Source organism: Halomonas sp. IOP_31 (assembly GCF_021151495.1).
GTDB classification, from domain to species: Bacteria; Pseudomonadota; Gammaproteobacteria; order Pseudomonadales; family Halomonadaceae; genus Modicisalibacter; species Modicisalibacter zincidurans.
In genome coordinates this window covers 1-55,029 of the sequence record NZ_JAIRBP010000025.1, presented here as the reverse complement: position 1 = coordinate 55,029, position 55,029 = coordinate 1, and the positions used below count along the sequence as shown (strand labels likewise).

Sequence of the window (55,029 nt, the reverse complement as noted above, 5' to 3'; positions counted from 1 at the left end):
TGGCCCAGCCAGAAGGCCTGTGTCGAGGTCAGGTCAGTCATGGTGTCCTCCTTGGAATCGGGTGACACCAGTCTGACGGACACTATTCAGCGGCAGAAGATGGGGTTTGTGGAGCGCTTACCATTATTGTACTGTTTATTTGCAGGACGTCACACTAGCACGACTTAACACCGACTAACATGGCGCTCAGTGAATCGGCGCGGGCGTGGCGTTCAGCCGTGCGTGTAGACCACTCACCAAAGCTCGGGGCGCTGAAAGGCCGCCACACCGGCAAACGTCGATACGAACAGTGGCTGAACGCGCTTGCATGCGCATTACCATGCGCATAAGCTAAAAGCTCAAGCGTTACTGTAACCGGAGGCTATCATGGCCGAACTCTACAACACAGCTGCACCGAAAAAAGCCGCGAATCTGTCAGTTAACAGCGATTTGCTGCAAAAAACTCGCGCTCTGAACATCAACCTCTCGGCCACTCTGGAGCGAGCATTGCAAGAGGAGTTGGCGAAGCGCGAGGCTGACCAATGGGTTGAAGAAAACCGGGCAGCGATCAAAAGCTACAATGAGTTCGTCGAACAGCATGGCTGTTTCGGGGATAAATTTCGGGAGTTTTGATGGCTCAGTTCGACGTTTATCCGAACCCCAGCCGAACCAGCAAGGCGTATTACCCATACCTGGTGGATGTTCAAAGCCCTCTGCTGAGAGAGCTCGCAACGCGTATCGTCATCCCTTTGGGTAAACGCTCCGCCTTTGGCAGCCAAGCCATGCAAGGCCTCACACCGGAAATCACCTTCGCCGATCAAGAACTACTATTGCTAACACCGCAAATTTCCTCAGTCCCTGGAAAGCATCTCAAGAACCCGGTTGGCTCCCTCTCCCATTTCACAGACCAGATTGTTGGAGCTCTAGATTTCGCTATCACTGGTATTTAACGCCAGCCATAAGCGGCGCCCTGACAAGGGCGTCCGATGGAGGGCCGAAGGCCCGGAACAAACTTAATGGCCTTGTTAGGGCTTTCGGATCGGGATAGCATAACTGTATCGTCATTCGCGGAGGCACCATGACCACCGAAGCATTTAATCACTTACGCTCCCAGATTTCGACGCTCTCCGAGTCAGAACGTGCAGCGCTGGCTCGCGAGCTTATAATGAGCTTGGACGGCCCCCGTGACGACTCTGTTGAAAAAGCTTGGAACGATGAAATTGTTCGCCGTGTGTCCAAGGTTCAAAGCGGAAAGGCCACGCTGCTTAGCCGCGAAGAATTCCGAACGAAGATGCGAGCGAGGATAGGCCAGTAACGTTGCGAATAGTAAGGATACTGGAAGAAGCCTCGCAGGAAGCGATAGAAGCCGCAGCGTGGTACGAATCAGAGCAAGCTGGACTCGGAGCCGAGTTCTCCGCTGCTGTTGACGCTGCCATCGATGTTATTGAAGAAAACTTCATCCCCTTATCACCCCTCCCCAAAGAAGCCGGCGACACTGGTGCAAAACGACTGATTCTCGAACGTTTCCCCTACGATATCGTCGCAATCGAATTGCCGGAAGAAGCCGTCGTAATCGCTGTCGCTCACCACTCCCGAAAACCTGGCTATTGGCAGGAGCGCAGTCAGCCCTAACAGGTGATTAGATAGCGCGCTCGTATAAGAATCTTGAACGAGCGCGCGCATTCAAGATTCTTATACTGCGCACCCAACCCTCTGATTTCCAATGACCATGCACTTCATCTCGCTATATAGCACCAATAACCGCGCATGCTTCTTTTGTCGGCACAGTCGGGTTGGTCGCCACCGCTCTCCCCACTCTCCCGCATACCATTTCGACCACGCTACCGCCAGGGTGAGGGACTATAAACCTCACCGCCTCGCCCATTGTTTATGTCATCAAGCCCTTAAGAAGGTGTTTACAAAAACAATAGGTGATTGAGACGATGGGGCCTTACCTTCAGGGGAGAGGAATCCATGTCGAAAGGCGGTCGACCCAGGAAGGTCGGTGACGCGGAGAAGCGCCTGTTACGCCAGTTAGTTGAGGAGATGCCGCTTGCCACGCTGGACGAGATCACCGAGGCCTTTTGCACGCGTACGGGCCTCTCTGTGCACCACATGACCGTACGCAGGCGCTTGGACGAGATGGGCATTCGACGTGAACAGGCGACGCTGCCACCCCCTCAAGGTGAGTTGGAACAGCGTTATGGCTATCGGCCGGCCCACCGTCGGCAACAGCCAGGACAGCGCTACCCCAGCTCGCTCACCGACGAGGAGTGGCGCCTCGTGGCCGACATTTTCGAGAGTGATGGCGATCGTGGCACACCGCCTCGCTATCCTCGTCGCCTGTTGGTCGATGCATGTTGCTACGTGGTCCGCAGTGGATGCTCGTGGCGAATGCTGCCCAAGGACTTTCCCGCCTGGCAGAACGTGTACCGGACGTTTCGCCGATGGAGCCAACAGGGCAAGTTCGAGCAGATGCACGACCGGTTACGCATTCAATGGCGGGAGCGTGAGGGGCGTACTCAAATGCCTAGCGCGGCTGTTCTGGATGCCCAGTCGACGCGGAGTTCGCCGCAAGGTGGGACGAGTGGCTACGATGCCGGGAAGAAGGTCAAAGGCCGCAAGCGCCATGTCCTGGTCGACACCCTGGGGCTGATACTTGCCGTAAGCGTGACGGCCGCCAGCGTACAAGACCGTGACGGCGCACATCCTGTGATGGCCAATGGCATGGAAAAATATGCCTGAATATCAAAGGTTTTTGTTGATGCGGGCTATGCAGGGCGCTGTGCGCAGACAATCCGCCAGCGGCACGACATTGCGGTCGAGGTCGTGCACCATCCCGCCAACGCCAATGTGGGCCGTTGGTGCACACCGGGCCAGGGAGACCTGTTCATGCGCCAGCCAGATGCCAACGGCTTCTGGGTGCTCCCGAAACGCTGGGTCGTCGAGCGCACTCATGCCTGGATCGAAAAGGCTCGGCGGCTGGTGATGCATCACGACCGGCGTGTCGACGTTTCTGAGGCTTGGGTCTGGCTGGCAGCGGGTCGTCAGTTGCTTAACCGATTAACTCGCCTGTCTTGATAATTTGTAAACACCCTCTCAAAACTCCCTGCCGAGTAGGGCCTCATCGAACGGATAGCGCGAGAGCTTTTCGATGCCGGTGTCGGTGACCAGCACCTCTTCCTCGAGCTTGACGCCGTCGGCGGCGCCGACCTCGCCGATGTAGCTTTCCACCGAGACCACCATGCCGGGTTCGAGCACACCGTCCTTGGAGAAGCGGTCGAAGTCCATGTGGTGGGCGACCAGCGGGGTCTCGCCGTGCATGCCCACGCCGTGGATGATCGACGGGTAGCGACGATCGAGGAAACGCTCGGGAATCTTCCAGGCGTTTTCGGCGATCTCACGGTAGCTCATCCCCGGCTTGAGGATCTGCATGTTGTGATGCACCTGCTCGTAGGCCATCCGGTAGAGGCTCTGCTGGTAGCCGCTGGGGCGGCCCGGCCCGACGTGGAAGGTGCGCGAGAAGTCGGAATAGTAGCCGTGGCAGCCGATGGTATCGGTATCCAGCGCCACCAGTTCGCCGGCGCGGATGACCCGGTCGCTGGCTTCGTTGAACCAGGGGTTGGTGCGCGGGCCGGAGGAAAGCAGCCGCGTCTCGATGAACTCGCCGCCCTGCTGGATGACGTTGCCGTAGAGCGTGGCAAACAGGTCGTTTTCGCGCACGCCGGGCTTGATCGCGGCCTCGACCTCGGCGACCGCGGCCTCGCAGCCCGCCATCGACTGCGCCAGGCAGGCGATCTCCTCGGGGGTCTTGATGCGCCGGCAATGCAGGGTGTCCTGCATGCAGTCATAGACGTCCAGCCCCTGGGCCTCCAGCGAGCGGGCCAGGTTCAGCGCGCAGCGGTCCAGGCCGATCTTCCTGTTGCCCTTGCCGTGCGCTTCCATCAGCTCGGCGATCTCGATGCCGAACGGGTCGGAAGACAGGTTGTCGCGCTGGTTGACCGCCGACCACACCACCTTGGAGATACGCGATTCGTCGATGGTCTCCAGCCAGGTGGAGACGTGGGCGCTGCCCGGGTATTCGAACAGGATTATCGGGCCTTCGAGCGGCACGTAGATGTAGCGCGTGGAGTTGCGCAGGAAATAGCCGAACATGTTGCGCGAGCCGGTGGCGTAGCGCTGATTGTAGGGGTCGAACAGCACCAGCGCGGCATAGCCCTGCTCGGCCATCATCGCGCGCAGGCGTGCCAGGCGCCCACCGCGCAGTTGCAGCGGGTCGAAGGCGGTCGGGATGCTGTCGGTATTGGCCATCGGCGCCGAGGGGACGACCGGGATGGAGGACGGTTCGCTGTCGCTGAGTCGGGCGGATTCGATACGGTTCATGGCAATCCTTTGGGCAAAAGCAGCGCCCGGCGATGGGCCGCCGGGCCTCGAAACAGGGGCGCCTGCGTTCAGTCGGCGAGGTTGTCGCTGCGCTGGGTCCGGCCCTCGTCGAGCATGCGCTCGTGCACCGGCGCCATGCGCCCGAAGATACGCTGGGCGCGCTCGGGGCGGCCGACGAAGCCCGGCTCCTTGGCATAGGCGAAGATCACCGTATGCCGCTCGCGGCTGCCCGCGACCGGGGTCACGCGATGCAGCGAGTAGCGCCCGAAGAACACCTGCAGGTCGCCCGGCTGCAGGTCGAGCGTCTTCAGACGGCTGCGATCGCCGTCCAGCACCGACTGGACCGCCTCGAAGTTCTCGCCCTCGGGGCTGCGGATGCCCGGCGCGTACTCGAACCGGCCCCCGCCCTCGGACTGGCGCGTCATCATGGTGACGATGAACTCGTTGGTGTCGTAATGCCACGGGTGCTGGCAGCCCTCGCGCAGCACGTTGACGACCAGGTCGGCCAGCGGGTCGGCGTATTGGTGAATCGTCTCGATACCCACCACCGCAGCGATGAAGCGCTGAAAATCCGGGTGCTGATAGACCTGGCGAATGATGGTGTCACGATCGATCCGATCCCCGGCGACGAAGCCGTTGGTGCGATCGCCGAAGCGGTTCCTGGGGTGCTCCGCCGGCAGGCCGGGATCGCCGTCGGAGTTGTAGGGATTGGTTTCGTTCTGGTTGTAATGCGCCGCCGGCGAGAGCCGCTCGGTTTCACGCTCGAGCCGGTCGAGCGCATGGTCCGGCACGAAGCGCGGCAGCACGACGCAACCGTCGTCGGCCAGCTGTTCACGACAACGCTCGATCAGCGCTTGCCCGGCTGAACTCGAAAGCTCGGTCAGTGGGTAGCGCGCCAGATCGACGAGCCCCTCCAACGAAGAACTGGTCGTCCGGTTATCGGCGGTAGCGTGCATGCGATGTCTCCTGGTCGCGATCTTGACACCGTGTCAGCCTAGGGCGTGAAATCCGATAATAGAAATGAATGATTCAGATACGATCAATTTCAGGGGCTCATAGACGATGGATACGGACCTGTTGCGTGCCTTCGTGGCCGTCGCCGAATGTGAAGGCTTCAGCGCCGCCGGCAAGATTCTCTGCCGTACCCAATCGGCGGTCAGCCTGCAGATCAAGCGGCTCGAGGATCGCATGGGCGAGTCGCTGTTCGAGCGCACCAGCCGCAGCGTGCTGCTCACTCCGTCGGGCGAAAGGCTGTTGCCCTACGCCCGGCAGATATTGAAGTTGCAGGATGACGCCCAGCGCATGATGGGGGCCGACAATCGGCGTGAATTGATCAGGCTGGGTATCTCCGAGGAGCAGGCGAGCGCGTATCTACCCAGCCTGCTGCCGCGCTTCGCCGATTCCCATTCACACGTGCATATCGAGGTCTATTGCGATATCAGCGCCAATCTTATCGCGCGATTCCAGGAGGGGCTGCTGGATCTCGTGCTGGCGGTGCGCCATGGACCCACGCATACCGGGGAATTGCTGGGCCGCGAGCCGATGGTCTGGGTCGTTGCCGACAACATCGATCTTGCCGACTGGCAACGTCTGCCGCTGGCCCTGAACCCCGAGGGGTGCATCTTTCGGGCCCATGCCCTGGCGGCGCTGGGAAGAGACGAACGACAGTGGGACGTGCGCTACATCAGCCAATCGCCGACCGGCATCAACGTCGCGGTGCAAAGCGGCCTGGCGATGACCGTCAAGACGCCGCGTAGCGTACCCGCCGGCTGCCGAATCATCGGCGATGACGAAGGGTTGCCCGACCTGGGGTATATCGAAATCGAACTTCATCGAAGCCCCGGTCAAATGAGCGAAGCGTTCGATAGTTTCTGCACGGATCTGGTGGCCACCGTGACCGGCATGCAAAGCGTGGAGAGTGTGGATTTGGAGATATTGCCCAAGCGGGGTGGGCAGTTTGCTCCTCCACCCCCCACATCTTGTGGTCACCAGTCATAGCCATGGGTCACCTGCGCTTGCGTCACAGGCCCGGTGACAACGGCTTGTTCGAGCAGCCGACGGAATACGAGGTCGCGGCTGGCCTCAAACCAAGTGGTCAGCGGCGTCCGCGTCTTGTCCAGGAGGGTTCCAGCGGTCACTGTTCCCTGATGACGGCAGGACGAGCACACGAGGCACCCCACGAGTGCTGCCATGGCGACGCAGCAGTCCCGCACGCCGGGCAGACAAAGCCACTGGGCCAACGCAATTGGCCCAACCACGCAGCGCAGGCCGCACCGTCAGGATACATCTCAACGAACTCACGGTCAGGCTTGCTCGCTCGCCGGGTGGCATCATGCGGTTTATCCCCGCGCCTGCGGGGAACGGATTCGCGCAAGTCGGACATGCGCGGACGGCGGCGGTTTATCCCCGCGCCTGCGGGGAACGGTGCCAGGCCCACAACCACGGGCACGACGGCCACGGTTTATCCCCGCGCCTGCGGGGAACGGACCTCACTGGCCGCCGTGCAGGAATACGGCGACGGTTTATCCCCGCGCCTGCGGGGAACGGGCTCGGCTGCCGTTGGCGTTGGCGTTCTTCGGCGGTTTATCCCCGCGCCTGCGGGGAACGGGAGCGGCATGCTGTACAGCCATGACGCCGAGGCGGTTTATCCCCGCGCCTGCGGGGAACGGCGCGACATCATACTCAAGGCGCGACAGTTGGGCGGTTTATCCCCGCGCCTGCGGGGAACGGGTATCGAGAACTGGGCGGATCAGGACCGCGCCGGTTTATCCCCGCGCCTGCGGGGAACGGCGATCAGCCCACGCCCCCAGCGGCGGCTTTTGTGGTTTATCCCCGCGCCTGCGGGGAACGGCAGATGACGCCGGCCACGCTTTCGCTCCTCAACCGGTTTATCCCCGCGCCTGCGGGGAACGGTCCTGCGTGCGGTCGATGATCGGCGGCCGTACCGGTTTATCCCCGCGCCTGCGGGGAACGGTCGACGAGGACACCGACATGGAAACCATTAAACGGTTTATCCCCGCGCCTGCGGGGAACGGCGGTGCTGACACCGCAGCGCCCAGGCGGCGCCCGGTTTATCCCCGCGCCTGCGGGGAACGGCAGATCGGCATCGGATAGCTCGCCTTCCTTGCCGGTTTATCCCCGCGCCTGCGGGGAACGGGCGAGGCATATTCTTCCCTTTACGTACTGCTGGCGGTTTATCCCCGCGCCTGCGGGGAACGGGTCCAGTCGGCGCGGTATTCGCCCTGCTCGATCGGTTTATCCCCGCGCCTGCGGGGAACGGCTTTCTAAACCGACGCCAGGCACTTGTCATTCCTGGTTTATCCCCGCGCCTGCGGGGAACGGGCCCGCAGGGTGCCGGGGCTCGCCCACCACAGACGGTTTATCCCCGCGCCTGCGGGGAACGGGCGATGCGCCACGACCAGAGCCGGCAGCGTGACGGTTTATCCCCGCGCCTGCGGGGAACGGCACCGTGGCCGACAGCGTCGGCGCCACCGGCTCGGTTTATCCCCGCGCCTGCGGGGAACGGACGCGGCCGCCCATGACGCCGGCGAAAGAGCGCGGTTTATCCCCGCGCCTGCGGGGAACGGTTCCGTAGAACCTTCGATGCAGCGGATGCCGCCGGTTTATCCCCGCGCCTGCGGGGAACGGATATCCCTGAATGGGTGTTCTGGGCACTAGGCCGGTTTATCCCCGCGCCTGCGGGGAACGGCTTGTTCATGTGGCTCCTGGGGGCGGTGTCGAGGGTTTATCCCCGCGCCTGCGGGGAACGGTCACCTAATGGTTGCATCGGGTTGCCGTCGACCGGTTTATCCCCGCGCCTGCGGGGAACGGGCGGGGATCGCGTCAGGCCAGTGCCTCCGCATACGGTTTATCCCCGCGCCTGCGGGGAACGGAGCACATCGCATGTGCCAGGTGCGGTAACCCGCGGTTTATCCCCGCGCCTGCGGGGAACGGGATCGCCAGGTCACGATCGAAACGGTTTGCGGCGGTTTATCCCCGCGCCTGCGGGGAACGGCAGATTAAGCTCCCGCGTAAGTTGGTCCCGATCGGTTTATCCCCGCGCCTGCGGGGAACGGGGCAAGTTCCTTGCTGAACGTGTTGACGGCATCGGTTTATCCCCGCGCCTGCGGGGAACGGTCAGGGAGTTCTCAATGCTCATCGTAAATCTCCGGTTTATCCCCGCGCCTGCGGGGAACGGCTCGTACTATCCGAACCTTGCTATTGCGAACGGCGGTTTATCCCCGCGCCTGCGGGGAACGGGAGTTCATCCTGAATCACGCTGACCCCATGGACGGTTTATCCCCGCGCCTGCGGGGAACGGGCAGGTGCAGCACTGGTGGGAGCAGATGACGGGCGGTTTATCCCCGCGCCTGCGGGGAACGGCGGATCAGGTCGAGGATCGCGTCGCGCTCAGCCGGTTTATCCCCGCGCCTGCGGGGAACGGGACAACGAGCGCGTCAAAGGCGATATGAGCCGCGGTTTATCCCCGCGCCTGCGGGGAACGGATCCAGCTACCGCCCAGCGCCTCGACACTATCCGGTTTATCCCCGCGCCTGCGGGGAACGGAAAACGCTCTTAAATAAATTTTGCAATTGGAGCGGTTTATCCCCGCGCCTGCGGGGAACGGAGGGGCCGTGATGTTGGCCGGTAGGGCGGGGACGGTTTATCCCCGCGCCTGCGGGGAACGGTCCTTGCTGACCCGTTGCTGACCCAGTACCGTCGGTTTATCCCCGCGCCTGCGGGGAACGGGCGGGCGATCTTGGCCCACACGTCGCGCACCTCGGTTTATCCCCGCGCCTGCGGGGAACGGCTCGCTGTGTATGATGTCGGTCATGCGGATTCCGGTTTATCCCCGCGCCTGCGGGGAACGGGCCCACATGCGCCGCCAGTGCGTAGCGTTCGCCGGTTTATCCCCGCGCCTGCGGGGAACGGAGCACTTGATCCTCGTTGCCAAGCAATTCTGGCGGTTTATCCCCGCGCCTGCGGGGAACGGTACGGGCTGCTCCGCCGGGCGGTGGTGTTCCACGGTTTATCCCCGCGCCTGCGGGGAACGGATTAGGCGGCAGGCTTCGAGCTCGTCGGCTTCCGGTTTATCCCCGCGCCTGCGGGGAACGGAGGGAACTAGCCTCGAAGACGCTCTAAGCCAACGGTTTATCCCCGCGCCTGCGGGGAACGGGGTTCTGGCGACTGGGAATCGCTCAAGCAGGACGGTTTATCCCCGCGCCTGCGGGGAACGGACGTGCGCCTCGTCGATCACGACAAGATCAAACGGTTTATCCCCGCGCCTGCGGGGAACGGGCGAGGCGTGACGCCTAGGCGCTCGGCGAGCCCGGTTTATCCCCGCGCCTGCGGGGAACGGCGCCGCGGCGAGGTGGGTACCGCGCTGAACGCCGGTTTATCCCCGCGCCTGCGGGGAACGGGCACTGTGCTGGCCCTGTTCGACATCGTTCAGCGGTTTATCCCCGCGCCTGCGGGGAACGGCGAACAAAGAGCAAGCTGCACGTCCGCCGATTCGGTTTATCCCCGCGCCTGCGGGGAACGGTCGTCGTACTGCTTGCGGTCGGGGTTCTGTGACGGTTTATCCCCGCGCCTGCGGGGAACGGGAGCTCGGTAACGCTCAGCGCCGTCTCGATTCCGGTTTATCCCCGCGCCTGCGGGGAACGGCTGGTTCTCGACGGCGCTGATCACCGCCCCGGCGGTTTATCCCCGCGCCTGCGGGGAACGGGGGAGAGGATGACGACTGTAGTCGCTGAACGTCGGTTTATCCCCGCGCCTGCGGGGAACGGAGCAAGAGGCTCTCAAAGCTCGCCAGCAGCAACGGTTTATCCCCGCGCCTGCGGGGAACGGCCGGCATCGAGCACGGACTTGGCCATTTTGGTCGGTTTATCCCCGCGCCTGCGGGGAACGGTGTTTACGCTAATTCTGATCCCGGTTTCGATGCGGTTTATCCCCGCGCCTGCGGGGAACGGAAGAAATAGCTGCCTCATAAGGTGTTTTATACCGGTTTATCCCCGCGCCTGCGGGGAACGGTTTACCCTCGATCACCGAATGCCGCAATCGTACGGTTTATCCCCGCGCCTGCGGGGAACGGTCGGTCAGGTCGTCGAGCACCTCGCGGGCCAACGGTTTATCCCCGCGCCTGCGGGGAACGGTCGAGCGTTCCCTCGCATTGCTACAGATCCCCCGGTTTATCCCCGCGCCTGCGGGGAACGGCTCTCGCCTCAGCAGGTTCGCACCATCGCTGACGGTTTATCCCCGCGCCTGCGGGGAACGGCCGGCGAGGAGATCGCCGGCTCTCTCCACCGCCGGTTTATCCCCGCGCCTGCGGGGAACGGTACTGGCGAAGCAGGCGACGGGCTTCTGTGACCGGTTTATCCCCGCGCCTGCGGGGAACGGGATGAAAGAATTACCCCAGAGGCGCTGGGCGACGGTTTATCCCCGCGCCTGCGGGGAACGGGGCGTGACCGACGTCGATCTTGACCCGGTCGGCGGTTTATCCCCGCGCCTGCGGGGAACGGTTTAGATCGCTCTCGCGGCCTGAGCCCTCGTACGGTTTATCCCCGCGCCTGCGGGGAACGGACCTACCTCGACGAATATTTCTGGATCCACGGCGGTTTATCCCCGCGCCTGCGGGGAACGGCCCGACTACCTGGGCGCGCTGCAGTCGATCTACGGTTTATCCCCGCGCCTGCGGGGAACGGCGTTTCAGCTCACGGACCTCGGGCACGCGCAGCGGTTTATCCCCGCGCCTGCGGGGAACGGTACAGGGCGGCGATAGGGTCAAGGCGTCTCGGCGGTTTATCCCCGCGCCTGCGGGGAACGGAGAAACAGCCCCTTTCCCTTCCCTGACAATCACGGTTTATCCCCGCGCCTGCGGGGAACGGAGAGTCGGCGACGGGAGACTCAACGCCGCCACCGGTTTATCCCCGCGCCTGCGGGGAACGGTCAGCGGTCAGGTCGATCTGAAGGCCGTTCAACGGTTTATCCCCGCGCCTGCGGGGAACGGATGCCGGCTACTCGATGGCAATGGCGAAGATCCGGTTTATCCCCGCGCCTGCGGGGAACGGCCGCACTATCAGCAGCAGCTCGGGCTGCACGACGGTTTATCCCCGCGCCTGCGGGGAACGGGCCAATTGCGTATGAGCTGTAGCGAGTCTCGGCGGTTTATCCCCGCGCCTGCGGGGAACGGGGTTCTGGCGACTGGGAATCGCTCAAGCAGGACGGTTTATCCCCGCGCCTGCGGGGAACGGACGTGCGCCTCGTCGATCACGACAAGATCAAACGGTTTATCCCCGCGCCTGCGGGGAACGGCGGAATGTGGTTCACGGGGCCAGTCTGATTGCCGGTTTATCCCCGCGCCTGCGGGGAACGGAGCACTTCAACCAATGGAAGCAACAGGCTGATCGGTTTATCCCCGCGCCTGCGGGGAACGGCATAGAGAATTTTTTATATAGCCTATAGGGTTCGGTTTATCCCCGCGCCTGCGGGGAACGGGGCGTATTCCCGCCTGGTGTCGGTAAGGCCCGCGGTTTATCCCCGCGCCTGCGGGGAACGGTCCCTAGTGTCTTTGAGAAACTGCAGGGGGGCCGGTTTATCCCCGCGCCTGCGGGGAACGGGCTGACGGCTTTTTCAGGTTTTATACCAATACCGGTTTATCCCCGCGCCTGCGGGGAACGGCGGATTGCGTTGCCATTGTCTTAGCTCCCTAGCGGTTTATCCCCGCGCCTGCGGGGAACGGCACAACGTCACCGTGGCCCAGCGCATGCACTACGGTTTATCCCCGCGCCTGCGGGGAACGGGCCTCGAGCTGCTTCTCGCCGTTCTGCAGGAACGGTTTATCCCCGCGCCTGCGGGGAACGGGACCTCGAGGCGGACATCCGCGACATGGTCGGCGGTTTATCCCCGCGCCTGCGGGGAACGGGACGGCAGCACCGTCTATGCCCTGAAGACCGACGGTTTATCCCCGCGCCTGCGGGGAACGGTTCGAGCTGAGCGGCCCGGATCTGATCGCGCACGGTTTATCCCCGCGCCTGCGGGGAACGGTAGCTGTTGCCCGATTGGGTGTCGTAGCAGTTCGGTTTATCCCCGCGCCTGCGGGGAACGGTTCCGATACCTCGCGCTCTCGTGTTACGGCCTCGGTTTATCCCCGCGCCTGCGGGGAACGGGCGGCAGGCATGTACCCGACAATCTGCAAATCCGGTTTATCCCCGCGCCTGCGGGGAACGGGCCATTGATCTCGTTGCCAAGCTCGGCGAAGGCGGTTTATCCCCGCGCCTGCGGGGAACGGGTTCACCCTGCGTTTGCCGCTCACTCGAGCGGCGGTTTATCCCCGCGCCTGCGGGGAACGGCGAGCCGGATTTGATTTCGTACAGCTCGCCATCCGGTTTATCCCCGCGCCTGCGGGGAACGGGCCACGTTTGGCTAACACCTATTTGCTGCTCAAGGTTTATCCCCGCGCCTGCGGGGAACGGTGCACAACAGGCTATGCCCTACGAGGCACTCACGGTTTATCCCCGCGCCTGCGGGGAACGGGTAGGCGATGTCCTGTAACGACTCCATGGTGAGCGGTTTATCCCCGCGCCTGCGGGGAACGGTACGGCCAGTCGTCCAGCCAGTACGCCAGCATCGGTTTATCCCCGCGCCTGCGGGGAACGGCAAAGGATGCGCTGGGGTCGAGCGATGACGTGCGGTTTATCCCCGCGCCTGCGGGGAACGGGTCTGTCACGCCCGAGTTGACGAGCATCGCTGCGGTTTATCCCCGCGCCTGCGGGGAACGGGTTGAAGGTGATGTCATAGACGCCGGCAGGCGCGGTTTATCCCCGCGCCTGCGGGGAACGGGGCATGTCGGCCAGCAGTAGGTCCATGCGCGGCGGTTTATCCCCGCGCCTGCGGGGAACGGCACCCTTCGTTAGCTGCTGCCCTTATGTCAACCGGTTTATCCCCGCGCCTGCGGGGAACGGGGGCCGGCGGCCGGTTACAGACGTCAGGCGACCGGTTTATCCCCGCGCCTGCGGGGAACGGGAGGAGAACCTGAGCCTCAACGAGAAGGCTCACGGTTTATCCCCGCGCCTGCGGGGAACGGTCTAATCATAGACACTTGTTTCTAAAAGATAAAATCACCGGCGGATAATCTACCGGCGATTTCGATCATTTTTTAACCAGCCTTTATTTTTAAAGAACCTTTTAAAACAATTAGTTATCGGAAGGCGGCAAAAACCGCACCAAGCGCAATCCGTCATGGTCGATGGGCACGCGGCGGCTGTCGCCATAAGTCTGGAATTCGAAGCCGGATTCGTGATTGCTGGCCCAGGCCATGGCAACATTGCCACTCTCCTCGGCCAGCACCTCAATCTGCTCCCAAATCATTTCACGAATACGTTTACTGACATCGCCCACATAGACGCCGGCTCTAATCTCAAGCAGCCAAACTGCCAAGCGTCCCCTAAGTCTGGGCGGCACGGCTTCAGTGACCACTATCAACATCGCCATGTCATTGACTCCTATGCCCTGCATCGCCCAAGGATTCGGGCTCGGGAATAGCGGGCGGTACCGAATCAGCCGGCGGAAGTGGAGGTTCGATCTCACCCGCCGCCAGCACTTCTTCGATCATGGGAATCAGACGCTGCAGCAGACGGGTCTGCTTGAACGCGTCGCGACAGGCAATTCGCACTTCCCGATCAGCCATGGGCGGATTTTTGGCGGCAATGCGGAAGGCCGCCGGCACGACGGTCTCGAATTTGACGATATCGGCAATGTCGTAGACGAAGCTCAACGGCTTGCCGGTATGCAGAAAACCGATCGCCGGTGCATAACCCGCCGCCAGAATGGCGGCTTCGGTAATGCCGTAAAGGCAGGACGTTGCTGCAGAGAGGCATTGATTAGCCACATCCGAGGCATCCCATTGCTTCGGATCATAGCGACGTCCCTGCCATTTCAGGCCATACTGCTTGGCCAGCAGTTGATAAGTCTTGCGAACCCGCGCGCCCTCCATGCCCCGCAACTGGTCGACGCTACGTCGTGAGGGTGGTTCCTCACCGAAACGCAGCTCGAACATCTTGCGTACGACCTTGAGACGCAGCGTTTCATCCAGTGCCAACTGCGCTTGGTAAAGCAATTTGTCGGAGCGCGCGCCGCCGGGTTGCCCGGCGCTGTATAACCGAACCCCCGCGTCTCCTACCCAGATCAGCAGCGTACCCACGGTGGCCGCCAACTTGACGGCGGCATGGGAAACTCGAGTTCCCGGTTCGAGCAACAGGCAGGCGACTGAGCCGACCGGGATATGCATGCGCTCGCCGTTGACCTCATCGACCACCACGAAGGCGCCGTCGCGAACATCGATCTGTCCCATCCCGACAAAGATCATCGACATACGGTCCTTGAGGGGGATGGGTTTGAGGGGGATGAAGCTCATACCAGCCCCGGCACCCGGCGCAACAGTAACAACCCGCACCCGAATGCCTTGGCACGCCCCATCCCGTGGGCCAGCGTCTCGAGCAGCCGTTCGGGGTCGGTCACATCGAGCAATCCTTCGTAGTCCACGCTGGAGAAGCGAATCGCCTCACGCCGCCCCGCTTTTTGCAGCTCGTGCTGACGATACGCCCCCACTTCCGGGGAGACCGGAAGCGCAAAGCCGTGACGCTCGGCACGCGTATTCAACCACGCTTTCGCGGCCTTGTTCATGACTTCGGAACACGCCGAGCTGGCACGCTCTCCTGGCGGAAATGGCTTTCTGGCGGCCATGAGTACATCGGCTCGGTGAGAGCGCTGGCCACGGCCACCGGACAGAGCCACCGTGGGGTTGGCGCGTAGCCGAAAGGCAAGGCGGTCGCCCTGTCTAAGCTCGGGCGTGAATGGCTTGCACTGCACGTCGAAACCGTCGACCGCAGCCGGTTGATGCCTGGAGCAGACATAGAATCGTGGCAGTCCTTTCATGCTGCCGGACACTTCGTCTTCCTCCATCTCCTGGCGAAAAAGAAATGGGCGTTCGCCCTGATGTTCCGGAAATAGCGTCCAAAGGAGCTGGTGAGCGGTATAGGCACCGCCCTCCATCACATCGAACAACTGCGTCCGAGACAGCGTATTGAGGTCAACTGTGACTTTCGCGAGATACATCAGCGCCCCTCCTCGGTACGTACCACCCGCCGATGCTCGATCCGGGCGCCGAACTGCCAGCGCCGACGATGCAGCGGCTCGTCCCAGACCTCGCTGGACTCCGCCGCATCAGCATTGCCATCCAGTGCTTGGATGTCACCTTCCCACGCATAGACCACTTGATCGGGTAACCTCAGCAGACGTCGGTCCTGTGTCTCGTTGCCGACCAGTGGTAGCCAGGTTTTCTCAGTGTTCAGTCCGCTTTCGAAGCCGTGATCCAGCGCTTCCCGCCAGTGATTTGCCTCCACGACGACGGGCATGAGGGGTGCTGCCAGCGGGCAGGCCTTGCGACCGAGATAGAGCGTGAAACGGGGTTTCTCCAGCGCGTTTCTAAGTTCGTCCAGCGACCAGGCAGCGTCAGACGCCAAACGCAGTGCCACCACCCACAAGCCGTCGCAGCGGTAATCTCGCGTAGAGAGAATGGTATTGAGGGTAGCCTTGGGTACCGAAAGTTCTTCACGCCGCGAACGGTAGCTCACCTTCGACTGTGATGCCGGTACCTGAATGGTGTGATAGTCGCGTAGCAGCAGGCCTGGAGAGCGCTGTTTGACGGCAACGGCAAGACTCTTACGCAGACTCTGCTGCCCCGCGTCGTCATCGCGCCGGATGCCCAGCGCGGCGCCGATGAGCCCGATAATGGCACTACGCCCGGGATAGGTCGCCGTCGGTCGGGTTTCCCCGACTGCGGCTTCTCCCCAGCTCGCCATTGGCGCATAGAGGCGAAAGACTAGATAGTTCGGCATGTCGCCTCCGCTCAGTCGTCGCCTTTGAGAAAGGACTGCAGATCCTGCAGATTCCCCGTCGACGTGTTCCCTTTCAAAGCGGGCTTTTCGTACTCGGGTGTCGCCGAGAGAATGAATCGGCGATCGGCGCCGGGACCGTAAGCGTCATCGAACGCCTGCGCCTGTTTTTCCAACTTCTCGATAGCCTTGATGGCCTGTCCCTCACCATTGACCGGCTGCAGGAAGGCGGCCGACAGCGAGCGCGGCTGCTGATCGCCTTTTTCTGCCAGCAGATAGCTGGCGTGGGCGCGAGAGCCGAAGCTGTTCTGCTTGCCCTTGGGGGAGATCTTGACGGCGGACTCGACCAGCGCAGCAATGGCGTGGTCGGCCAGCTCCTCCTTGCCTTGCAGGTTCTCGACCAGCAGATCCCGGTCGATGCAGACATAGAGATAGAACAGCCCGGCGGCAAAACCGGCTTCACCGATATGCGCCGCGCCGCGGTCTTCGTTGCCTGAGTTGAGGTCGTCGACCGCAGTGAAGTAGTCGTCTTCGACCTCGGCGGCATGCACGGTAATCGCATGGGCTACCTGACAGGCCGCCTCGACGTTGTAGCTCGGCGCCGCGGCGAGCATGCGTCCGAAAAGCGCCACATCGACGGCTGTCGGCCGCTGCTCGAGCAGTTCCTTGAGTTCCTGATCGGTTGGCTCACGCTTCTCCGCCCTCAGCGTGTCGGCCAGGCGCTCTACGGCCGCTAACTCCTCCGGCCCGACATGAACGAGCTGCTCGATTTCGTATTCGTGTTTTTCGTTTTTATCGACCTTGCGTAGCTTGCCGAAGACGCTCGCGATCTTCTCCGCGCTAGCGCCAGCGATTTTTTCGCCGGCGTCTGACATGCGATCATACACCTGCTTACCCAGGCGCTTGGTACGCGTGCCCCTGTACCCATCGACGGCCTCTTCAAATAGCGCAGAAGTCCGCCAGTTACGCTTGAGGCTTTGGGAGGAAACACGTAAGCGGCGCGCCCCACCCATGAACGCCGTCTTGGGGCGCCCCAGATCGTCGCGGTTGAGGTTGGAGGGCGGGTAGGCAGTCAGAAGATGTAGCTGAATGAAGTGACTCATGAAATGTTCCCTGAAATGGTAATGATGAATATTTATCGGTGACGTTCGTGGTCGATGGATCAGTCGCTCGAAGACGCTTTCATGGCGCGCGCCTTGAAATAGCCGTCGCTCATGACAAAGGCGAAGCGCTCGGTCACCTCAGGGCGATACTGGCCACGCTGTTCGCGATGCCAGAGCGCGACGTTATCCGCCAGGCGCACGACGCTGACGCCGGTGTTGTCGGCGAGTTTCAGCGCCCGACGGAAACGGCGGATCAGCTCCTCGGGCGTATGGCAGTCCAAAAGCTGCTGAAAGCGCAGGTCGCTCATGCGTGGAGTATCCGCGGTGTTGGGCCGGTTCTCGCCAAGCCGCCGCGCGAGGGGAACATCGAATGCTTCGTCGCGCAATTCGGCGACGATGGCCGCAATTGTTGCCCACGTTTCAAGGCGATGGTTACGCGTAGTGGGGTGATCGCTGGACTGATCGTTAAGCCAGACCCGCGCTTCCAGCGCGAACCAGAGATGACGAAACGCTTCGGTCAACATGACCTGCTCGATGCTTTCGCAACGCCGGAGTGCCGCACGCACGCCTCGGGGATGGGGGCGCTGCTTTGTGTAACGTTTGAGCATCGTTTCATCCAAAGTAAGACGCTGCCACCAGCGCCGTAGCTCGAAGGCCTCTTGCCGCTTGATCGCGTAGAGATGGCTTTCGACCGTACTCTCGGTGTGATCGCTTGCGGTTTGCGACTCCGCTCCCTCCTCAATCTCACTCATGCTGCGCTCTCCGTATTGTTGGTTTTGGGCGCCTGCGCTGGCAGCTCGAACCCGCCGGCCTTGGCGAATGTCTGAACCGTTTTGCCCACCTTTTTGCCGCTACCATTCAGATACGCCAGCAGATAGCGCCGAGCCCCCGTGATGCGCTCGAGCTGCTGCATTTTCATTCCTTCCAGCGGCCCGCTGATGGCCTGGGCGTCGAAGAGTTTCAGAGCCTCATTCTTGAGCGACTGATGCCAAATCTTGTGAACCTCACTGGAAAGCACCGGCTCGGGGATGTCGTCGCGCAGCGTCTCGCCCATCTGGCGTAGCGCCTCAAAAAATGCGAGTTGCGTGGCCTCGAAAAACTGGGCATCGATCTGACTCATATCGCCCTTGGCATCCTCGGGGCGCTTGAACCAGGCGCGCTTGAGCTGATTACGCACGGTCCAGGCAAAATCGCCGGCCAGATCGACGAAGCGCTGGACCCAACCCCTGAATAAGTCCTGATATCGATCCGGCACGCCTACCAGTGGCATCTCGGTGCTGTACCAGCCTTGGGCATTGGCCTGCTTCATGTCATAGCCAAACACCCAAAGACGTACGCGCTGAAAGAGTGCGTCAAAAGCTTCTCCATCATCCTGAGCAGCCTTGACCATTTGGTATTTCTTCAAATGGTGGGTTACCGCGCGCGCCGGTAAAGTGCCGCTAACCGTCTCGTCCTCCAGCACCAAGCCCGGCCAATGACGGTAACCTAAGCCATCAGCCTGTCCTTTCCTTGAGTACGGAAAATTCTCAGGCTTTTTGGGGTTCATACGATAAGGCGTTAGAGGATGGCGCCACGGACCCTCATAGTTGACGCCATGCGTTTTCGAGCGAAGCTGGCGCACCAACTGTGCTGCCTCGCGTCCGCAGAGATCGCAGCCACCGGAATCTCCTTCAAACAAAAGCCTGTAGCGGCGCGGCATGGACCAGAAGACATGCAGCGGGTGAACCTGCTCCGGGTACACCTCAGTGCCCTTGCTGTCACTGACGCGGGTTCGGCTCATCCAGAAAAACAGATCGGGATCTTCCGCCGATGGCGTACGCCAGGTCTGGCCCGGCTGGGGCAGCGCATCGGCGGGCATTACATTGGGCCAGAGGCGCTTCCACAGCGGTTGCGTTTCATCCTCGGGCAAGATCAGCGTCGCCAATGGCCCGCCTCCGCGGAGCCCTGTGCGTATACTGGCACCACCCTCGGGAGCGTTAATTTGCATGGTATAGAGCGCCAGTGCCGCGCAGTCCTGGCACATAGCTTCCACCCGGCCACGCTTGACGAAGAAATCTCGATTCTTTTTGACGGTATTGATTCCGGGAGAGTCGATCAACAGACCGGCGACCGACGACACTTTTACATCCTCGAGCGGGTCAATATCCTGCATAAAGCGCGGGCCGTCGCCGTCGAGTTCGAACGCCGCCGCGAAAGGCGCCAATGCTGCTTCCAGTTCCTCGACGCTTGGTGGCTGCTGGTAGCGATCCAGCCAGGCATCGGTATTCTTCGGCGTCATGGCGGTTTGCAGCAGGCCGATCAAGAACTGCCAGGCAGCGCCCTGAAAATCCGCACGGGGAAGTTCGAGATCGAGAATATCGGGGTCAGCCAGTGCCGAGGGGGGCTGGTAGGTAACGGCTCCGTTTTTGTCTTGGAATGGGAGCCAGGGATCGGCGAGAAGGTTCATTGGCGTCACCAAAAGCAGGGAAAGAGCTGGCCCCGACCTGGGCCAGCAGGTGGTTAGATCAGGTCACGGCTGCGTCCTCCAGCACGCGACGGTGAAGCCGACTCGGCAAGCCGATAGCTACGGATAGCCAGCACGCGGCCTTTCCTGGTTGGGAAATAAAACCTGAAAAGCATATGGCCTCCTGGCCAGTCCTTGATGTGGGAAGCGTCGACCGCTTGTGTGTTAACTGAGCGCTAATCATCATGCCTACAGATATAGACAAGGTTCAAAGACCTGATTGAAAAATAGTAACATGATTGTTACCGCAGATTGTGCTGCGCGTCAAGCGCCCGCATAATCCGCCGCTGTCGTTCACCACGCCCGTGGTGATGGACCGGTCCATAGACCCGACCGCGCAAGTGGGTGAAATCGCTCCCCGCGCCAGCGGGGCTACCCATCGAACTCAGTCATTTCGCGAGGACCTCGGTGGGCGCTTCAACACGACTCGCTTGGGCAGCTCGGCGCTGGCAAGCGCCTGACCGACACTGTCGTTGCCGATGTCCGCAATACCGGCGAGTCCGTCGAGAAGGCCGAGCGCCTGAAGAACGCTGGCATAGATACCGATGCCGACGCTGGCGTCACCCGCCTCGATTCTCTGCAGGGTCGAGCGCGACGTGAAGGCGCGCTCGGCAACGACGGCCATGGTCAGCCTGCGCCGGCGACGCGCATCGTGAATGTCGGCCCCAAGTTTGCGCAGCGCGCGGCGTACGGCTGCCGGAGGATTGTGAGGAGTTGCCATAAGTAACCTTCGCGCTACAGAATAGCCTATTGTGTAGCGCGAAGATGACATTTACTCCAGGCTGGCTATTGGCAATCATCCACTCTCTTTATGCACGGGTCAGGTCAGCGGTTTCTGTAGACGGTGGCTATCGCTATGCGAGATGTATGGCCATAGCCACTCCCGCATCTCCCATCATCAAGAAAACTCCACGCCCCACTGCCTATCGTATCGACAGCCGTCATCCTCGTCGGGCAGCCAGGGCTGGGTAAAACGCAGCGCCTTGTAGCGTTTCTGCAATGCCTCCCAGCTCTCGGTGTCGCGTTCGGGCAGCTCGGTCAGCTTTCTTGCCTGGCTCTCTCGCAAGCGGCACTGACTCAGCATATCGGCGTGACGCTCACCGTCGGCCCATAGCGCGAGTTCGTCGCCCTCGCGCTTGAGCAGCACGACGTTGACGCTCGGCTCGTCACTCAGGCGAGTCCCGGTCTCGCGCTCTTCCTGCCATTGATCGAAGTCTTCGTTGAGCCGATATCCCGCTTCCAGGTCGAGAGCGTTGTAATTCGCCATCGCGACTGAGCGCTTGCGGTCACCACTGCCTTCCAGCCTCACCTGGTCCAGAGCCTCGGGGATATCATCGATAGGGCAGGCATAAACGCTCTCGATCAGCGTGCGCGCCTCGCCAGGCAACTCGATGGCACCTTGCGCGCGCAGCACCTGCTGCGTCAGCCAGACCAGCGAAGTATCCCGATACACCGCTTGTGTACCCGGCAGCGTGCGTTGCAGCCAGTCCGCCTCCGGCTGATCGTCCCATTCAGGCGCAAGAATTGTGAGTCTCGGCGATAGACGTTCCCCGCGCTGGTGACGTTGAAGACGCCCGGCACGCTGGATCAACAGATCAATAGGCGCGATATCGCTGATCATACGGTCAGCGTCGCAGTCCAGACTTTCCTGAAAAACCTGCGTGGTAATAACGACTTGTGACCGCCTGACATCCGCGCGGGAGGACTTTCCCAAGCGCGAGATCACTTCGGACTCGAGACGTCTGCGATCCATCATCGCAAAACGCGCATGGAACAGCAGGCATCGCTCGGGATCAGGATGGCAGGCGCTGATCTGCTGCCAGGCGCGTATGGCGTCATCTACCGTGTTACGCACCCAGACGATGCATTCCCCCGCCTCGACCGAGGCCATGACTGCTTTCACCGCCTCGTCTTCATCGGAAAGCCAGTCAACATCGACGCGACGGGCGACTTCCGGGCGCGTTCCCAATGGCGTCTCCCAAGGAGAGTCATCACCACACTGCGTCAGTAGGGGAAAGTCCGTTTTGACGAGCTTAGCCGGGGGGAGGCGCTGCCCTTGGCGCCAGGCGTTCACCAAGGCCTGGCGCATGGCAAACGGCAGCGTAGCCGTCAGCAATATGGCACTGCCGCCCTGACGAGCATGATGTGCCAGTAACTGATGCAGCAGCGTCTGCATATAGTGATCGAAGGCGTGGACTTCATCGACGATCAACACCTTGCGGGCCAATCCAAGCATCCGCAGCGACTGGTGCCGAAACGGTAGCAAGCCCATCAGCACCTGATCGATCGTGCCGACGCCCACATCCGCCAGCAGCGCCTTCTTGCGCGAATCGGCAAGCCACCGATTGCATTGGGTCGAGGCGCTGGTATCGATTGCTGCGTAATCGCCATCGTCTGGCTGCGCCGTCATCACCGCGCGCTCGAAATCCTCGTTCAACTCACGCGCCCCGTGCGCGAGCACGAAAGACGGCCGGGACTCCGCGCTGAAAAAGCGATGATGCAGATCGCCCAGCCGGGCGTACATCGCATTGGAGGTCGCCATGGTCGGCAGCGCGAAGTAGAGCCCCTCCCCCTGCCCGGTCGCCAGCATCCGTTGGGCGAGGATGCAGGCGGCCTCGGTTTTTCCGGCCCCCGTGACGTCCTCGAGAATGAACAGTTGAGGCCCTTCTGCCAGCGGCGTCGACTCAGCTTCCCGCTGCAAGGGCGTCGGCGTGATGTCTCCGTCGAACCACTGCGCCAGACTTTCGAAGGGCACGGGCTCGAGCGCATGGGAAAACCCGGTGACTCCCAGAACCGACTCGGCTTGTGCAAGCGCCATCGGCCAGTATTCGGCCAGGTTCATCGCCCGCTGCCGATAGGGAAAATGATCGCGATGAGAGCCAAGCCAGTCACTCAACGTCGCCCAGCCCGCGATGGTCCAACTCAGCGTCTTGAAGACCTCGAGCCACTCGCTGTCGAGCAATTTATCTATCGGCCAATGCGGCTGGATCAGTGCCGCCCAATCAGCGATGAAGCCTCTCGCCGCCTCGACATCATCCGCTATCGCGTCGCGGCCGAAGAAGGTCTCCACTCGCAAGTGCCCGGTCGCAACCGGCCGGCCGTGATGGCCAAAGAAAGGCGCCATCAGGCTGATCATCGGTTCGGCGAGCTTTCTGGCAGAAGCGTTGCTGTCGCCTGGCCAACGCAGGGTGCCGTCTTTGCGCCACTGAAGCCAGCAATGATCCCACAGCAGCACACCCAGCCGGTCATGGCGCTCCGAGTAAGGCATGCCCAGCGGCGGGGCCATGCCTTCGACCGACAGCTTCAGCACCTCCTGGAATGCTCGCGAGAACTTGCCCAGATCATGCAGCCCCAGCAGGAAGACCAAAAATCCCCGCAGCGCTTCAGGCTCCATAGCGAGGCGCGCAGCCAAGTGACGCGTCAACGGCCGGCTCGGGGCCAACAAATGCCAGCCCACCGCCGCCACGTCGAGACTATGCCACGCCAGAAGGTGACAGCTATCGTCCATACGGCCAGGCAGCGCCTTGCCCGCATAGCGGTGATAAGAAAAATCCGATGCAATCGTGCCCGACATGCTGCCTCCCTTTTTATAGACTATCGACAGCAGAACACATTTGGCCGTAGGCGCGCAGGTCACCGAATGGCCCGGGACAGGCTTGAAATAACCATTGGCTATGGCGGTAATACCGCAAGCATCATCGCCAGTCTGCGGTGACGCTGGCTCATGCTTGGGCTGCGCAACGCGTCATGATGCGCGCACCTTGGCCTTGGCAAGAACCCCCTGGGCACGCGCGATGACCGGGGCATCGACCATCTGTCCGTCGAGGCTAAAGGCCCCCGTGTGCTGCGCCACGCCCTCCATGACCTTGTTCGCCCAGGCGATCTCAGCCTCGGAGGGCGTAAATGCCTGGTTGATCGGTGGCAGCTGTTTGGGGTGAATGCATAGCATCCCGGAAAAGCCCATCTCTCTGGCCCGTTTGGCCGCCTGTGCAATCGCTGCGGTGTCCTCAATCGAAGGATGCACGCTCTCGATCGGCGCCATCAAACCCGCAGCGCGAGAATGAATCAACAGCGCATAGCGACTCTGATCCAGGATCTGCTGTGCGCCCGGCGTGCCAGTTTCCAGCCCCAGCTCCGCGCCCATGTCCAGCGCGCCGAAGCTCAGCCGCTCCACGCCCGAGACATAGACCAGCGTGGGCAACGCCAGGAGGCCCCGGGCCGTTTCGATCAACGGCCATAGGGGTTTGTTGCAGGTCGCTGCCGTCTCCAGAGCCTGACAGGACTCCGTCTTGGGAATCACCAGGCGCGTGACATTGGCATAGCGTGAACATAGCGCCAGATCGGACTTGTAGTGGCCGGTGCCAGGCGCATTGACCCGAACCATGAGCCTGGCTTGCGGGTTGTGGTTCAGAAACGTATCGAGCGACTCCCGTGCGACCGCCTTGTCGCTTTCGGCGACGGCGTCTTCCAGGTCGACGATGACGGCATCGGCCGGGCTGGCCAGGGCCTTGGCGATGCGCTCCGGGCGGGTGGCCGGAACGAACAGAATGGAGCGCAGGGCATCCGGACTCATAACGGCTCCATCAAATGACGTTGTGTTCTTTCAGGTGACGGATGGCGTCGCGATCGTAGCCCAGCTCGGCGAGGATCCGTTCGCTGTGCTCGCCGAGCGCGGGTACCGGCTGCATCTGCGCCACGAACGCGCTATTGCGCCCCGGTGGCAGCAGCGCCGGAATCTCGCCGGCGGGGCTGCCGACGCTCGCCCAGCGCTGGCGCGCCTTGAGCTGCGGATGCGCCCAGACGCCATGCATGTCGTTGACATGGGCGTTGGCGATCTGTGCCTCGTCGAGCCGGGCCAGCACCTCGTCCGCGCTCAGCGCGGCAAACGCCTGCACGATCAGTGAGCGCAGCGCGTCGCGGTGGGTGGAGCGCCGGGCATTGGCGGAAAAGCGTTCATCCCCGGCCAGCTCGGGCTGCTGCAGGACCTTCTCGCAGAATACCTGCCATTCGCGCTCGTTCTGCAGGCCCAGCATGACGGTCTGGCCGTCGCCGGTGGGAAACGGGCCGTAGGGATAGATGGTGGCATGCGAGGCCCCCGCCCGCGGCGGCGGCTCGGCGCCGTCGAAGGCATAGTACATGGGATAGCCCATCCACTCGACCAGGCTCTCGAGCATCGACACGTCGATGTGGCTGCCGGTGCCGGTGCGCCCGCGCAGCAACAGCGCGGAGAGGATATTGCTGTAGGCGTACATGCCGGCGGCGATATCGGCGATCGAGCAGCCCGCCTTGGCCATGCCCTCCGGCCCCGGCGTGCCGGTCGTCGACAGGAAGCCGCCCTCGCTCTGGATCAGCAGGTCGTAGGCCTTCTTGGTGTGATAGGGGCCATCCTCACCGTAGCCCGAGATATCGCACACGATCAGCCGCGGGAAGTCGGCGTGCAGCGTCTCGAAGGACAGCCCCAGCCGGGCCGCGGCCCCCGGCGCCAGGTTCTGCACCAGCACGTCGGCCTGGGCCAGCAGGCTGTCCAGGATCGTCCGGGCTTCGCCGTGCTTGACGTCGAGGGTCAGGCTCTCCTTGGAGCGGTTGGTCCACGCGAAGTGGGAGGACAGGCCGTGGACCCGCGCGTCGTAACCCCGGGCGAAGTCCCCGACGCCGGGACGTTCGACCTTGATGACCCGCGCGCCCATATCCGCCAGTTGGCGGGTGCAGAAGGGCGCAGCGATGGCATGCTCCAAACTGACGACGGTGATGCCGTCCAAGGGGCGCGGGGAGGTGGCTGACTCGTTCATGCGTCGGCTCCCTTGTTTTCATGAGTGCTTTCACGAGTGCTCTCACGCGTGTTCTCGCGCGTCGGGGTCTGGAGCAGCGGCGCGATGCGCGGCTGGTCCCGCAACTGCCAGGCCCAGGCAACCAACTGATGGGCTTCGGTTGACGAGGCCGCGCCGGAAAAGGCCGCCAAGCGCCGGAACTTGTCTTCGAGCTCGGCCCGCGACAGGGTGTTGCCAGGATCGCCCTTAGGATCGTCGATCGCCTGGCTGAGTACCCGGCCGTCGCGGGTCGTTACCTCGACGCGCCCCAGCCACTTCTTCGGGTAAGCCGCGTCGACCTCGGGATCGAGTTGCATGCTCACCCGCTCCCTGAAGGCGATGACCTGGCTGTCCTCGAGGGCGTGGCGCTGAAACTCCTCGAGGCCCGCCTGGCCATGCACGGCGATCAGCCCCAGTACCGTGCCCATCGAGAACTTGGCCTGATGGATCGAGGCGGGCCGGGTCACCGGGCCCAGCACGTCGATGGCTGCCTGGTACACGCGGGCGGTGACGTGCTCGATGTCCCGATGCTCGAGGCCGTGCGTCTGCATCAGCGCTAGCAGCGCATCGGCGGCGGGATGGGTGTGCCGGCACGAGGCATGGAACTTGAACGAGGTCTCCTCGAGCGCCCAGCGCTCGCCGAGGCGATCCGTCAGATAGCGGTCATCGGCATCGCGCGACATCCCCGCGGCCATGCCCTGCCTGCCGTCCAGGATGCGCTGCGCCCCAGTCAGGCCCTCGGCGGTCAGGTAGGCGGCCAGCAGCCCGTCGGCGGCCGCCTTGGCGGTATGCAGCTGCTTGGAGTGGGCGCCATCGCGCAAAAATTCCCACAGCCCCGCGGCCTGGGTGCCGGCGCTACCCAGCACGTGGACGAAGCGATCCTCGTCGAAGCCGAGCAGCTTGCCGACCGCCACGGCGGCGGCCAGCGTGCCCACGGTGCCGGTGGTGTGGAAGGTGGCGTAGTGCGAGCGACCGAGGAACTCGCCGATACGAATCCCCGCCTCGTAGCCCGCCACGGCGGCGACGATCAGCTCGCGGCCCGAGGCGCCGAGTTCCTGGGCGGTGGCCAGCGCGACGGGAAAGACCACCGTGCCGGGATGCAGCACCGAGCTGTTGTGCAGGTCGTCCTGCTCGACGACGTGCGAGGCGGCGGCGTTGACCAGTGCGGCGAAGTGCGGCGAGGTCAGCCGCCGGTCGGTCAGCGATTCGCTGGCCCCACTCGCCGGCCCCATGCGCTGTGCGTAGCGCTCGAACAGCGGAATCGGCGGCTGGTTCTTGCCGGCCAGCGCCGAGCCCAGCCAGTCGAGGCACAGCTCCTCGCAGCGCGCCACGACCCGCTCGGGCAGGGCCGGGTAATCGAGATCGGCCAGGAAGGCGGCCAGGGTCCGGGTGGGATGGCTCATCGGACGTCTCCTAGAAGGACCGCGGCAGCTCGAGCAGGTGCTCGGCGACGTAGGACAGGATCAGGTTGGTCGAGATCGGTGCGACCTGGTAGAGCCGGGTCTCGCGGAACTTGCGCTCGACATCGTACTCGCTGGCGAAGCCGAACCCGCCGTGGGTCTGCAGGCAGACGTTGGCCGCCTTCCACGACGCCTCGGCGGCCAGGTACTTGGCCATGTTGGCGCTGGCCCCGGCGGGCAGGCCGTTGTCGTACTCGTGGCAGGCCCGCCAGCGCATCAGGTCGGCGGCCTCGATTTCGATGTGCGCCTGGGCGATGGGGAACTGGACACCCTGATTCTGGCCGATCGGCCGGCCGAACACCTCGCGACTGCGGGCATAGTCGCTGGCTTTCTCGATGAACCAGCGCCCGTCGCCGATGCATTCGGCGGCGATCAGCGTACGCTCGGCGTTCAGCCCGTCGAGGATGTAGCGAAAGCCCTTGCCCTCCTCGCCGATCAGGCTGTCCGCCGGAATCTCCAGGTTGTCGAAGAACAGCTCGTTGGTCTCGTGATTGACCATGTTGGCGATCGGCTGCACGGTCAGGCCGTTGCCGATCGCCGCGTGCAGGTCGACCAGGAAGATCGACATGCCCTCCGACTTGCGCTGCACCTGGTCGAGCGGCGTGGTGCGCGCCAGCAGGATCATCAGATCGGAGTGCTGGATGCGCGAGATCCACACCTTCTGGCCGTTGATGACGTACTTGTCGCCCTGCCTGACCGCGGTGGTCTTGATCTTGGTGGTGTCGGTGCCGGTGGTCGGCTCGGTGACTCCCATCGACTGCAGACGCAGCTCGCCCGCGGCGATCTTCGGCAGGAAGTGCTGCTTCTGCTCCTCGGAGCCGTGGCGCAAAAGAGTGAACATGTTGTACATCTGGCCGTGCACGGTGCCGGAGTTGCCCCCGCAGCGGTTGACCTCCTCGAGGATCACCGAGGCTTCGTTCAGGCCCAGCCCCGAGCCGCCATATTCCTCAGGAATCATCGCCGCCAGCCAGCCGGCCTCGGTCAGCGCAGCGACGAACTCCTCGGGGAACGCCTTGCGTTCGTCGACGCCGCGCCAGTAGGCCGCATCGTAGTGGCTGCACAGGCTTCGTACGCCGTCGCGGATGGCCTCCAGGGCCTCGGTGTCATGGGCAAACATCAGCCATTCTCCTGGTAGTGAATTTCCGCCTCGTGGGCCGGCCCGCGATCGTTGAAGGCCCACAGCGCGGCCCGGCCGGCCTCTTCATGGCGGCCGGCAACCTGAAAGTCGCCGTTGGCAATCAGCGGGCGCAGGCCGCGGTAGGCAAGCCGTGTCGGCATGGCGTGGGGGTGGGCGTTGCAGAAGGCCTGAACCATCAGCGTGGCGATCATCGGGCCATGCACGACCAGCCCGGGGTAGCCTTCGGCCTCGGTGGCGTACGGCCAGTCGTAGTGAATGCGATGGCCGTTGAAGGTCACCGCCGAATAGCGGAACAGCATGAGCGGCGTGGGCCGGATGGACTCCGCCCACTCGGGCTCGGGCAGCGGCGTGTTCAGCGACAGCCGCAGCGGCGAGGGCTCCCGATAGACGATATCCTGTTCTTCCCGAATGCAGGCTTCGCCCTGCTGGGTGTAGTCATGGCGCACCGTGACGAACAGTAGCTTGCCGGTCCGCCCCTGCTTCTCCTTGATAGCCGCGATCGTCGAGTGGCGCGCCGCGGGCATATCCACGCGCAGCGGTTGAATGAAGTCCAGCCGGCCGCCGGCCCACATCCGGTTGCGCCCTTCGGCGGGCGGCAGGAAGCCACCGCGTGCGGGATGGCCGTCCCTGCCCAACTGCGCTGGCGCGACGGGCTCCTGAAAGAAAGCCCAGTGCCATAGCGGCGGCAAAGGCTGCCCGCTCGCCGGGCATGGGAGGTCGAACGTCGCCGCGATGCGCGTGACCAAGGCCGCGCTCAGCCCGTCCTCACTGTGCTCCTGGTTGCCGATCCAGTCGCTGACCTCAGCACCCACCATGTCCTGTCCTCCTGTGGTTGTGCCATCAGGATGCGCAGGGATGGGACCTTTAGAGAATTTGCTTTTGCATAAGGCGGTGTTCTGCTGAGCCGAAAGCCCGCGTTATCGAGCGACTTGATGACCCCCGCTCAGGAGAAGGTGCATGCATTTCGATTTGCCTGACTTGCGATTGTTCATCCACGTCGCCGAGGCCTGCAGCATGACGGGCGGCGCCCAGCGCGCCCACCTTTCCACGGCAGCGGCCAGTACACGAATGAAGGCCCTCGAAGGTCAGTTGGGAAGCCGATTGTTCTATCGCAGCAGCCAGGGCGTGGAGCTCACCCCGGCGGGGGAGCGCCTACTCCGTCATGCCCGGACGATCCTGCGTCAGGTCGAGCATGTGAAAAGCGATTTCTCGGAATATGCCGATGGCGCCGCTGGCCACCTACGCATCTTCGCCAACACCACGGCGGTGACCGAGTTCATGCCCGATGTGCTGGCCCGATTTTTGGCCACCCGCCCCGGCATCACCGTCGACCTTCAGGAACGGCTGACTCGGGATATCGTGCGTGGCGTACTCGATGGCACGGCGGATCTGGGCGTCGTGGCGGGGGTGGCCGAGGCCCAGGGGCTACAGTTGCTGCCGTTCAGCCTGGACCGATTGGTGCTGGTCGTGCCCCGGGGGCATGCGCTAGCCGACAGGCCCCCGGTCAGCTTCCACGAGACGCTGGACTATCCGCATGTCGGACTACACGACGGCAGCACCCTGCTGCAGTTCCTTCAGGATCAGGTCAAGGACATGGGCAAGAGCCTGCCTCTGCGCATCCAGGTACTCGGCTTCGAGCCGGCCTGCCGGATGATCGAGGCGGGGGTGGGTATCGGCATCCTGCCCGAGTCGTGCGCGCTTCGCTATCAGCGCACCCTGGCCATCCAGTTGATCGAACTGGACGACGCCTGGGCTCAGCGTGAGCGCAGCATCGTCGTCAGGGAACTGGAAGCCCTGCCGAGCTGCGGTCAGGCGTTGCTGCAAGCGATCTTCGGCTATGAAGGTTTTACCCCGTCCAGCAAGGTTTCAGCGTAGGCTAACCCTGGTTTGCTCAAATACTAATACTCGCCGTTATTGAGCTATGCCAGCATCCGATAAGTCCATTGGGCTACTCACACTATTACAATCACAAGGATTACGGCATGCCTACCTACAAGCTCGCTGCGCTCGCCTCACTGGCCGCCGGCATCATGCTGGCCGGTTCGGCCTTCGCCGCCGACCCGATCACCATCAAGTTCTCCCACGTGGTCGCCGAGAACACCCCCAAGGGTCAGATGGCCGAGAAGTTCAAGGAACTGGTCGAGCAGAGCTCGGTCGGCGACCAGGTCGAGGTCGAGGTCTATCCCAATTCCCAACTCTATGGCGACGATCAGGTGCTCGAGGCCATGCTGCTGGGTGACGTCCAGCTCGCCGCGCCGTCGCTGTCCAAGTTCCAGAAGTACACCGATCAGCTCCAGGTCTTCGACCTGCCTTTCCTGTTCGAGGACATGGCCGCGGTCGAGCGCTTCGAGAACAGCGCGACCGGCAAGCAGTTGCTGACCTCCATGCAGGACAAGGGCTTGATCGGCTTGGGCTATCAGCACAACGGTCTCAAGCAGCTGTCGGCTTCCGAGCCGCTGCGCGTGCCCGAAGACGCCGCCGGCAAGAAATTCCGGATTCAGACCTCCGACGTATTGCAGGCGCAGTTCGAGGCGATCGATGCCGCGCCGCTCAAGAAGCCGTTCTCCGAGGTGTTCATCCTGTTGCAGACCGGGGCCATCGACGGCCAGGAGAACACCTACTCGAACATCTACTCGCAGAAGTTCTACGAGGTGCAGCCGTACATCACCGAGTCCAACCACGGCGTCATCGATTACATGGTGGTCACGTCGGATCGCTTCTGGAACGGCCTGCCGGATGACGTTCGCCCTGTGCTGGAAAAGGCCATGCAGGAAGCGCTCGCCTACGGGAACTCGATCGCCGCCCAGGAGAACAAGGAGGCCAAGCAGGCGATTGTCGATTCCGGCAAGTCCGAGATCATCGAGCTGACCCCCGAGCAGCGTCAGCAGTGGGTCGACGCCATGAAACCGGTGTGGAAGGAATTCGCCGACGAGATCGGACAGGATGTGATCGACGCCGCCCAGGCCGCCAACAAGGGCTGAGACCGCGGCCATCGCGAAGACGGCGAGCCTCCGGGCTCGCCGTCGCCGGGGGACCGGTGGTGTAATGTTTCAGCCCTGTCGGGCCCTCTACCACCAGCGCGCTGCCAAGCCAGCCGTCACCCCCGATGAGTCCCAGCGTCGATTGCCGGTTCTTGAGCCATCTGCCGTTGTGCAGCCGCCAATTCCTCGCCGGAAAACCGGGCCGTGTGCCGTGCGGCGAAACGCTCCAGATCGGCGGGCGTGCAGGGTTGCCCGGTAAAGATGGCGACGTACTGGGCCACCCGGCCGATGCGGGTGTCCCGGCTCTCCCGGGTGTGCATCGAGATATAGCCGACCTGGATCAGGTACACGGTCCGGGCCCGGGTATCGGCTTCCGCTGAGTCGTAGCCGTAGCGGATGAACATCGCCTGCAGCGCCTCGAGGCGTCGTTCGTCGGCATGGCGGACCCGCCCGGCGACGGCGCTGTCCTGCAGGCTCCAGCTCCTGACGGCGTATTCGAACTCCGAGTCGAAGAGGCCAGGATCGAACCAGCAGTCGAAGACGTTCAGCATGGCCTCGACGATCGACGCGGCGTATTTTTCGCTCTGCGAGACCAAGGCGTGGGTATTGCGGCGTTCCCAGCGCTCCAGCAGTGCGGCCAGCACCTCTTCGCGATCCTTGAACAACCAATAGAAGCTGGTGCGCGACGTGCCCAGCTTCCTGGCCAGCGGCACGATCTTGACGGCGCCGACGCCGGCCTCGATCAGCAAGTCGTACGCCGCATCGATCCAGGCAATCCGGTTGATAGTGGGGCGGTCGCTTTTCACTCAGTTTGCTCTCCGTTTCCCTCTAGGCAATGACCCATGGCAGCGATGCTATCTGTGCACGCTGTACATCGATGTCACCATTATTGACACCTATGTACAGCGAAGACTAGCTTGATTCAACGTCAGAACAACAAAGAGCGCTCGCCGTGAAAAACGACCCTCTGCTACAACCCCTGCAACTCAAGCACCTGACGTTGAAGAACCGGGTGATGCTGACTTCGCACGAACCCGCCTACCCGGAAGACGGCATGCCCAAGGCGCTGTACCGGGCCTATCACGTCGAACGCGCCAAGGGCGGCGTAGCACTCACCATGACGGCGGGTTCCGCGGCGGTGTCGCGGGACAGCCCGCCGGTCTTCAACAACATCCTCGCCTACAAGGATGAAGTGGTGCCGTGGATGCGCGAGCTGACCGATGCCTGCCACGAACATGGCACGGCGGTGATGATCCAGCTGACCCACCTGGGCCGCCGGACCCGCTGGGACAAGGGCGACTGGCTGCCGATCGTCTCGGCGTCGCATCACCGCGAGGCCTCCCACCGCGCCTACCCCAAGAAGGCGGAGCTCTGGGATATCGAGCGGTTGATTCAGGATTACGCGGATGCCGCCGAGCGCATGCACGCCGCCGGTCTGGACGGCCTCGAGATCCAGGCCTACGGCCACCTGATGGACCAGTTCTGGTCGCCGCTGACCAACGAACTCGACGCGCCCTACGGCGGCAGCCTGGACAATCGTCTGCGCTTCACCTTCGAGGTGCTCGCCAGCATCCGCGCGCGGGTCGGCGACACGTTCCTGCTGGGCGTGCGCTATACCGGCGACGAATGCCTGCCGGGAGGCATCGATGCCCGCGACGGCATGGCGATCTCACACCGGTTGAAGGACAGCGGCCTGGTGGATTTCCTCAACGTGGTGAAGGGGCACATCGATACCGACCCCGGGCTGACCGACGTCATCCCGATCCAGGGCATGCCCAGCGCGCCGCACCTGGACTTCGCCGGCGAGATCAAGCGCGAGGTCGACTTCCCCACCTTCCATGGCGCCAAGATCCAGGACGTCGCCACGGCGCGCCATGCGATCGCCTCCGGCAAGGTGGACATGATCGGCATGACCCGCGCCCATATGGCCGACCCGCATCTGATGAAGAAGGTCATGGAGGGGCGCGAAGCGGAAATCCGCCCCTGCGTCGGCGCCAACTACTGTCTCGACCGCATCTATCAGGGCGGGGCGGCGTATTGCATCCACAATGCGGCGACCGGTCGCGAAACCACCCTGCCGCACACCATTACCCCCGCCGCAACCCGGCGCAAGGTGGTGGTGGTCGGCAGCGGGCCCGGCGGGCTGGAAGCGGCTCGGGTGGCCGCCGAGCGCGGGCATGAAGTGGTGGTGTTCGAGGCCGCCGACGCGCCGGGCGGGCAGATTCGCCTGACCGCGCAGAGCGAGCGCCGCCGCGAGATGATGGGCATCGTCGACTGGCGCATCGAGCGCTGCCAGGCGATGGGCGTCACCTTCCATTTCAACGTGTTCGCGGAAAACGACGAAGTGCTCGCCGAGTCACCCGACGTGGTCATCGTGGCGACCGGCGGCCTGCCCAACGAGCAGGCGCTGGCGGAAGGCAACGAACTGGCGGTCACGGGTTGGGACATCCTCTCCGGCCACGCCAAGCCGGGCAGCAATGTGCTGGTCTACGACGACGCCGGCGACCATACCGCGTTGCAGGCGGCGGAGATCATTGCCCAGGCGGGCAGCAAGGTGGAGTACATGACCGCCGACCGCGCCCTGGCGCCGGAAGTGATGGCCATGAACCTGGTTCCCTACATGCGCGCCCTGCAGAAGCTTGACGTCACCTTCACGCCGACCTTCCGGCTGACCGGCATCCGCCGCGATGGCAGCGACCTGGTGGCCTCGATAAGCAGCGACTATACCCAGCTTGATCTGGAACGCCGCGTGGATCAGGTGGTAGTCAACTTCGGCACCCTGCCGATGGACGATCTCTACGAGGAACTCAAGCCGCTGTCGAGCAACCGGGGCGCGGTCGACTACGACGACCTGATCGCCGGCAGAGCGCAGGCGCTCGACACCAACCCGGACGGCACGTTTCAGCTATTCCGAATCGGCGACGCGATTGCTCACCGCAACACCCATGCGGCCATTTACGATGCACTCAGGTTGGTCAAGGACCTGTGAGGCCCTGTAAGATTGCCGCGTCACCCGGGGCCGATGGCATCTCGCGCATCGGCCCTCCGGCACGTCAGTTGCCCAGCACCACCGTGCGCCCCGCATGCAGGAATACGCGACGCTCGAGATGATAGCCAATGCCGCGAGCCAGGGTCAGGCATTCGACATCCCGCCCCTTGGCCACCAGGTCTTCCGGGTAGTGAGCGTGATCGACCGGCTCGACGCCCTGGGCGATGATCGGCCCTTCGTCGAGGTCGTTGTTGATGTAGTGCGCCGTCGCGCCGACCAGCTTGACGCCCTTCTCGTAGGCCTGGTGATACGGCCTGGCGCCCTTGAAGCCGGGCAGCAGCGAATGGTGGATATTGATGGCGCGCCCCGCCAGCCGCTCGCACATGGCCGGCGACAGCACCTGCATGTAGCGCGCCAGCACCACCAGCTCCGCCCCGCTCTGCTCGATGATTGCCTGGATCTGCGCCTCCTGCTGCGGCTTGGTCTCGGCGGTCACCGGCAGGTGGTGATAGGGCAGGCCATGCCATGCCGCCAGCGGCTCGAGGTCGGGATGGTTGGAAATCACCGCGCGAATATCCAGTGGCAACTGGCCGATGCGATAGCGATAGAGCAGATCGTTCAGGCAGTGATCGGCCTTGGAGACGAGAATCACGGTCCCGGTGCGCTTGCCCGGCGGGGTCAGCTCGAACTCCATGGCGAACTCGGCGGCCCGCGGCGCAAAGGCTTGCTGAAACGCCTCGTCGTGGAAGCCTTCCAGCTCGGGCCGGAACTCGGCGCGGATGAAGAAGCGCCCGCCCAGCCGATCGTCGAACGAGTTGAGCTCGGTGATGTAGCAATGCCGCTCTTTCAAAAAGCGCGTCACCACATCCACCGTGCCCAGGCGACTCGGGCACTGGGCGGCAAGAATCCAGGTATCGGTCGTTCGGCTCATGGCGTCTCACTGCCCACGCTGACGCCGAACTCTTCAGCCGCATCCAGCAACCAGCGAAAGCAGTAGTCGGCGAAGCTGCGGCGTACCACGAGCTCCCAGACATCCTCGCGCGGCCGGCGCAGCACCACCGAAGCCTTGGCGAACACCACGCTGACGCCCTTGCCCACCGGGAACGCCTGCGGATGTACATCGTAGGTCGTGGACTTCATCAACACCTCGCGGGCCTGCGGCCCCGAGAGTTCGACGAGGGTCTGGCCGCCGCCGACGTTGACGATGCTGAAGTGTGCCTGACCCAGCGCCTGGCGCAGGCGGCGCTCCAGCGCAAACGCCTCGCCGGCGGGCACGATGACCAGCCACTCGTCGGGCGACAGCCATTGAATCGAACGCTCGCCGCCGTCGTCCAGCGCCAGCGTATTGGGTCGGGCAGGCAACGCGAGGCCCAGCACCTCGCGCACGGCCTCGTCCAGCACGATGGCGCCGCCGCGCAAGACCAGATGGTCGAGGAAGGCCTGCTCGCGTAGCGCCACGCCCGCATTGGCTTCACGAGGCGGCGCCTGCCGATGAAAGGACCACGCCAACGGCGATTCGGCACTCGGGTGCCCGGTCGGCCGGGTATCGAATTCTCTGACGTCAGACATTCTGGCGCTCTCCTTTGGGGTCGACGAAGACGGGGCTGACGATTTCGGCCTCGTGGACGGTGCCATCGATCATCGGCAAGTAGACGGTGTCGCCCATGCGCGCATGCCCGCCCTTGACCACCGCCAGGGCAAAGCCATGGCCCAGCGAGGGGCTGTAATAGCTCGACGTCACATGGCCCACCATGGCCATGGGGATGGCCTGCTTGGGGTCGAAAACGATCTGCGCGCCCTCTTCCAGCACCACCCCAGGGTCCTTGGGCTTCAGGCCGACGAACTGCTTGCGGTCGGTACGTCGGGTATCGGAGCGCGACAGGGCGCGCTTGCCGATCCACGAGTACGGCTTGTCGTAACCGATCGCCCACTGCATGCCCAGGTCCTCGGGGGTGACCGAGCCGTCGGTGTCCTGACCGACAATGATCAGGCCCTTCTCGGCGCGCAGCACATGCATGGTCTCGGTGCCGTAGGGCGTCAGCTGGTATTGCTCGCCGTGCGCGAACAGCGTCTGCCAGACATGCATGGCGTAATTGGCCTGGACGTTGATCTCGAAGGACAGCTCGCCGGTGAACGAGATGCGAAACACCCGGGCCGGCACGCCGGCGACGGTGCCTTCGCGCCAGTCCATGAACTTGAACGCCTCGCGGTCGAGATCGATGTCGGTGACCTCGGCCAGCAGCTTGCGGGCGTCGGGGCCGGTGACGGTCATGGTCGCCCAGTGATCGGTCACCGAGTTGAAATAGACCTGCAGCTCCGGCCACTCCGTCTGGTGCCAGAGCTCCAGCCATTCCAGCACGCCGGCGGCGCCGCCGGTGGTGGTGGTCATCAAAAAGTGGTTCTCGCCCAGGCAACTGGTGGTGCCGTCGTCCATGAGCATGCCGTCGTCCTTGCACATCAGCCCATAGCGGACCCGGCCCGGCGCCAGCTTGGCCCACTTGTTGGTGTAGACGCGGCCCAGGAACTCGCGGGCGTCGGGCCCCTGGATGTCGATCTTGCCCAGGGTCGAGGCATCGAGGATGCCGACACCCTCGCGCACCGCCAGGCATTCGCGGGCGACGGCCTCCGCCATGCTCTCGCGCTCGCCGTTGGCGGCTCCGGCGCGTACTTGTGGAAAGTACCACGGGCGCTTCCACTGGCCGACGTCCTCGAACTCGGCGCCGTGCTCGACATGCCACTGATGCAGCGCGGTGTAACGCTCGGGATCGAACAGCTCGCGACAATGACGCCCGACGATGGCGCCGAAGGTCACCGGCGTGTAGTTGGGCCGGAACACGGTAGTGCCCACCTCGGGAATCGACTTGCCGAGACAGCGGGCGACGACCGCCATGCCGTTGATGTTGCCGAGCTTGCCCTGGTCGGTGCCGAAGCCCATCACCGTGTAGCGCTTGACGTGCTCGATGGACTCGAAGCCCTCGCGAGTCGCCACTTCGATGCCCGCCGCGCTGACGTCGTTCTGCAGGTCGACGAACTGCTTGGGCGCGCGCAGGGTCGGCTTCTCGTGGGGCACCTGATAGAGCGCCACGCTCGCCCCTTCCTGAATGGGCGCCACCTGCGGCGCCTGAGGAGCCTCCACCGACTGCCCATTGGCCTGGACCGCCTGGCTGCCGGCATCGATGCCGTCGGCGATCACCGCCGCCAGCGAATAGACGCCCTGCGCGCCACCCGCCGGGGTCATGCCCTTCAGCGTCCCCGGCACGAAGCCAAGAATGTCGTCGCGCCACAGCGGGCGGGTGCCGGTATGCGATGAGAGGTGAATGACCGGGCTGTAGCCGCCGGAGCTGGCGATGGTGTCGCAGGCCAGTTCCTCGACCCGGCCGCTCAGCGTGAACAGCTGAGCATCAATCTTCGCCACGCGGGCGGCGCTGACGCGGTTGGCGCGCTTTCCATGACTTGTCTTGGCCTCGATCACCGCGCTTTCGGTGATCACGCGAATGCCCAGCGCCCGTGCCTGCTCGACGAGCTCGCCGTCGGGGTTGGCGCGGGCATCGGCGATCGCCACCACCTCGCGACCGGCATCGAACCAGTCCAGCGCGGCGCGGTAGGCGTGGTCGTTGGTCGCGGACAGCACCAGCTTGCGGCCCGGCACCACGCCATAGCGACGGATATAGCTGGATACGGCCCCGGCCAGCAGATTGCCGGGCACGTCGTTGTTGGCGTAGACCAGCGGACGCTCATGGGCACCGCTGGCCAGCACCACCTGACCGGCCCGCACCCGATGCAGGCGCGAGCGGACCTGGCGGCGCCCGTCGCGGGTCGGCGCGCTGTCGGCCAGGTGCTCGGTGCGGCGCTCGTGCAGGGTCACGAAGTTGTGATCGTGGTAGCCGTTGGCGGTGGTACGGGCCAGCAATGTCACGTTTTCCAGGCCGCCGAGTTCGTCGAGCACGCGCTCGACCCATTGCCCCGCGGGCGCCTCGTCGATCCGCTCACGGCTATCCAGCAGCGAACCGCCCATTTCCTCCTGCTCGTCGGCGAGGATCACCCGTGCCCCGCTGCGCGCGGCGGTCAGCGCCGCGGCCAGGCCCGCCGGGCCGGCGCCGATGACCAGCACGTCGCAGTGCTGGTTGAGATGATCGTAGCTGTCCGGGTCGGGCTCGCCGGGGCTGTTGCCCAGGCCGGCGCCCTTGCGGATGTACTTCTCGTAGGTCATCCACAGCGAGGCCGGGGCCATGAAGGTCTTGTAGTAGAAGCCGGGCGGCATGAAGGCGCCGCTGAGCTTGCCGACCATGCCCATCAGGTCGCGCTGCACGGTGGGCCAGCCGTTGGTGCTGCGCGCCGTGAGCCCTTCGTAGAGCGCCTGCTGGGTGGCGCGCACGTTGGGCACCTGGGCGGCTTCGGTCGCGCCGAGCTGGACCACCGCGTTGGGCTCCTCCGCCCCGGCGGCGACGATCCCGCGCGGGCGCGAGTACTTGAAGCTGCGGTTGACGACGTCGACGCCGTTGGCCAGCAGCGCCGAGGCCAGGGTATCGCCGGGGTGGCCGACGTAACGCTTGCCGTTGAAGGTGAAGTTCAGCTTGCGCGAGCGATCGACCTGGCCGCCTTGCGCCAGGCGGTTGGGCTGTGATGATGACTGGCTCATGCCTGCGCTCCCTTGATCGTGGCGCTATTATCAACAGCCGCAGGCGCGGCGGCATCGCTGGCTCCCACGGTCTGTTGGCCGCCCTCGGCGACCTGCACGTTACCGGCTTTCTCGCCACGCGCCAGGCTCTCGGCGGTGATCGTCGGCTGCTCGCCCATCCGGTAGGTCTCGAGGATCTCGTAGTTCGCGGTGTGCCGGGTGATGTTGAAGAACTTGCGGCAGCCGATGGCATGCACCCACAGCTCATGATGCACGCCCCGCGGGTTGTCGCGGAAGAACAGGTAATCGCCCCACTGTTCATCGGAACACGCCTCGGGCTCCGCCGGGCGGGCGATATGCGCCTGACCCTTGGGATGGAATTCCTCTTCCTCGCGGTGCTCTTCGCAATACGGACAGTAGATATGAAACATTTTCCCTCCAACACCGTGGATGAGAGCCATCGTTTTTCTGCGCCAGCGAGCGGTGTGATGGCAAGGCGTTCGGCAAAGAAGGAACCGGAATGTACGTGTTTGTACATGAGGATTCCGACGTGTCGAACAACGCCGCCATCACGCGGCGCAGCTCGCAGAAACTAGTGCGCGACGCCCGCGGCGCCATGCTCGTCGACCAGCGCTCCCGAGTGGAAGCGGTCGATGGAGAACGGCGCGGCAATCGGATGCATCTCGCCCTTGGCCAGGCTGGCGGCGAACACATGGCCCGAGCCCGGCGTGGCCTTGAAGCCACCGGTGCCCCAGCCGCAGTTGAAGTAGAGTCCCTTGACCGGCGTTGCGGAGAGGATCGGGCAGGCGTCCGGGCAAGTATCGACGATGCCGCCCCACTGCCGGTTCATGCGCACCCGCGAGAAGATCGGGAACATCTCGACGATCGCCTGCAGGGTATGCTCCACCGTCGAGTAGCTGCCGCGCTGGCCGTAGCCGAGATAACCGTCGATGCCGGCGCCGATGACCAGGTCGCCCTTGTCCGACTGGCTGATGTAGCCATGCACGTGGTTGGACATCACCACCGTGTCGAGAATCGGCTTGAGCGGCTCCGAGACCAGCGCCTGCAGGGGATGCGACTCCAGCGGCAGCTTGAAGCCGGCCATCCTGGCCAGCACGCCGGAGTTGCCGGCCGCCACGCAACCCACGGTCTTGGCGCCGATGTCGCCGCGGTTGGTATGCACGCCGACCACCCGGCCATCGAGGATCTTGAAGCCGGTGACCTCGGTCTGCTGGAGGATGTCGACGCCACGTGCGTCGGCGCCGCGGGCGAACCCCCAGGCCACCGCATCGTGGCGCGCCACCCCGGCGCGCGGCTGCCAGGAGGCGCCCATCACCGGGTAGCGTGCGCGCTTCGAGCAGTCGAGGATCGGCACGATTTCCTGCACCTGGCGAGCGTCGAGCGCCTCGCTGTCGATGCCGTTGAGGCGGTTGGCATTCACCCGGCGCTGGATGTCGCGCATGTCCTGCAGGGTATGGCCGAGGTTCAACACCCCGCGTTGCGAGAACATCACGTTGTAGTTGAGATCCTGCGACAGCCCCTCCCAGAGTTTCATGGAATGCTCGTAGAGCGCCGCCGACTCGTCCCACAGATAGTTGGAACGCACGATCGTCGTATTACGAGCCGTATTGCCGCCGCCCAGCCAGCCCTTCTCGATCACCGCCACGTTGGTGATGCCGTGCTCCTTGGCCAGGTAGTAGGCGGTGGCCAGGCCGTGGCCGCCGCCGCCGACGATGATCACGTCGTAGTCTTTCTTGGGCGTGGGATTGCGCCACTGGCGCTGCCAGTTTTCATGATGGCTGAGCGCGTGCTTGACCAACCCGAAGCCGGAATAGCGTTGCATGGACTTTCTCCTCGATCGGCCCCCTCGGAGCCCGCTGACGGTCAGGCTCAGGCTACTGAGGTTGCGCTCTCGGCCGGCTCGCTGTTCTGGGCGTCGCCATACACCGGATAGCGCGCGCACAGCGAGGCCACCTTGTCGCGCACCTCGGCTTCCACCGCCCCGGTATCGCTCTGATCGGCGAGTCCATCGAGGATGTCGCAGATCCAGCCGGCCAGCTGTTCGCAATCGGCCTCGCCGAAGCCGCGGGTGGTGACCGCCGGGGTGCCGATGCGCAGCCCCGAGGTGACGAACGGGCTCTGCGGGTCGTTGGGCACGGCGTTCTTGTTGACGGTAATGTGCGCCCGGCCCAGCGCGGCATCCGCGTCCTTGCCGGTCACGCCCTGCTTGATCAGCGAGACCAGGAACAGGTGGTCGTCGGTACCGCCTGAGACGACATCAAAACCGCGCTCGACGAAGACCTGCGCCATGGCGCGGGCATTGCTGATGACCTGGTGCTGGTAGTTGACGAACTCCTGGCTCATGGCTTCCTTGAAAGCCACGGCCTTGGCGGCGATCACGTGCATCAGCGGGCCGCCCTGCTGGCCCGGGAACACCGCGCCGTTGAGCTTCTTGACCAGCGCCTCATCGGCGTTCGCCGCCAGGATCAGCCCGCCGCGCGGGCCGCGCAGCGTCTTGTGGGTGGTGGTGGTCACCACGTGGGCATGCGCCAGCGGGCTGGGGTAGAGCCCGGCGGCGACCAGCCCGGCGACATGTGCCATGTCGACCATCAGATAGGCACCGACCTCGTCGGCGATAGTGCGAAAACGCCGCCAGTCGACCACCCGCGAGTAGGCCGAGAAACCGGCGATGATCATCTTGGGCCGATGCTCCCGGGCCAGACGCTCGACCTCCGCGTAGTCGATCTCGCCGGTGTCGGGGTTCAGGCCGTACTGCACGGCGTGGTAGTGCTTGCCGGAGAAGTTCGGCGCGGCGCCGTGGGTCAGGTGGCCGCCGTGGGCCAGGCTCATGCCCAGCACGGTGTCGCCCGGCTTGACCAGGGCCATGAACACGGCGGCGTTGGCCTGGGCGCCGGAGTGCGGCTGGACGTTGGCGTAATCGGCGCCGAACAGGTCGCAGGCACGCTCGATGGCAAGCCGCTCGACCTTGTCGACGAACTCGCAGCCGCCGTAATAGCGCTTGCCCGGATAGCCCTCGGCGTACTTGTTGGTCAACTGGGTGCCCTGGGCCTCCATCACGGCACGGCTGGCGTAGTTCTCGGAGGCGATCAGCTCGATATGGGCTTCCTGGCGGGCCGTTTCTTCAGCGATCGCCGTGGCTAGTGCGGCATCGTAGCTGGCTAAACGAGCCTGAGGGGTGAAACCGTAGTGAAGCATGCTCGCCTCCTCGTCATTCATTTGTTGTCGGGTGTAGTTCATGCGTAGCGCCGAAGCATCGAAACCGGGCGTCTACGAGCGCTATCCTGCCGCGATGGTATCGCTGGCCCCCGCGCCCAAGATGCTTAACGACGTCACCGCTCGGTGCATTTGCGACAAGCGGGTCCTCAAGGCGACAGAACCCCAGTGCGGGGAGTCGCTACGTCGTCAATCTATTGCCTGGCGTCGTGCATGGATAACTCCCCCTCTTGCACTTGTTCCACGCTTGGAGTCCAAGCGCACGCTTGGCCATTGCCGAAGGCAAGGCGCAGAACAACAAATACATCCGGCTTGGTCTCGCCATTCGATGGGACCACGACGAAACGAACAAGAGGAATCAGCATGTCAGACAATCGCGGTGTCGTTTATATCGGTCCGGGCAACGTCGAAGTGCAGGACATTGCCTACCCCAGGATGGAAGCGCCCAATGGCCGCGCCATCGAGCATGGGGTCATTCTGAAAGTCGTCTCCACCAATATCTGCGGCTCGGACCAGCACATGGTGCGGGGCCGAACCACAGCGCCGTCCGGCATGGTGCTGGGTCACGAGATCACCGGCGAGGTGATCGAAAAGGGCAAGGACGTCGAGTTTCTCGATATCGGCGACCTCGTCTCGGTGCCCTTCAATGTCGCCTGCGGGCGCTGCCGTACCTGCAAGGAAGGGCATACCGGCGTCTGCCTGCACGTCAACGACGATCGGGCCGGCGGTGCCTACGGCTATGTCGACATGGGCGGCTGGGTGGGCGGCCAGGCGCGCTATGTCATGGTGCCGTACGCCGACTTCAATCTGCTCAAGTTTCCCGATCGCGACCAGGCCATGGCCAATATTCGCGATCTGACCATGTTGAGCGACATCCTGCCGACCGGCTTCCACGGCGCATTGAACGCCAAGGTCGGCGTCGGCTCGACGGTGTATGTGGCAGGCGCCGGGCCGGTGGGCCTGGCGGCAGCGGCCTCGGCACGCCTGCTGGGCGCCGCCGTGGTGATGATCGGCGACTTCAACCAGCAGCGCCTGGAACATGCCCGCAAGATGGGCTTCGAGCCGGTGGATCTTGGCAAGCACGACCGGCTGGGCGAGATGATCGCGGCGATCGTCGGCGAGCCCCAGGTGGACAGCGCCATCGACGCGGTCGGCTTCGAGGCGGTGGGTCATGGCGGCAAGGAGCAGCCCGCCGTGGTGCTCAACCAGATGATGGAGGTGACCCGCGAAGCCGGTTCGATCGGTATTCCCGGGTTGTACGTCACCGAAGATCCCGGCGCGACGGAGCAGGCGGCCCAGACCGGCAACCTGAGCCTGCGCTTCGGCCTGGGCTGGGCCAAGGCTCACTCCTTCCACACCGGGCAGACGCCGGTGGTGCAGTACAACCGTCAGCTGATGCAGGCGATCCTGCATGGCAGGCTCAACATCGCCGAGATCGTCAACGCCCAGGTCATTTCACTGGAAGACGCACCGCAGGGTTACCAGCAATTCGATTCCGGTGCGGCCAGCAAGTTCGTGCTCGATCCGCACGGGCTGCTGGGCGCGGCGTAACCGCTGCGAATTCGCCCCCCTGACGCGATCAAGCCAACCCCCATGGGGTTGGCTTTCTTGATTCCCACGGTTTTCCTCTGTCGCTCGGCTAGAAGTCGACGACCAGGTTGCCCTTGGGTCGGCTGCAGCAGGACAGGATATACCCCTCTTCGATATCCTCGTCGGTGATCCCGCCGTTGTGATCCATCTCCACCTCTCCGGACTTGAGCCCGACGCGGCAGGTACCGCAGATTCCCATGCCGCATGCCTTGGGGATGTGCAGGCCGAGTTTCGATGCAGCCGCATGAACCGTTTCGCTAGGCTGGATACGCACGCTCTTTCCCGAGCTGGCAAATTCGACACACAGCAGATCCGCGTAATCGACTTCCTCGGCGGCGGCCTCGGCCTGCTCGGCGAGCTCCAGCACCTCCTCCTGGACCTCGACCGGCGTGGCGCCGAACGACTCCTCGTGATAGTGGCTCATGTCGAAGCCGTTATCGCGCAGGATGCGCTTGACTGCGTTCATGTACGGCGTGGGGCCGCAGCAGAAGATCTCGCGTTCGAGGTAGTCCGGGGCCATCAGCTCCAGCATCGGCTGGGTCAGGTAGCCGCGATAGCCGGCCCAGGCCTCGCCGATGTCGTCCTTGTTCTCGCACACCACGTGCAGCTTGAACGCGGGGATCCGCGAGAACATGTGTACCAGCTCGCGGTGGTAGATGACATCGCGCGGTGCCCGTGCACTGTGGATGAACTCGACATCGACATTGGCATTGGTGTCGAAGAACCAGCGCGTCATAGACATCAGCGGCGTGATGCCCACCCCGCCGGACAGGAACAGCACCTTGTCGGCGGGAAAGTCCATCACGTTGAAGTTGCCCACCGGGCCGTGCACTGCCAGCTCGTCGCCGACCTTCATGTTGTCGTGCAACCAGTTGGAAACCTTGCCGCCCGGCATGCGCTTGACGGTGATCGAAAAGCTGTAGGGAATCGACGGCGAGCTGGAGATGGTATAGGAGCGCATGATCTGCTCGCCTTCGATCTCCAGTTCCAGGGTGACGAACTGCCCCGGCTTGAAGAAGAACAGCACCGGCTGTTCGGCCATGAAGCAAAAGGTGCGCACATCCCAGGTTTCCTGAATCACCTTGACGCAGCGGACGTTGTGACGGCCGTTGGTCCAGGTCTGGGTAGTGACCGGGTTGAAGAAATTCATTGTCATGTCGTCTCTGCCTGGCAGTGCCGTGGCTACGCCTCCGTCGGCGCCTCACCGTCGTTGATGCGCCAACGCCTATTCATGCTCGCATTCTGCGCATGCGACGCACGACCGACTTGCCTGCCAGCGACACGGACATGCCTCGCACATCCACCCGCGAGCCACGGAATCCTCCCCCGCGTCGCCGTGACACCGGCTGATGTCGCCGGCAGATAACTCCTTTCATTACGCATGCTCCACACTCGCCAACATCCCAGGGCCGGCATCCGAGCGTCGTGCACGGCACATGCCCACCGATAACAAACCCCAATGACCGTATCGTCGTCCTCGCGGGGAGGCGGCGATTGATGAGGACCGTTGATATGGACCTGATTGCCCGTTCCCAGTTGGAGGACCCCCTGGCCGCCGCCAAGGAAACCACCGCCAACCTGCTCCACGAGCGGCAGCGCGGCTTTTCGTTGCCCCAGCCGTTCTACGGCGATGCGCGGCTGTTCGCGCTCGACATGCAGGAGATCTTCGAAAAAGAGTGGCTGTTCGTCGCCATGACTTGCGAGATCCCTGCCAAGGGCAATTTCGTGACCGTGGAGGTCGGCAACAACCCGGTGATCGTGGTGCGCGGCGCCGAGGGCAAGGTGCATGCCTTCCATAACGTCTGCCGCCACCGCGGCTCGCGGCTGTGCGTGAAGGACAAGGGCAAGGTGGCCAAGCTGGTGTGCGGCTATCACCAGTGGACCTACGAACTCGATGGCCGGCTGCTGTTCGCCGGCAGCGACATGGGCGGCGACTTCGATCTCGCCAGCTATGGTCTGAAGCCGGTCGAGGTGCGCACCGCCGGGGGCTTCGTCTTCATCAGCCTGGCCGAGCAGCCGCCGGCGATCGACGACTTTCTTGTCAGCCTTGAGCATTACCTCGAGCCCTACCAGATGGAGCACGTCAAGGTCGCCGCGGAATCGAGCATCGTCGAGCAAGCCAACTGGAAGCTGGTGATCGAGAACAACCGCGAGTGCTATCACTGCAACGGCGCCCATCCGGAACTGCTCAACTCGTTGCAGGAGTTCGACGACACCGACGATCCGCGCGCCACCCCGGCCTACAAGGCCCTGGTCGCGCGCAAGCAGGCCGACTGGAACTTTGATCACGTGCCGTGGCAGCTCAAGCGTTTCGGCAAGCGCAACCGCTTGACCCGCACGCCGCTGCTCGACGGCACCGTGTCGATGACCCTGGATGGCCAGCCGGGCTGCAAGAAACTGATGGGCCGCCTGACGAATCCGGACATGGGCTCGCTGCGCATCCTGCATCTGCCCAATTCCTGGAACCATTTCATGGGCGATCACGCCGTGGTGTTCCGGGTGCTGCCGCTGGGTCCGCAGCAGACCGTGGTCACCACCAAGTGGCTGGTGCACAAGGATGCCGTGGCAGGCGTCGATTACGACCCCGAACAGCTGCGCCGGGTGTGGGACGCCACCAACGACCAGGACCGGCGCCTGGCCGAGGAGAATCAGCGCGGCATCAATTCGCTGGCCTATCAGCCCGGCCCCTACTCGCAGACCTACGAATTCGGGGTCATCGACTTCATCGACTGGTACAGCGAGCGGATGCTGAGCAACCTCGGCCATGAGGTGCCCTCCCTGCACCTGGCGCAAGGCTGACACCCTCCGCGTTTCATCGTCTGGCCCGCTCAAGCGCGGGCCAGTGTTTTCCTGGCAGCCTGTCGGGCGGCCACGTCTCAAACACGCAACGGCGATCAACAAGCGATGCGCCATACGCGCGACGGTAGTTAAGCCGGCGTCGGTTTCAAACAACCACAGCGGACCGTCTCAGCCAAGAATGCAATGCGGCCGTACCTGCCGCAACGGCGTGCGGCTTGCGGCTTGCACAACAACTAAAAGAGGACGACTTATGGACCAAGAGGAGCCGGTCCTGGCTACCGGCCAGGACAACAAGCAGGTCATGGGCTGGACTTTCACAACCCCGTCTTCCCGCTTTCTGCTGTCATCATCCTGCTGTTTATCGTCTATGCCCTGGTCTACCCCGATGCCGCCAACGCCCAGTTGGGATTGGCCAAGGACTGGTCGATCTTCTACTGGGCATGGTGGATCTCCTGGTCACCGTTCGTCGGCATGTTCATTGCCCGGGTGTCCCGTGGGCGTACGGTACGCGAATTCCTGATCGCCGTGCTGTTGGTGCCGACGCTGGTCACGCTGGTATGGATGAGTACCTTTGGCGGCACTGCGCTGCATCAGGCGGCCAACGGTGTCGGTGAGCTGTCCAATGGCATCGGCGACGTGTCGCTGGCGATGTTTTACATGCTCGAACAGCTGCCATTGACCGGCCTGACCTCGACGCTGGCCATCATCCTGGTCCTGGTATTCTTCATTACCTCGTCGGATTCCGGTTCGCTGGTCATCGATAACATCACCGCCGGTGGCAAGACGGATGCCCCCAAGAGCCAGCGCGTCTTCTGGGCCACGCTGGAAGGGGTGATCGCCGGTGTTCTGCTGTACGGCGGTGGCACCAAGGCCCTGGGGGCGCTCCAGGCGGGCGCCGTGGCGACGGGGCTGCCCTTTACCGTAGTGCTCCTGGTGATGTGCTTCAGCCTGTACGTGGGGCTCCACAAGGAACAGCGGCAACTTGCCAAGGCGCTCAGGCCCACTTCGCTGTAAAAAAGCCGAATAGCCTCACGCGTAACGGGACCGCCTCAAGGGCGGTTCCTCTTTCGCTGTCATGGCATCGCTGGTCATGGAAGGCTCTGGCGCGCCTTGAATCCGTGTGACATCCGAATCGCCATTCCCCTTCAGCGCGTAGACGACTCGCAGAAAGAACCCACCGAAGAAATCGGTGGGTTTTTACCTGCACCCGGCTGGATCCCGTGCCGGTAATAACGACCGGCCCGCCTTGTAAGCATCGCCGAGGCGCGACCAAGCGTTACCTGACCGAAAGGCGCTCACTCTCCGCGTGGAAAACGCTGGGCCTCCTCGAGTACGTTGAGATCCATGTGGTTGCGCATGTAGCGTTCCGAGGCCACCTGCAGCGGCTGGTAATCCCAAGGATAGAAGTGGCCGTTGCGCAGTGCTTCGTAGACGATCAGCCGACGCGCCTGGCTCTCGCGCACCTCGGCGTCGAAGCGCGCCATGTCCCAGCGCTCGCGGCATTGCTGCTGGAAGTCGGCGAGCCGTTCGGCATGCGCCGGATCCTCGGCCAGATTGTTCAACTCGTGCGGATCTTCTTCAAGGTTGAACAACTGTGGCGGATCGAGCTCGCAATGGTTGAACTTCCACTGCCGATGACGAATGGTGACCAGCGGCGCGTAGCTGCCCTCGGCGGCGTACTCCAGGTAAACCGGCGTATCGCGCTCTTCGCCCTTGATCAGTGGCAGCAGCGATTCCCCGTCGGTCCAATCGGCAATGGCACTCAGGTCGATGCCGACCAGATCGGCCAGCGTCGGATTGACATCAAGCGCGGAAACCGGGGTATCGATGCGCTTCGATTCGAGTCCCGGCGCGCTGATCATCAGCGGTACCCGTGAGGAGCCTTCGAAGGGACTCATCTTGAACCACAAGCCGCGCTCCCCGAGCATGTCGCCATGATCGGAGACGAACATGATAATCGTGTTATCGAGCATTCGGGTGCGTTCGAGCACGTCGAGAATGCCACCCACCTTGTCGTCGATGTAAGAGAGATTGGCAAAATACCCTTGGCGCGCGCGGCGGATATTCTCGGGCTGTATGTCGAACTGGGTATAGTCGTTGGCATCGAAGATACGTTGCGAGTGAGCATCCTGCTCGTCGTAGGGAATCTCGCCTATCTTGGGCTCGAGATGCTCGCAGTCATTGTAGAGATCCCAGTACTTGCGTCGCGCTACATAAGGGTCGTGCGGGTGGGTGAAACTTACGCATAACGCCCAGGGACGTTCGTCCTGGCCACGCGCGAGATCATAGAGCTTCTGTTCGGCGTGGAAGGCCACCTCGTCGTCATACTCCATTTGATTGGAGATCTCGGCCACACCGGCCCCGGTCACCGAGCCCAGGTTGTGATACCACCAGTCAATGCGTACGCCGGGTTTGCGATAGTCCGGCGTCCAGCCAAAGTCGGGCGGATAGACATCAGTAGTCAGACGCGACTCGAAGCCGTGTAGCTGATCCGGGCCGACGTAATGCATCTTGCCTGAAAGACACGTCTGATAGCCTGCGCGGCGCAGGTGGTGCGCCCAGGTCGGAATGCTCGATGGGAACTCGGCGGCGTTGTCATAGACTCCGGTGCGCGAGGGAAGCTGGCCCGACATGAAGGCCGCACGCCCGGGAGCACAGAGATAGCTAGGGGTATAGGCATTGCGAAAGCGTACCGAGCGCTCGGCCAGCGCCTTCAAGTTCGGCATGTGCAGAAAATCTGCCGGGCCATCCTCAAACAGTGTCCCGTTAACCTGATCGGCCATCAGCACCAGAATATTGGGTTTTGTCATTGCCATCTCCGGGTTGTTGTTAACTGAAGAAACCTCAGCTTGCTCTCGGAGGGCAAATCGGCACAAATGATTTATTCAGGGGCAAAGCCCCAGCTCAGCCGGGTCTCAGGCCACCGACAATAGCCGAGGCAGAAAAAACCAGCGTGCTTGCCGTAAGCGTCTGGCGACCAGACAGGAAAACACTATTCGCGCCAAGAAAGCGTATTGAAAGAAGCCTCGATCCCGACACATCTGGAAGTGCGATGGCGGTAGCAACTTATCGGGTAAGTTGATCTCCTTTTCCCACCCTTGCTCAAGCGGGGGTAAATCCGCCTCTAGGAGCCCGTCGGACTTGACACTGACCTACTGCGAATCCCGGTCTTTCGGCCAATTCCATCGATCCATTTCGTTAAATAGCGCGCTATTGGCCTCAATCGATCGATAAATTCGACTCGAAACCCGTGCTTCTCGTGACGATCGGCCAAGCCCGACGGACTCCTAGGCGCATCTCCAATGGCGTGCGCTCCCCAGTATCGCGACCATTAGCCAGCCCGGCATGATGGCCAGCAACCAGGTAGGCCAACAAGTAGCCAACTTTCGGGTATTTCTCTATCGCGATATGCGCACCAGCTGTGGAGTGGTCTACTCGCTCAGGCGAGCCTTCCAGACGCCGCTGGAAAGGAACTGAGTACTTACCGAGATCATGAAGTAGACCTGCGGCTTCCCCCCAAGGTCCTGCACCAAACCGCTCCGCGCGCTGTGCGGCCATTTTGCCGACATCGCTCAGATGACTCGCCAATGTTTGCCAATCAGCCTTGGAGCTATCCATGGTGGAGTGAGCGTAAAACATACGGCTTTTATCCCTGCGCGACGTCGTTGTTATTTATTAGCCATCTCATGAGTCATACAACCAAAGCTACTTAACCTTACCAAGCTTTTACAGCGCTTTTATCGTAAAACTGCATTTGTATGAAATCACTTACAACTAAACGATAGCCACGCAAGAACCCCCGGCCGCATCGCGACCGGGGGGTTCAGCTTCTTATACAGCAAGGTGGGCCGAATATCGGCCCACCGATTCGCCCTACGAGGGCGGCTGTTCCGGGCTGTCGGGCATGTTGGTATGCCCCGGATCCAGCCGGTTCAGGTGCAGGAACTGCATGTGCAGTTCGTACTGGTCGAGGATGTCGCCGATCACCTGTTCGCGAGTGTAGCCCATCAGATCGTAGCCCTGACTCCCCTCGAGCAGGTAGACCTCCAGCCGGTAATAGCGCGAATCGGCGTGCGGGGCGTGCATGGCGAACCCCGGCGTCGCGAAGCCCTGACTCCAGATCTGGTAGGTGAAATTCTGCTCGTCCTCGAAGTCGACATTGAGCGACAGGTAGTCGTCGCCGTTCTGTTCGCCTTCGCGGATCTCGGCTGACGCCCCCTGCTCCTGCAGCGAATCGCGCACGGCTTCCATGGCCGGCTTGCAGGTCTCGTCCATGAAGCGCCGCGCCTGCTTCTTGTCGGGGAAGCTCATGGCGCGCTTCAAGCGCTGCTGCCAGTTGCGCGAATCGCGCTCGCCACCGCTACCGGTACGCCCCGAGAGCTGACCGGCCAGGCTCAGGCGCCGGCTGTCTTCCTTGAAGGCTTCGAGTTTCAGCGCCTTGAGCAGCCCGGCCATCATGAAGAACAGCACGATCGAGAACGGCAGGCCGGTGATCACCACCGCGCTCTGCAGCGTGCTCAAGCCGCCGGCGAGCAGCAGCGACAACGTCAGGATGCCGATCACCGCCGACCACAGGATGCGCATCCAGATCGGCGCATCGCTGTTGACGTTCTTGAGCTTCGAGGTGAAGTTCGAAAGCACCAGCGCCCCGGAATCCCCCGAGGTAATGAAGAACACGATCGCCAGGATGCTCACCGCAATGGTCGTGAAGATCGGCCAGGGATATTGTTCGAGGAACAGGTAGATGCCGGACGGCGGGTTAGCCATCACCTGCTGGCCGAATTCGGTAGCGCCGTTGATCGCCATGTCGATGGCGCTGTTACCCAGCAACGACATCCACAGGAACATGAAGATGATCGGCAGCGTCATGGTGCCGAGCACGAAGGTGCGAATGGTGCGGCCACGCGAGATGCGCGCCAGGAACAGCCCGACGAACGGCCCCCAGGCGATCCACCAGGCCCAGAAGAACAGCGTCCAGCCGTTCAGCCACTGGGTCGGCCGGTCGAAGGCATAAGTGTTGAACGACAGGCTGATGAAGTTGGACAGGTAGTCGCCGACGTTCATCACCAGCGCGTTGAGCAGGAAGATCGTCTTGCCGGCGAACAGCACGAACAGCAGCAGTAGTACCGCGAGCAGGATGTTGAACTCGGAAAGCCGGCGAATGCCGCGCTCCACCCCGGTCACCGCGGAGATCGTCGCGAACAGCACGATGGCCAGCACCAGCACGACCTGGGTCCAGGTGCTTTCGGGAATGCCGAACATGTAGTCCAGCCCGAAGTTGAGCTGAATCACGCCGATGCCCAGGCTGGCGGCGATGCCGAATACCGTGCCCAGCACCGCGGCGGTGTCGACCACATGGCCGATCATGCCGTAGATCTTGTCGCCGAAGATCGGGTAGAGCGCGCTGCTAATGGTCAGTGGCAGGTTGTGGCGATAGCTGAAGAAGGCCAGCGCCATGCCCACCAGGGTGTAGATGCCCCAACCGGAAAGCCCCCAGTGCAGGAAGGTCAGCTCCATGGCGTGACGCGCCGCGGCGACCTGGTCCTCAGGCGCGTTGGGCGCGTTGTAGAATTGGGTCAGCGGCTCGGCCAGGGCGAAGAAGATCACCCCGATGCCGATCCCCGCGGAGAACAGCATCGCCGACCACGAGAAGATGTTGAAGTCGGGTCGCGAGTGCTCGGGCCCCAGGCGGATGTTGCCGTAGCGCGACAACCCCAGGTAGATCACGAAGACCAGGTAGATCACCACGGTCAGGAAGTAGTACCAACCGAAGGTATTGGCGATCCAGCCGAGGATGGCGTTGATGACTGTGTTGGCCTGATCGGTGGCAATCATCGCCCACAGCGAGAAGGCGACGATGCCGACCACCGAGCTGTAGAACACCGGCCCATTGAGGCGGTCGCGCGGCGGCGCCTCGTTATTGGATTGTGTCGTCATAGGAGTTCCTGATTTGGTTCAGGCAAGGTTTGCGTTCACGATAGCGGCACACACGAAGCTCGGCACGCACACCACCGACATGCGCCCGCTGCCCTATCGATGTCGGGGTATGTAAGCCACTTCCGCAGCTATTAGCTTAGAAGCAATACGGAAAAAAACTGCTTATCGTTTGAGCGTCGCACGGAAACAATTATTTATGACTGAGTCAAGGCCCGAGCCGCAATTCGCCGGCAGGGCGCGTCTCCGAGGACGTTTCCTCTATACTTCACCGCACATTGCCGTGCATGCCCCTAGACGACAAGGAGTCTCCGATGCCCGCCCCACGTACCGCTTCGCTGTGTAGCGCCCTGCTTTTTAGTTATCTGCTGAGCGCCACCGCGACGGCGCAGCCGACCGCCACCGAGTGGGAGACCTACGACGACGCTCTGGCCCGCGGCGAGCGCCAGGCGACGCTGTGGCGTTACGGCTGGGGCGGCATCTACGCCGCCAGCCTGGCCAATAATATCTACCAGGCCAGCGAAGCCGACGACGATGAAGACCGCTTCGACGGCCGGGTCGGCGCGGTGAAATCGGCGCTGGCGCTGGGCGGAGTGATCGCCAACCCGCAGCCGCATCCGGCGGCGCATCGGCGCTTCGAGACGCTGGCCGAGCGGGGCGATGGCCAGGCGCTCGTTGAGGCCCGCGAACTGATGCGTGCCACCGCCGCCGAGGAGCGTACCCGGCACGCCTGGCGGGCGCGGCTCGACTCGCTGGTGGTCAACACCCTCGGCGGGCTGGCGATCGGCGTCGGCGACGATCGTCCGCGCGATGGTCTGGTCAACTTCGCCACCGGCATGCTGGTCGGCGAGATCCAGATCTGGACCCAGCCGACCCAGGCCGGCGCCGCGCTCAACCGCTTCCAGCCCGCCACGCTGTCACTGGGCGACAATCGCCTCGATTATCAATACGCCTGGGTGCTCACACCCAACCGGGTCGGGGTGAACATCCGCTACTGAGCCCGCCCAGCCGCGCTGCATACCAGCGGTCCTTGCGGCTGGTCAGCGCGCGTTTTTGTTATGTTATAACCTTTTCGGCTTCTTCCACCGGTTCAATCAAGAACGTACCCGTATGGCACACCGACACCGTCACCGGCCCGATGGGCCTGTCATTTTTCGCTGATGTCGCTGTACCCTGTAGCCAACTTCTCCATATATTGAACACACTATCCGAGACAACAGGGGACAGACCCCTGGTTTCCCGGCGTTTGGCTCTCTTTGAATGGCTGACGTATGCTGCGTTAAGATAATGTGTTGTTTGTTATGAACTCTCACGGGCCAGTTGCTTCGGATCGATCATTACACTGTCCCGTATGGCCGGAGCGAACAGGCGACGGCGTTTAATCGCGATCCCGATTGCCAGTATCAGGTACAGGCTTGAAAAGCCCAGGCGCGCCCAGATTTGCTCGTCCGGGGACAGGGTGACGCTGGCAGCGAAGTCGGCCAGGAACAGCGTCAGGATCAGACCGGCTTCACGCGTATTGAGCCGCAGGTTGATAAGCAGAAGCACCGCAAAGATGGATTGTGCGGCGGTCAGGAATATTTCCTGCTGCTGCATGGTGTCGATAGGGAGACCGCTCAGTGTTCCGCCCGACAGCGAGTATGTAACCGGGATAGCTCCTACCAGCAGTGTCCACTGATTGATTTTAGATGAAAGCAGGGTTCCCAGCCCTTCGTCGGCACTTTGACGCCATGCAAAAATGGCTGCCGGGATAAGCTCCGCGCTCTCGGTAGCTAACGGTGCTATCCACTGCACCATCAGGAACTCCTGTATGCCGAGCTGGTTGCCAGCCATGACCAGCGAGCTGGAAAACGGCTCTGCCGACAACAGGATTACTGCGGCCGCAACTGCCATAAGCCCTATCGTCGCAGTCCGCCGCAAGGCCGGCCGCCATGTACTGATGAGTGCCGGCGGTCCGATAAATTCCGGCTCTTCCTTGGGCGCGCGCCATAGGCGCCATACGTAGAAACCGAATGCTCCGAACAGCACAATGGTGTCCACTAAGGTCAGCGATGAACGAACCAGCATTTGCAGCATATACAGCGATATAAAACCCAGCAGCACGACATCGACGGCAGCCAGCCGGCTCAGCTGCATGCTATAGCAGGAGCTGCCGGTCGAGTCAGAGCTCTTGCGCGATGACTTGTCAGATTTTGAATTCTTCTTGAAGGCACGGCGGGCGCCAATCGCCCCGACAATGACGATGAGCGACCAACCGATACCGATCAACAGTCGGTTGGCCCCGGTCATGTTCGCCAGCGCCAGCGACGCCTTAGAGGGGTCGGCGGCGGCCTGCCAGGCAAACAGCAGGTCAACCGCGTATTCAGGAAGAATCGCAATAAAAGCCAGAATTGCGACCGCCAGCCCCTGCGGGAGGTCCAGCTGAGCCAGTTCGGCTCCCCAGGTAAGCAGCAGTGCAGCCCCTATGAAGGCGGCACCGAAGACCAGGACGCGTAAAAGAGGCTCTTCGACGTTTCATGTGGATTTGGCCTGATCCAGCAGGCTCCCCACCGGGCTGCCAATCAGATAGATCATGGTGATGAAGTAGCCCTCGTTGCGGTACCCGCGAGCCCGTGATCGG

Annotated in this window: 39 protein-coding genes, 3 pseudogenes and 1 CRISPR repeat array; of the genes and pseudogenes, 13 read left to right on the top strand and 29 right to left on the bottom strand. The window is 63.1% G+C overall.

Features of this window, described 5'->3' with window-relative positions:
* Positions 1–366 precede the first annotated feature (366 nt).
* The 5 genes and pseudogenes from K7I12_RS12825 (at position 367) to K7I12_RS12805 (ending at position 3,060) form a co-directional block, all read left to right on the top strand.
* Positions 367–612 carry a type II toxin-antitoxin system CcdA family antitoxin gene (locus K7I12_RS12825; RefSeq protein ID WP_031385175.1) on the top strand — a complete coding sequence of 82 codons (246 nt, stop codon included), beginning with the start codon at positions 367–369 and terminating at the stop codon, positions 610–612.
* Entirely contained in the window at positions 612–929 is a 318-nt protein-coding gene (locus tag K7I12_RS12820) for a CcdB family protein (RefSeq protein WP_231664359.1), read from the top strand. Before K7I12_RS12825 ends, K7I12_RS12820 begins: the two co-directional genes overlap by 1 nt.
* A gap of 128 nt (positions 930–1,057) precedes the next feature.
* The gene (locus tag K7I12_RS12815; protein ID WP_031385173.1) at positions 1,058–1,294 is read left to right on the top strand and encodes an addiction module protein; all 237 of its coding nucleotides are present in this window, start codon (positions 1,058–1,060) and stop codon (positions 1,292–1,294) included.
* A 2-nt stretch (positions 1,295–1,296) separates the two neighbouring features.
* Positions 1,297–1,611: a hypothetical protein gene (locus K7I12_RS12810; RefSeq protein ID WP_084173638.1), complete on the top strand. Its 315-nt coding sequence runs from the start codon at positions 1,297–1,299 to the stop codon at positions 1,609–1,611.
* Between the two features lie 342 nt (positions 1,612–1,953).
* Positions 1,954–3,060 (top strand): annotated as a pseudogene (locus tag K7I12_RS12805) (IS5 family transposase).
* Between the two features lie 18 nt (positions 3,061–3,078).
* Here the strand turns inward: K7I12_RS12805 and K7I12_RS12800 are convergent.
* Entirely contained in the window at positions 3,079–4,362 is a 1,284-nt protein-coding gene (locus K7I12_RS12800; RefSeq protein ID WP_231664358.1) for a M24 family metallopeptidase, read from the bottom strand.
* Positions 4,363–4,430: 68 nt separating this feature from the next.
* Positions 4,431–5,318, bottom strand: a complete 888-nt coding sequence (locus K7I12_RS12795; RefSeq protein WP_231664357.1) for a HalD/BesD family halogenase — start codon at positions 5,316–5,318, stop codon at positions 4,431–4,433.
* Between the two features lie 106 nt (positions 5,319–5,424).
* Between K7I12_RS12795 and K7I12_RS12790 the strand changes: the two genes are divergently transcribed.
* The gene (locus K7I12_RS12790) at positions 5,425–6,360 is read left to right on the top strand and encodes a LysR family transcriptional regulator (RefSeq protein ID WP_231664356.1); all 936 of its coding nucleotides are present in this window, start codon (positions 5,425–5,427) and stop codon (positions 6,358–6,360) included.
* A 77-nt stretch (positions 6,361–6,437) separates the two neighbouring features.
* Here K7I12_RS12790 and K7I12_RS12785 read toward each other — a convergent pair.
* From K7I12_RS12785 to K7I12_RS12715, 15 genes and pseudogenes are all read right to left on the bottom strand, one after another.
* Positions 6,438–6,664 (bottom strand): annotated as a pseudogene (locus tag K7I12_RS12785) (transposase); the annotation flags it as partial.
* A gap of 33 nt (positions 6,665–6,697) precedes the next feature.
* Positions 6,698–13,444: direct repeats of the CRISPR family, unit length 29 nt; unit sequence CGGTTTATCCCCGCGCCTGCGGGGAACGG.
* Between the two features lie 110 nt (positions 13,445–13,554).
* Positions 13,555–13,851: a type I-E CRISPR-associated endoribonuclease Cas2e gene (gene cas2e, locus K7I12_RS12780; protein WP_231664355.1), complete on the bottom strand. Its 297-nt coding sequence runs from the start codon at positions 13,849–13,851 to the stop codon at positions 13,555–13,557.
* A gap of 1 nt (position 13,852) precedes the next feature.
* Positions 13,853–14,773, bottom strand: a complete 921-nt coding sequence (gene cas1e / locus K7I12_RS12775; protein WP_231664354.1) for a type I-E CRISPR-associated endonuclease Cas1e — start codon at positions 14,771–14,773, stop codon at positions 13,853–13,855.
* Positions 14,770–15,474: a type I-E CRISPR-associated protein Cas6/Cse3/CasE gene (gene cas6e / locus K7I12_RS12770; RefSeq protein ID WP_231664353.1), complete on the bottom strand. Its 705-nt coding sequence runs from the start codon at positions 15,472–15,474 to the stop codon at positions 14,770–14,772. Before cas6e ends, cas1e begins: the two co-directional genes overlap by 4 nt.
* A complete protein-coding gene (cas5e, locus tag K7I12_RS12765) occupies positions 15,474–16,256 on the bottom strand; it encodes a type I-E CRISPR-associated protein Cas5/CasD (protein WP_231664352.1) in 783 nt (260 codons plus the stop codon). The genes cas6e and cas5e overlap by 1 nt, the downstream gene beginning before the upstream one ends.
* An 11-nt stretch (positions 16,257–16,267) precedes the next feature.
* The gene (cas7e, locus tag K7I12_RS12760) at positions 16,268–17,356 is read right to left on the bottom strand and encodes a type I-E CRISPR-associated protein Cas7/Cse4/CasC (protein ID WP_231664351.1); all 1,089 of its coding nucleotides are present in this window, start codon (positions 17,354–17,356) and stop codon (positions 16,268–16,270) included.
* A gap of 59 nt (positions 17,357–17,415) precedes the next feature.
* Positions 17,416–18,108, bottom strand: a complete 693-nt coding sequence (gene casB / locus K7I12_RS12755) for a type I-E CRISPR-associated protein Cse2/CasB (RefSeq protein WP_231664350.1) — start codon at positions 18,106–18,108, stop codon at positions 17,416–17,418.
* Entirely contained in the window at positions 18,105–19,802 is a 1,698-nt protein-coding gene (gene casA / locus K7I12_RS12750; protein WP_231664349.1) for a type I-E CRISPR-associated protein Cse1/CasA, read from the bottom strand. The genes casB and casA overlap by 4 nt, the downstream gene beginning before the upstream one ends.
* A gap of 442 nt (positions 19,803–20,244) precedes the next feature.
* Positions 20,245–20,580, bottom strand: coding sequence for a helix-turn-helix domain-containing protein (locus K7I12_RS12745; RefSeq protein WP_269438672.1), 336 nt, complete (start codon positions 20,578–20,580; stop codon positions 20,245–20,247).
* Positions 20,581–20,757: 177 nt separating this feature from the next.
* Complete coding sequence (cas3, locus tag K7I12_RS12740; RefSeq protein WP_231664347.1) at positions 20,758–23,433, bottom strand: CRISPR-associated helicase Cas3'; 2,676 nt, start codon at positions 23,431–23,433, stop codon at positions 20,758–20,760.
* 171 nt (positions 23,434–23,604) lie between these two features.
* Positions 23,605–24,432 carry an HpcH/HpaI aldolase/citrate lyase family protein gene (locus tag K7I12_RS12735; protein ID WP_231664346.1) on the bottom strand — a complete coding sequence of 276 codons (828 nt, stop codon included), beginning with the start codon at positions 24,430–24,432 and terminating at the stop codon, positions 23,605–23,607.
* A 10-nt stretch (positions 24,433–24,442) separates the two neighbouring features.
* The gene (locus K7I12_RS12730) at positions 24,443–25,648 is read right to left on the bottom strand and encodes a CaiB/BaiF CoA transferase family protein (protein WP_231664345.1); all 1,206 of its coding nucleotides are present in this window, start codon (positions 25,646–25,648) and stop codon (positions 24,443–24,445) included.
* Positions 25,645–27,069, bottom strand: coding sequence for an MmgE/PrpD family protein (locus K7I12_RS12725; protein ID WP_231664344.1), 1,425 nt, complete (start codon positions 27,067–27,069; stop codon positions 25,645–25,647). The genes K7I12_RS12730 and K7I12_RS12725 overlap by 4 nt, the downstream gene beginning before the upstream one ends.
* 10 nt (positions 27,070–27,079) lie before the next feature.
* Positions 27,080–28,243, bottom strand: coding sequence for an acyl-CoA dehydrogenase family protein (locus K7I12_RS12720; RefSeq protein WP_231664343.1), 1,164 nt, complete (start codon positions 28,241–28,243; stop codon positions 27,080–27,082).
* Complete coding sequence (locus tag K7I12_RS12715) at positions 28,243–29,079, bottom strand: FAS1-like dehydratase domain-containing protein (RefSeq protein WP_231664342.1); 837 nt, start codon at positions 29,077–29,079, stop codon at positions 28,243–28,245. Before K7I12_RS12715 ends, K7I12_RS12720 begins: the two co-directional genes overlap by 1 nt.
* A gap of 142 nt (positions 29,080–29,221) precedes the next feature.
* Between K7I12_RS12715 and K7I12_RS12710 the strand changes: the two genes are divergently transcribed.
* Positions 29,222–30,139, top strand: coding sequence for a LysR substrate-binding domain-containing protein (locus K7I12_RS12710; protein WP_231664341.1), 918 nt, complete (start codon positions 29,222–29,224; stop codon positions 30,137–30,139).
* Positions 30,140–30,246: 107 nt separating this feature from the next.
* Positions 30,247–31,245: a TRAP transporter substrate-binding protein gene (locus tag K7I12_RS12705; protein WP_231664340.1), complete on the top strand. Its 999-nt coding sequence runs from the start codon at positions 30,247–30,249 to the stop codon at positions 31,243–31,245.
* Between the two features lie 116 nt (positions 31,246–31,361).
* Here the strand turns inward: K7I12_RS12705 and K7I12_RS12700 are convergent, their stop codons facing one another.
* Positions 31,362–32,051, bottom strand: a complete 690-nt coding sequence (locus K7I12_RS12700; protein ID WP_231664339.1) for a TetR/AcrR family transcriptional regulator — start codon at positions 32,049–32,051, stop codon at positions 31,362–31,364.
* Positions 32,052–32,197: 146 nt separating this feature from the next.
* Between K7I12_RS12700 and K7I12_RS12695 the strand changes: the two genes are divergently transcribed.
* The gene (locus tag K7I12_RS12695) at positions 32,198–34,234 is read left to right on the top strand and encodes an NADH:flavin oxidoreductase (protein ID WP_231664337.1); all 2,037 of its coding nucleotides are present in this window, start codon (positions 32,198–32,200) and stop codon (positions 34,232–34,234) included.
* 64 nt (positions 34,235–34,298) lie between these two features.
* On the opposite strand, the gene purU is transcribed toward K7I12_RS12695, so the two are convergent.
* The 6 genes from purU to glyA form a co-directional block, all read right to left on the bottom strand.
* The gene (purU, locus tag K7I12_RS12690) at positions 34,299–35,165 is read right to left on the bottom strand and encodes a formyltetrahydrofolate deformylase (RefSeq protein ID WP_231664335.1); all 867 of its coding nucleotides are present in this window, start codon (positions 35,163–35,165) and stop codon (positions 34,299–34,301) included.
* Complete coding sequence (locus tag K7I12_RS12685; protein WP_231664334.1) at positions 35,162–35,803, bottom strand: sarcosine oxidase subunit gamma; 642 nt, start codon at positions 35,801–35,803, stop codon at positions 35,162–35,164. Before K7I12_RS12685 ends, purU begins: the two co-directional genes overlap by 4 nt.
* The gene (locus K7I12_RS12680) at positions 35,796–38,873 is read right to left on the bottom strand and encodes a sarcosine oxidase subunit alpha family protein (RefSeq protein WP_231664332.1); all 3,078 of its coding nucleotides are present in this window, start codon (positions 38,871–38,873) and stop codon (positions 35,796–35,798) included. Before K7I12_RS12680 ends, K7I12_RS12685 begins: the two co-directional genes overlap by 8 nt.
* A complete protein-coding gene (locus K7I12_RS12675; RefSeq protein WP_231664331.1) occupies positions 38,870–39,283 on the bottom strand; it encodes a sarcosine oxidase subunit delta in 414 nt (137 codons plus the stop codon). The genes K7I12_RS12680 and K7I12_RS12675 overlap by 4 nt, the downstream gene beginning before the upstream one ends.
* Before the next feature lie 161 nt (positions 39,284–39,444).
* Entirely contained in the window at positions 39,445–40,695 is a 1,251-nt protein-coding gene (locus K7I12_RS12670; protein ID WP_231664330.1) for a sarcosine oxidase subunit beta family protein, read from the bottom strand.
* A 47-nt stretch (positions 40,696–40,742) separates the two neighbouring features.
* Positions 40,743–42,068 carry a serine hydroxymethyltransferase gene (gene glyA, locus K7I12_RS12665; protein ID WP_231664329.1) on the bottom strand — a complete coding sequence of 442 codons (1,326 nt, stop codon included), beginning with the start codon at positions 42,066–42,068 and terminating at the stop codon, positions 40,743–40,745.
* Positions 42,069–42,449: 381 nt separating this feature from the next.
* Here glyA and fdhA point away from each other — a divergent pair, with 381 nt between their 5' ends.
* Positions 42,450–43,637 (top strand): formaldehyde dehydrogenase, glutathione-independent, encoded by a 1,188-nt coding sequence (fdhA, locus tag K7I12_RS12660; RefSeq protein ID WP_031385143.1) that lies wholly within the window; start codon positions 42,450–42,452, stop codon positions 43,635–43,637.
* A gap of 88 nt (positions 43,638–43,725) precedes the next feature.
* Here fdhA and K7I12_RS12655 read toward each other — a convergent pair whose 3' ends face one another.
* Positions 43,726–44,832 (bottom strand): hybrid-cluster NAD(P)-dependent oxidoreductase, encoded by a 1,107-nt coding sequence (locus K7I12_RS12655; protein ID WP_231664328.1) that lies wholly within the window; start codon positions 44,830–44,832, stop codon positions 43,726–43,728.
* 356 nt (positions 44,833–45,188) lie between these two features.
* Here K7I12_RS12655 and K7I12_RS12650 point away from each other — a divergent pair, with 356 nt between their 5' ends.
* On the top strand, positions 45,189–46,475 hold the full coding sequence (locus K7I12_RS12650; RefSeq protein WP_231664327.1) for an aromatic ring-hydroxylating oxygenase subunit alpha: 1,287 nt from the start codon (positions 45,189–45,191) through the stop codon (positions 46,473–46,475).
* A 420-nt stretch (positions 46,476–46,895) separates the two neighbouring features.
* Positions 46,896–47,489: pseudogene (locus K7I12_RS12645) on the top strand (BCCT family transporter); the annotation flags it as partial.
* 281 nt (positions 47,490–47,770) lie between these two features.
* On the opposite strand, the gene betC reads toward K7I12_RS12645, so the two are convergent.
* From betC to betT, 3 genes are all read right to left on the bottom strand, one after another.
* Positions 47,771–49,285, bottom strand: a complete 1,515-nt coding sequence (gene betC, locus K7I12_RS12640; RefSeq protein ID WP_031385138.1) for a choline-sulfatase — start codon at positions 49,283–49,285, stop codon at positions 47,771–47,773.
* Positions 49,286–49,694: 409 nt separating this feature from the next.
* A complete protein-coding gene (locus K7I12_RS12635) occupies positions 49,695–50,114 on the bottom strand; it encodes a CRISPR-associated endonuclease Cas3'' (protein ID WP_231664325.1) in 420 nt (139 codons plus the stop codon).
* Between the two features lie 234 nt (positions 50,115–50,348).
* Positions 50,349–52,412, bottom strand: a complete 2,064-nt coding sequence (gene betT, locus K7I12_RS12630; RefSeq protein WP_031385137.1) for a choline BCCT transporter BetT — start codon at positions 52,410–52,412, stop codon at positions 50,349–50,351.
* A gap of 311 nt (positions 52,413–52,723) precedes the next feature.
* Between betT and K7I12_RS12625 the strand changes: the two genes are divergently transcribed.
* A complete protein-coding gene (locus tag K7I12_RS12625; RefSeq protein WP_231664324.1) occupies positions 52,724–53,407 on the top strand; it encodes a hypothetical protein in 684 nt (227 codons plus the stop codon).
* A gap of 301 nt (positions 53,408–53,708) precedes the next feature.
* Here K7I12_RS12625 and K7I12_RS12620 read toward each other — a convergent pair whose 3' ends face one another.
* Positions 53,709–54,896 (bottom strand): hypothetical protein, encoded by a 1,188-nt coding sequence (locus K7I12_RS12620; protein WP_269438673.1) that lies wholly within the window; start codon positions 54,894–54,896, stop codon positions 53,709–53,711.
* Positions 54,897–55,029 lie beyond the last annotated feature (133 nt).

Coding starts and splice junctions, on each gene's coding strand:
- K7I12_RS12825 (WP_031385175.1), top strand. CDS start 367: ATGGCCGAACTCTACAACACAGCTGCACCGAAAAAAGCCGCGAATCTG.
- K7I12_RS12820 (WP_231664359.1), top strand. CDS start 612: ATGGCTCAGTTCGACGTTTATCCGAACCCCAGCCGAACCAGCAAGGCG.
- K7I12_RS12815 (WP_031385173.1), top strand. CDS start 1,058: ATGACCACCGAAGCATTTAATCACTTACGCTCCCAGATTTCGACGCTC.
- K7I12_RS12800 (WP_231664358.1), bottom strand. CDS start 4,362: ATGAACCGTATCGAATCCGCCCGACTCAGCGACAGCGAACCGTCCTCC.
- K7I12_RS12795 (WP_231664357.1), bottom strand. CDS start 5,318: ATGCACGCTACCGCCGATAACCGGACGACCAGTTCTTCGTTGGAGGGG.
- K7I12_RS12790 (WP_231664356.1), top strand. CDS start 5,425: ATGGATACGGACCTGTTGCGTGCCTTCGTGGCCGTCGCCGAATGTGAA.
- cas2e (WP_231664355.1), bottom strand. CDS start 13,851: ATGGCGATGTTGATAGTGGTCACTGAAGCCGTGCCGCCCAGACTTAGG.
- cas1e (WP_231664354.1), bottom strand. CDS start 14,773: ATGAGCTTCATCCCCCTCAAACCCATCCCCCTCAAGGACCGTATGTCG.
- cas6e (WP_231664353.1), bottom strand. CDS start 15,474: ATGTATCTCGCGAAAGTCACAGTTGACCTCAATACGCTGTCTCGGACG.
- cas5e (WP_231664352.1), bottom strand. CDS start 16,256: ATGCCGAACTATCTAGTCTTTCGCCTCTATGCGCCAATGGCGAGCTGG.
- cas7e (WP_231664351.1), bottom strand. CDS start 17,356: ATGAGTCACTTCATTCAGCTACATCTTCTGACTGCCTACCCGCCCTCC.
- casB (WP_231664350.1), bottom strand. CDS start 18,108: ATGAGTGAGATTGAGGAGGGAGCGGAGTCGCAAACCGCAAGCGATCAC.
- casA (WP_231664349.1), bottom strand. CDS start 19,802: ATGAACCTTCTCGCCGATCCCTGGCTCCCATTCCAAGACAAAAACGGA.
- K7I12_RS12745 (WP_269438672.1), bottom strand. CDS start 20,580: ATGGCAACTCCTCACAATCCTCCGGCAGCCGTACGCCGCGCGCTGCGC.
- cas3 (WP_231664347.1), bottom strand. CDS start 23,433: ATGTCGGGCACGATTGCATCGGATTTTTCTTATCACCGCTATGCGGGC.
- K7I12_RS12735 (WP_231664346.1), bottom strand. CDS start 24,432: ATGAGTCCGGATGCCCTGCGCTCCATTCTGTTCGTTCCGGCCACCCGC.
- K7I12_RS12730 (WP_231664345.1), bottom strand. CDS start 25,648: ATGAACGAGTCAGCCACCTCCCCGCGCCCCTTGGACGGCATCACCGTC.
- K7I12_RS12725 (WP_231664344.1), bottom strand. CDS start 27,069: ATGAGCCATCCCACCCGGACCCTGGCCGCCTTCCTGGCCGATCTCGAT.
- K7I12_RS12720 (WP_231664343.1), bottom strand. CDS start 28,243: ATGTTTGCCCATGACACCGAGGCCCTGGAGGCCATCCGCGACGGCGTA.
- K7I12_RS12715 (WP_231664342.1), bottom strand. CDS start 29,079: ATGGTGGGTGCTGAGGTCAGCGACTGGATCGGCAACCAGGAGCACAGT.
- K7I12_RS12710 (WP_231664341.1), top strand. CDS start 29,222: ATGCATTTCGATTTGCCTGACTTGCGATTGTTCATCCACGTCGCCGAG.
- K7I12_RS12705 (WP_231664340.1), top strand. CDS start 30,247: ATGCCTACCTACAAGCTCGCTGCGCTCGCCTCACTGGCCGCCGGCATC.
- purU (WP_231664335.1), bottom strand. CDS start 35,165: ATGAGCCGAACGACCGATACCTGGATTCTTGCCGCCCAGTGCCCGAGT.
- K7I12_RS12685 (WP_231664334.1), bottom strand. CDS start 35,803: ATGTCTGACGTCAGAGAATTCGATACCCGGCCGACCGGGCACCCGAGT.
- K7I12_RS12680 (WP_231664332.1), bottom strand. CDS start 38,873: ATGAGCCAGTCATCATCACAGCCCAACCGCCTGGCGCAAGGCGGCCAG.
- K7I12_RS12675 (WP_231664331.1), bottom strand. CDS start 39,283: ATGTTTCATATCTACTGTCCGTATTGCGAAGAGCACCGCGAGGAAGAG.
- K7I12_RS12670 (WP_231664330.1), bottom strand. CDS start 40,695: ATGCAACGCTATTCCGGCTTCGGGTTGGTCAAGCACGCGCTCAGCCAT.
- glyA (WP_231664329.1), bottom strand. CDS start 42,068: ATGCTTCACTACGGTTTCACCCCTCAGGCTCGTTTAGCCAGCTACGAT.
- fdhA (WP_031385143.1), top strand. CDS start 42,450: ATGTCAGACAATCGCGGTGTCGTTTATATCGGTCCGGGCAACGTCGAA.
- K7I12_RS12655 (WP_231664328.1), bottom strand. CDS start 44,832: ATGACAATGAATTTCTTCAACCCGGTCACTACCCAGACCTGGACCAAC.
- K7I12_RS12650 (WP_231664327.1), top strand. CDS start 45,189: ATGGACCTGATTGCCCGTTCCCAGTTGGAGGACCCCCTGGCCGCCGCC.
- betC (WP_031385138.1), bottom strand. CDS start 49,285: ATGACAAAACCCAATATTCTGGTGCTGATGGCCGATCAGGTTAACGGG.
- K7I12_RS12635 (WP_231664325.1), bottom strand. CDS start 50,114: ATGTTTTACGCTCACTCCACCATGGATAGCTCCAAGGCTGATTGGCAA.
- betT (WP_031385137.1), bottom strand. CDS start 52,412: ATGACGACACAATCCAATAACGAGGCGCCGCCGCGCGACCGCCTCAAT.
- K7I12_RS12625 (WP_231664324.1), top strand. CDS start 52,724: ATGCCCGCCCCACGTACCGCTTCGCTGTGTAGCGCCCTGCTTTTTAGT.